This is a genomic window from Rathayibacter sp. AY1C5 (assembly GCF_002931705.1).
Lineage (GTDB): Bacteria > Actinomycetota > Actinomycetes > Actinomycetales > Microbacteriaceae > Rathayibacter.
This window is the reverse complement of sequence record NZ_PSWD01000007.1, coordinates 55,180-109,740: the sequence shown is the minus strand read 5'-3', so window position 1 is coordinate 109,740 and position 54,561 is coordinate 55,180. Positions and strand designations below refer to the sequence as shown.

Here is a 54,561-nt window from a genome sequence, read left to right as displayed (position 1 = left end):
CGGCTCCCGTGGTGCGCCTCGAGCCCCGGACGGCGGAGTTCGACCCGGCCGCCGCCTTCGACGAGCACGGGTCCGCCCTGCTCGGCTTCGCGCTCAACGCCCTGCGCGACCGCGGCCTCGCCGAGGACTGCGTGCAGGAGACGTTCCTGCGCGCCTGGCGCTCGCGGGCGAGCTACTCCGCCGAGCGTGCCAGCACCCGCACCTGGCTCTTCGCCATCGCCCGCAACGTCGTGATCGACGTGCACCGCTCGCGTCAGCGCCTGCCGCGCCTGATCGAGGCCGAGATTCTGGAGGAGGTGCCCGCGGAGGACCGCGACCCCCTCGAGCCGCTCGCGATCGCCGAGGCGCTCGCGCGGCTCTCCGCCGAGCACCGGCAGGTCGTCGTCGCCGTCCACGTGAACGGCGAGACCTACGCCGAGCTGTCGGCGGCCACGAGCGTGCCGGTCGCCACCCTGCGCAGCCGCGCCTTCTACGCTCTCCGAGCGCTCCGCGGTCACCTCGCGGGCGCCGGATCCACCGACGAGGAGAGATCGTGATCGACCGAGACCAGCCCGACGGAGACCAGCCCGGCGGCCGCCGCGAGGAGCTCCTCGCCGCGGCCCTCGCCGGCGACCTCTCCGCCGAGGAGGCGCGGGAGTTCGAGAGCCTGCGCGCCGCCGACCCCTCGATCGACCGCGAGCTCGCGTCGTTCGGCTCGGTGGTCGACCGGGTCGGCGCGCTGGGCCGCTGGGAGGAGGCGGAGCCGTCGCCGGAGCTGCGGTCGCGCATCGCGGCGCTCGCCGGGGAGCGGCCCGAGCGCGGGGAGAGTCTGCGTGCCTCGCGCCGCCGGGCCCCGCGCCGCCGTGCCTCGCGCCTCCGTGCCGTCCTGGCCGTCGCCGCGGCGGCCGCGCTCCTCGTCGTGGGCGGCGTCGCCGGAGCGGCCCTGCGGTCCGCCGAGGAGCGCCCCGTCGCGGGACCGCCCGGGACGCTCGGCGCCGTCGAGGCGATCGCCTTCGACGAGCGGACGGAGGGCGTGACGCTCGACGGCTCGCTCGTGGCGCACACCTGGGGCACCGAGACGATCCTCCGCGGGACCGGCTTCACGCTCGGCGAGAGCTACGACCTCGTGCTGGTCACCGGCTCCGGCGAGCGGCTCCCGTCCGGCTCCTTCCTCGGCAGCTCCGCGGAGCTCGACTGCGAGATGAACGCGGCCGTCCTGCGCGAGTCCGTCGCCGCCGTCGAGGTCACCGACGCCGGCGGAGCGCTCGTCGCCTCGGCCGCCCTCCCCGCCGTCACCTGAGAGCCGGCGGCGCAGGCTCGCGGCGCGGCTTCAGCTCGCTGACGAGCGTGCCCGCGACGATGAACCCCGCCCCGAGCAGGGCGAGCGCGGGGAGGCGGTCGCCGGCGAGGCGGCCGATCAGGCCGGCCCAGACGGGCTCGGCGGAGTAGATGATCGTGGCGCGCGACGGCGAGACCGAGCGCTGAGCCCAGTTCATCGTCAGCTGGATCAGGCAGCTGCTCGCCCCGAGCGCGAGCGCGGGGATCAGCCAGGCCCCCGAGAACGCCGGGACCGCCTCGCCCGCGAGGGGCATCGAGGCGAACCCGAGCGCGCCGGCGACCAGCAGCTGCACCACGGTCACCCGGCCGAGGTCCACCCGTCCGGCGACGAGGCCGATCAGGATGATCTCCGCCGCGATCGGCAGCGTGCTCACGATCGTCGCCACCTCGCCCGCTCCGAGCGCGACGCCCGGCTGCGGGCCCGCGATCAGGAGCAGTCCGACGAACGCCAGCGCGACGCCCACCAGCGTCAGCACGCCCGGACGGCGACGGAACACGACCCACTGGAGCAGCGGCACCAGCGGCACGTACAGCGCGGTGAGGAACGCGGAGGTGCTGCTCGTGATCGTCTGCAGCCCGTAGCTCTGCAGGCCGTAGCCCGCGAAGATCATCACCCCGATCGCGACGCCGGCCGCGAGGTCGATCCGCCGCATCCCCCGGAGCGACCGGTGGAACACGACCGCGCTGATCAGTCCCGCGATCGCGAACCGCATCCCGACGAAGAACAGCGGACCACTGTGCTCCATCGCGATGTGCACGGCGAGGAAGGTCCCGCCCCAGATCGCGGTGATGCCGATGAGCGCCCACTCCGGACGCGTGAAGCGGAGGCCCCGGAGAGGCGAGATGTGCATCATTCTGCACATCCTAGGAGCATCAGGGGCCTGTCGGTGCAGAATAGTGCGCATGTCGGCTCCCGTCCTCGCCCACCTGGGCGGCAACCTCCGTCTCGCGCGGCGCGGAGCCGGACTGAGCCAGTCCGCGCTGGCGGCGCGCTCGGGTATCAGCCGGCGGACGATCGTCGCGGCCGAGGCCGGCGAGGCCAACATCTCGCTGACCGGAGTCGACCGCCTCGCGACCGCCCTCGGCACCACGTTCACGGCACTCGTCTCGGCCCCGGGATCCGCGCCCGCGGCGATCGACCAGGTCGCCTGGCGGGGAGCGGGCGAGGCGAGCGTCGCCGTCCTGCTCTCCTCCGTCCCCGCGCGCCGGGAGGCCCAGCTCTGGACCTGGACGCTCGGCCCCGGGGACCGCTACGACGCGCAGCCCGACCCCGAGGGGTGGCACGAGATCCTGCTCGTCACCGCCGGCGCGCTCCTCCTGGAGCGGGAGGGCGAGGAGCCCGTGCGGCTGGAGCCCGGACGGCACCTCGCCTTCCCGACCTCGCGGCACTACTCCTACGTGAACGCGGTGGATGCCGTCACGACGCTGGTCCGGATCGTGGTCGACTGACGGGTCGGCGCCTCAGGCCCGCGAGCGCAGGGTCTCGAGCAGCGCCGCGGGGGTCTCGGGGCCGTCGAGGCTGATCGCGAACTCGCGCGAGCGGTCCGTCGTCACCACCAGCCCCGGCCCGGCGTGCAGGATGACCGCCGAGCGGCCCGGCATCACCCGGTACCCCCAGCCGCCCCACTCCGACGGCCGCAGCTGGGCCGTGCCGGCCGAGGCGATGGTGTCGAGCGGGATGCGGCGCAGCGGGATGCCGAGGGCGGTCGTGACGACGCGGAGGCCGCGGCGGTCGGCGGTCACCCTCAGGCGGGAGAAGGAGAGGAGCACCAGCGCGACGACGCCGAGGACGACGGCCGTCGCGATCGCCGGACCGGTGGCGCCCGCCGCGGCGAGCGTCGCGAGGGAGAGGGCCGCGCCCGCCGCCGTGGCGACCGCGGCGACGGCGAACACCGGGCCCGTCAGCGTCTGCGACCAGGCGCCGGTCTCCTCCGCCGCGAGCGGCAGGCGGCCGGCGGCCGGGCGGGAGGCGCGCCGGGTGCCCGGAGCGATCAGCGCGGGCACGACGGCGAAGAGCATCCCTCCGAGCAGCGCGAGCAGCCACCCGCCGAGCTCCGCCCCCTCGGCGCGCCCGGCCGCGAGCGTCGTGCCGACCGAGGTCGCCCAGGCGGAGGCGCCCATCCCGGCGACGAGGCCGAGGGTCGCCAGCAGGAGCCGCGGGGCGCGCCCGACGGCCGCCGCCACGACGCCCGCGACGGCCGGGAGCCCGGAGAGCACGAGGGCGATCGCGAGCAGGGCGCCCGTCGCCGCGGTCGCATCGGCCGCCCCGGTGCCCGACCAGTGCGAGGCGAGCTCCGCGGGCAGCGCGTCGTCCAGGACGAGGCGCGAGACGAGCACTCCGGCGGCGGGGAGCAGGAGGGACGCGGCGGCGAGGAGCTCGCGGCGGCGGTCGGCGGTGGCGGTCATGATCCGGTCCTCTCGATCAGGCGGACGAGCTCCGCCGGCGTGATGCCGCTGCGGCGGGCCTCCGCGAGCAGCTCGTCGACCAGGGCGGTCACGCGCACGAGCCCGGGCCCGGCCGACTCCGTGATCCACGCGCCGCGGCCCCGGCGCATCTGGAGGATCCCGTCGTCGCGCAGGGCGGCGTACGCGCGCAGCACGGTGTGCATGTTGATGCCGAGCGAGTCGGCGAGCTCGCGGGCGGGCGGCAGGCGGTCGCCCGCCGAGAGCTCGCCCCGGGCGACGGCCGAGCGCACCTGCGACTCCAGCTGGTCGGCGAGCGAGCCCGCCGCGGAGTGGTCGACCCGGAACAACATGTTCACAATGTTAGTAGAACAAGCAGTGCACCACCAGGCCCTCAGTGCAGCGCGAGCGACACCGCCAGCACCACCATCACGACCGCCACGGCCGCGTCGAGGATCCGCCAGGCCCCGCGGCTCCGGAACAGCGGCCGCAGCGCGCGCGCCCCGAAGCCGAGAGCGGTGAACCACAGCACGCTCCCGGCCGCCGCCCCCGCCCCGAACCACCAGCGCTCGTCGCCGTGCGTGTTCGCCACCGACCCGAGCAGCACGACCGTGTCGAGGTAGACGTGCGGGTTCAGCAGCGTGAGCGCCAGGCACGTGCCGATCGCCGTGCGGAGCGACGTCGAGGCGCCGGCCGGATCGCCGTCGAGGGTCCCCGGCCGCAGTGCGCGTCTCGCCGCCATCACCGCGTAGGCGAGGAGGAAGACGATGCCGCCCCAGCGGATCACCACCAGCAGCCACGGCGCCGACTCCAGGACCGCTCCGATCCCCGCGATCCCGAGCACGATCAGCGCGGCGTCGCAGAGTGCGCAGATCGCGACGACGGCGGGCACGTGCTCGCGGCGGAGGCCCTGGCGGAGCACGAAGGCGTTCTGCGCGCCGATGGCGATGATGAGCGAGAGGCCGAAGCCGAGGCCGGAGAGGGCGGCGAGGAGGGGGGACACGCTCCGACGCTAGGGCGGGGCGCTCCTGTAGACCAGCTCATGCTCCTTCAGTACCGTAAGCAGCACTGATGCTGACGGACGACCTCGACCTCTCCCGCCTGCGCGCGCTCGCCGCCTCCGTCCGGTACGGCTCCTTCGACGCCGCCGCCCGGGCCCTGCACATCACCCCCTCCGCCCTCAGCCAGCGGATCAAGGCGCTCGAGACCGCCGCAGGCCGCGTCCTGCTGGTGCGCTCGCGCCCGGTCGTCGCGACCGAGGCCGGTGCGGGGCTCCTCCGCCTCGCCCGCCAGATCGAGCTCCTCGCCGACGACGCCGTCCGCTCGCTCGGCGGCGAGGACGCGGAGGGGGCGGGCCCCGTCGTCCTCCCGCTCGCCGTCAACGCCGACTCCCTGGCCACCTGGGTGCTGCCCGCGCTCGCCTCCGTCCCCGACGTCGTGGTGGAGCTGCATCGCGAGGACCAGGCGCACACCACCGCGTTCCTCCGCGACGGCACCGTGCTGGCGGCCGTCACCGGAGAGTCGGAGGCGGTGCTCGGCTGCACCGTCGCGCCCCTCGGAGTGATGCGGTACCGCGCCATGGCCTCGCCTGCGTTCGCCGAGCGCTGGTTCCCTGACGGCGGCGTGGCCGGCCTCGCGAGCGCTCCGCTGGTCGTCTTCGACGAGAAGGACCGCCTGCAGGACGACTTCCTCCGGGCCGCCGGCGTCGACGGCAGACCGCCGCAGCACCGCGTCCCCGGATCGACCGACTTCGAGCGGGCCGTGCGCCTGGGCATGGGGTGGGGGATGCTGCCCGAGCTGCAGGCCCCGGTCGGCGGCGACGGCCTGGTCGAGCTGGGCGGCGACCCCGTCGACGTCCCCCTCTACTGGCAGCAGTGGGCCCTGCACACGCCCGCCCTCGACGCGGTCGCCGCGGCCGTCTCCGCCGCCGCGCGCGCCGCGCTCCGCTGACCCGCGCGCTGACCTGCGCCGCCGGGGAGGCGCTCAGACCGCGAACACGTCGCGGAGGGTCACCGTCTCGAGCGAGCGCTCGCGGAGGATGTCGACGAGCCGCGCGTAGACCTGCGTCACAGGATCGAAGTTCGCGTGCCCGATCACGATGTGCTGCGGCAGGAACCACTGGTCCGCGAAGCCGACCACCTGCTCCGGCGTGATCCGCCCGGAGTCCGAGAGCGAGCCGTACCAGAGCACCGTCGCCGTGTAGCCGATCGCCGACGCGGCGGCCCGGCTCCGCTCGTCCGTGTAGCCGAACGGCGGCCGGTAGAAGGGCGCCGCCTCCACCCCGTAGGTCGAGCGGATGAAGTCGCCGTTGCGGCCCAGCTCCTCCTGCACGCCGTCGCTCGAGAGGCTCGTCAGGTCGGCGTGCGACCAGGTGTGGTTCGCGAGCTGCACCTGCCCCGAGGCGACGAGCGGAGCCAGCAGCGGCGCGTTCACGGTCCACGAGTCGTACTTCCCGTTGAGGAAGAAGGTCAGCCGGGTGCCGGTGTCGCGGGCGAACTGCGCGTAGGCGGCGACCACGTCGGAGTCCGCGCCGTCGTCGACGGTCCAGGCGAGCGTGCTCCCCTCGCCGGGCAGCTCCGAGATCGTGCCGGAGGGCAGCGGCGCCTTCCGCCGCACCGGAGTCGCCGCGGCGGTCATGGTCGGCACGGGGCGGGGAGGGGTCGGGACGGCCGTCGGCGCGGCGGACGGCAGCACCGCCGCCGGCGCCGTGCTCGGCGGGAGCGCCGCGGGAGCGGGCCGGGCGGGCGTGCACCCCGTCAGCGCGACCGCCGAGGAGGCGATCCCCAGCAGCAGCGCGCGTCGCCTCAACCGGTCCACGGGCCCCCCTCGCGAGCCCCGTCCCCCGGAGCGTCCCCGCGACCGTAGCGGTCGGGGAGGGAGCGGGCAACGCGGCGCGACACCCCTCCCTCCCCGCAGCCTCTACCGGAAGGTGCGCCTGACCGCGTTGTTCGCCGGCGTGGGATCGGCGGCGGCGGTCGACACCCTGGCGTCGATCGTCGTGGCGGCCGGCCGGTCGACGAGCGTCACCGAGTAGGTGGTGCTCCGCCCGGCCGAGACGCTCGGCGCGGTCCAGGTGAGGACCGTCGTGCCCGCGGCCGAGCCCTTCGTCTGCACGGCGCCGGGCGCACTCGCCACCGTTCCGCTGACGACGACTCGGGTGGTCGTCGTCGCCGCGTCCCGGGTGCCGGTGTTCCGGACGGTGATCGTGCCCGAGAGCGGGGCCGTCGCCGCCAGTCCCGGCGCCGGCGCCAGCGTCAGCGTCAGGTCGGCGCGGGTGGAGGACTTCACCTGCAGCGACTGCGTCACCGAGGTCGCGGCGAGCCACGCGGAGTCGCCCGCCTGCGTGGCCCGGACGGTGCAGCTCGCCGCGCCCGTCAGCCGCACCGTCGCCGTGCCCGCGCCGGTGGCGGTCAGCGTGCAGCTGCCGCTCGCGTACAGCTTCACGGGCAGACCGGAGGAGGCGGTGGCCGCGACCGGGTAGGCGATCCCCTTCTCGGGCGAGGACGGCATCGTGGTCGAGAAGGCGACCTTCTGCGCCTTCTTCTTCTGGGGGACGACCGCGGCGACCGCGATCGACTGGGTCGCCCGGGGAGCCGCGTCGTGCGAGGCGTCACCGGCCTGATCCGCGGTGACCGTGCAGGTGCCGGATCCGCTGAAGGTCACGACGCCGCTCGCGAGCGAGCACGCGCCCGTGGCGCCGATCGTGACCGGCAGGTCGGAGGAGCCGCCCGCCGCGGTCGGCGTGTAGCGGCCGCCCGCGGTCGCCGTGCTCGGAGCCGCGGAGGTGAAGGCGACGGTCTGCAGCGCCTTGCCGATCGGGAAGGTCCGGACGACCTGCTCCGCGGGCGCGTGAGCGTCGTCGCCGGCCTGGTCCAGCGTCAGCGTGCAGGTGCCGACGGAGTCGTAGGACACCGTGCCGTCCTCTCCCAGCGAGCAGGAGTCGGAGGCGTCGAGCACCGGGTCGGCGCTCGACGGGCCGCGGACGATCGACGGGGTCCAGGAGCCGCCGATCCGGGCGTCCGTCGGAGCGGCGTCGCGGAACGACACCGCTCCCGCCGCCGTGCCGACCTCCACCGACTGCGAGATCCGCGGAGCCGCCGAGTGGCGCTCGTCCCCGGCCTGGTCCGCGGTCACCGTGCAGGTGCCGGAGCGGGTGAAGGTCACCACGCCGTCCGCGACCGTGCAGGACCCGGCCGCTCCGAGCACCACGGGGGCGCTCGACGCGCCGGCCGTCACGACGGGCGTGTAGGAGCCCCCCGCGACCGCCGCGTCGGGGACCGGCGAGGCGAACGCCAGCGTCTGGCCGAGGGCGCCGATCGCGAAGGTGCGGACGGACTGCGGAGCGGCGCCGTACCGCGAGTCGCCCGCCTGGTCGAGCGTCAGCGTGCAGGTGCCGACGGAGTCGTAGGACACCACTCCCGCGGCCGCCGAGCATGCTCCGGAGGCGGTCAGCACCGGACGCGCCGTGGACGGTCCGGCGACGATCCGCGGGGTGGTCGTCCCGCCGACCGTCGCACCGGTCGGCGCGGTGCCGCCGAAGGAGACGGTGCCCGCGAGCAGTCCGACCGCGATCACCTGCGAGGCCCGCTCCGCCGCGTCGTACCGGGCGTCGCCCGTCTGGTCGGCGGTCACCGTGCAGGTGCCCGATCCGGTGAAGGAGACGACCCCGTTCGTGAGCGTGCAGGACCCGGAGGCGCCGAGCACCACGGGCCGCCCCGAGGCCCCGCCGGTCGCGGTCGGGCGGTAGGTGCCGCCCGCGAGCGCCGAGTCCGGCGCCTGCGAGGTGAAGGCCACGGTCTGCGCGATCCGGGTGATCTCGAATCTGCGCACCGCCGTCGGCGCTGTGCTGTGGCGGATGTCGCCCGCCTGGTCCAGCGTCAGCGTGCAGGTGCCGGCGGAGTCGTAGGAGACCAGTCGGAAGGGCCCGACGGAGCAGGCGCCGGAGGCCGTCAGCACCGGGGGAGCACTGGAGGGGCCGGCGACGACCGCGGCCGTCGAGGAGCCCCCGACCCGGGCCTCGGCCGGAGCATCGCCGCCGAACGCGACGGTGCCCGCGAGCTGCGTGACCGCGACGGTCTGCGAGGCCTGCGCCGCCGCGGCGTAGCGCCCGTCGCCCGCCTGGTCCGCCGTGACGGTGCAGGTGCCGCTGCCGGCGAAGGTGACGACGCCGTCGGCGAGCGTGCAGGCGCCGGTCGCTCCGATCGTCACGGGGAGCCCGGACGCGCCGCCCGTCGCGGTCGGAGTGAGCGTGTCGCCGGCCGCGGCCGTCGACGGCGCGGTCGAGGTGAAGGCGACGGTCTGCGCGATCGCGGTGACCTCGAAGGTCTGGACCGCCCGCGCGGTGCCGTAGGTGGCGTCGCGGTAGTGGATCGCCGTCAGCGTGCAGGTGCCCGCGGAGTCGAACCGGACGGCGCCGTTCTCGCCGTCGGAGCAGGCGCCCGAGACGCTGAGCACCGAGGGGCCGGAGGACGGTCCGCGCGTGAAGGCGGGAGTGAAGGATCCGCCGACCTCCGCGTCGGTCGGGACGGCGGTCGTGAACGCCACGGAGCCGGGCGCGTAGCCGACCTCCACCTCCTGCACGGCGGGCCGGGCGCTGTCGTACTGCCGGTTGCCGTTCTGGTAGGCGAAGACGCCGCAGACGCCCTTCGTGGTGAAGGTGACCACGCCGTCCTTCGCCGAGCACGACGCGGTGGTGAGGAGGAACGGAGCGATGCCCGAGGCGCCGCCCTCGATCACGGGGCGGTACGTGTCCCCGAGGACGGCGCCGACCGGAGGCGCGCTCGTGATCCGGACCGTCTGCGGGAGGAAGTAGATCGAGTACTCCTGCTCGGCGTGCCGCGCGGGCCAGTAGCCGTCTCCGGGCTGGTCGAGGGACAGCACGCAGAGCCCGGCCCCGTCGTTCCGCACGGTCACTCCGTCCGGGAGGATCGAGCAGTCTCGGCTCGCGGAGAGCACGGGCACGCCCTTCGACGGGCCGGGCACGATCGTCGGCCGGTACGTCTCGAGCGACATCGCGTGCGGGGGCGCGGTGCTACCGAAGGAGAGGTTCCCCTCGGGAGTCCCGACCGTGATGAGCTGCCGGACCTGCGGAGCGGCGTCGTGCCGATCGTCCGCGGCCTGGTCGATCGTCACCGTGCAGGTGCCGTCGCCGAAGAACGTCACCACGTCGTCCGCGATGGTGCAGTTGCCGTTCTCGATCACCGCGATCACGAGCGGGTTGCCCGAGCCGCCGCCGGTCGCCTCGACCGTGTACCGGTCGTCGGTGAACACCCGGTCGGGCGGAGTCGAGGTGACGACGACGGTCTGGGGGATCCGCGAGATCGGGACGAAGCGCACCAGACCGTCGGCGGCCGCGTACACCTCGTCGCCCGGCTGGTCGAACTGCACGCCGCAGGTCGAGGGCTCGGTGTAGGTCAGGATCTGCGCACCCGTCGCGTCGGGGGCGACGGTGCAGCCGAAGAAGGTCCTGACGAGCACCGGCAGTCCCGAGCTCGAGGTCGCCGTGGCGACGCCGGTCGACTCCAGGACGCCGGTCTTCGGCACCGCGACCGTCAGCGTCTGCGACGCCTTCGCGACCTCGAGATCGAAGGAGGCGCGCCCCGCGGTGTAGTGGTCGTCGCCGGCCTGGTCGGCGGTCACGGTGCAGGTGCCGCTCCGGGTGAAGGTCACGACGCCGTCGGCGATCGCGCAGGATCCGGTCGCTCCGATCGAGACGGGGCTCCCGGAGCCGCCGCCGGTGGCCGTCGGAGTGAAGGTGCCCAGCGCCGTCGGCGCGGTCGGCCGCGAGGAGGTGAAGGCGACCGTCTGCGAGAACTTCCGGACCGTGATCCGGAACGAGGACGTGCCGGTGTTGCCGGCCTCGTCGTCCGCGGTGCAGTCGACCGTCGTGTCCCCGATCGGGAAGACGCTTCCCGAGGCGGGCGTGCAGGTCGAGCCCACGGCTCCGTCGACCGCGTCCTGCGCGGAGGACGCGAAGGTGACGACGGCGCCGGAGACGTCGGCCGGCTCGGCCGTGACGGCGGCGGGCACGGTCACGACGGGGGCCGAGCGGTCGGCCAGCGCGAAGGTGCCGGGGATCGACCGGAGGGTGTAGTTCGGCCCCGCGTCGCCTCCGTCGCACCGCGTGACGTAGTCGCCGACGGGCGTGCGCGCTCCGATCGTCACCTTCCCGGTGCCGTCCGCCGTGTAGTAGGCGCCGGTCGGCTCGGTGACGAACCGATCGGTTCCTGCGAAGCCGTCGGCCGTGCAGGTGACCGTCGGGGAGGTCGCGGTGCCGTGCGCCTGCTCCCCGGGGCTCGACGCGGTCACCGAGAGGGGCGCCGGCGAGATCGTGAGCGCGCCGTCGATGGTGATCAGCTGTCCCGAGGGGTTCGTCAGGCCGGAGCAGCGCGTGGGGTAGCGGCCGACGGGGGTCGTCGCGGAGAGCGCCAGCGGCGTCGTGAATCCGGTGTCGGACGCCGCGAAGGCGCCGCAGGAGACCGTCCCCGAGGGGGAGCCGGTCACGGAGGCGGTGATCGCGGGGGGAGTGGATCCGTAGGTCGACGAGGGCGAGGAGGCGGTCACCATCGGGACGGCCGCGACGATGCGCAGCGCGCCGTCCTTGTACCCCGCGATCGTGTAGTCGCTGCTGACCTTCGCGCCGCTGCACCGCGTGGTGAAGGTGGTGAAGGTGGAGGTGGGCCAGTTCGGGATCAAGCGGTAGATGACGTCGTCCGCCGTGACGATCGGCCGGTAGACGCCGGCCGTGAGCGGGGCGCCGAAGGTGTCGGTGCCGACGAAGGCGGCCGTGCAGCGCAGGTCGGGGGACGGCGCGCCTCGCGGGTAGTCGACCGTCGGGGCGGTCACCGTGAGCGCCTTCGGCTTCGCCGTGAAGCTCTGCAGGGGCTCGCCCGCCCAGCCCAGAGGAGCGAGCGCGTCGAGCCTCGCCGCGAGCGTGCAGACGCCGGCGTGGAGCACGGTCACCCTCATGCCGCTGACGGAGCAGGTCTCGCCGGTCCTGCTGCTCAGGACGATCGAGCGGCCGGGCACATCGACGGCCTGCGCGTAGGGGCTCGCGTCGAAGGAGTCGCCGTACGCCTTCTGCGGGAGCGTCGACAGGTCGAAGCGCACGCCGCCCACCGCCACGGTGGCCGGCTCGCTGCGGACGCTGCCCCCGCAGGTGGTCAGGGTCGCCCGGTAGCGGTAGGAGCCGGTGGGATCGGGGCCGGCCTCGAGGAACGCGGTCCCGTCCTCCCGGGCGCCCGCCCGGCCGAGCGCGGGCTTCCACGTGGCGCCGCCGTCCGTGGACCTCTCCCAGGACACGGCGGGGATGCCGCCGTAGACGGCCGAGACGCTCACGCCCATCGTCAGCGTGTAGATCTGGTTGGTGACGCCCGCGATGTCCGAGGGCTGCCGGGTGATGACGGGTGCCGCGGCGCACGCGCGCACTTCGTGGCGCAGAGCGGGGAGCGCCGACCAGCTCCCTCGTCCCGCCTCGGCGGGGGTGATGGTGTCGGGGTAGTGCGCGCGGATCTCGTTCCAGCCCTGCGGGATGTCCCTCGTGGTCAGAACGCCGACGCCGTCCGCGTCGAGGGTCACCCTGCTGGTACCTGCACCGGTGAGGATCTCGACGGTGCCGCCGGCGGCCACCGGCCGGCCCAGGCTCGGGATGGTCACCTTCGCGGTGACGGTGACCTCCTGCCCGAGCATCGAGAAGTCGGGGGTCCGCGTCACGGTCACGGCGGTGTCGTACACCGGAGCGACCACGGGGTCGGCCGCCGTCGGGCCGGCCGTCTGCGAGATCCTCGTCACGCTCGGGTGCACGTAGCTCGAGCCGCCGCCGCCGGCGCCGGGGTCGTTCATGACGCCGAGGGTGTCGTTCATGCTGCCGAACACGTAGGGCGATCCGCCGCCGCCGCCGTACCACCAGCCGGCCCCGCCGCCGCCGCCGCTGTGGCCGGGGAACGAGCAGTTGCCGCCGCCGCCGCGGGAGGCGCCGGCGTCGGCGCCCTTGCCGTCGTTGAGGAACACGCCCCACTGGCCGTTGTTGCCGTCGGCGCACTCGCCGAACGTGCTGTAGCCGCGGGCGCCGGGCGAGCCGCCCGAGCTCTGCCCGGCCGCGCCGCCGCCGCCGCCGTCGGCCGCGTTGTTCCTGCCGCCGTTCCCGCCGCCCCTCGCGCCGCTGCCGGCGTCGGCGTCGCCGCCGACCGAGGACCGCCCGCCGCCGCCTCCGCCGCCCGCCGCCACGGCGAGGGCGTGCTGACAGCCGTCCGAGCCGGCCGTGCTGAGGTACTGGGCGTCGCCGCCCGCGCCGCCGGAGTCGCCCGCGTAGACGCCGCCGTTCACGTAGCGCGTGGCGCCTGCCGCTCCGGCCGGGGCGCCGGTGAGGCGCCCGATCTCCAGCACCTGCCCGGGTGTGACGGGCACCTCCACGACGAGGCTGGAGCCGCGTCCGCCGGCGTTGCCCGTCCCGAGGCCGCTCGCACCCTTCCCGCCGTTCTGGCCGCTGAGGACGGCGCGGACCGTCGAGACCCCGGTCGCGGGAACGGTGTACTGCGACACCGTCGAGACCTTCGGGGAGGTGAAGCACGCGGTGCTGAAGACCGGCGCCGCCGACGCGGTCGGCGCGGCCACGACGCTGAGTCCTGCGCCCGCTACGAGCACGGCCGCGGCGACGAGGGAACGGAGGAAGGACTGGCGCATGTGCTGCTACTCCCGGCTGCTGCCGGGAGCGGGCGCCCGCGGTCGGCTCAGAGTAGGGCGGTCGTAGACCCGCGAGGAAGGCGCAAGGTACACGAACGCCCTGCTCGGGGGGTACGGGAGGCCACTTGTGCCGGAACCTCCCAGGAAGTCCCCGTGCACGTCCGGGCAGCGTCCCCACCCTGTCGGGGCAGTGTCCCCACCCTGTCCGGGCAGTGTTCCCACCCTGTCGGGGGAGTGTCCCCACCCTGTTGCGGCCGCCGCCCGGGTCGCGTAGCCTAGCGAGGTTGCGTGCATCTGCACGCGCTTGCGTGCTGCCCACCGGGCAGGAGCTCCGGCTCCGGCCGGACAGGCGGGCGGTGCGCCGACAAGTGACCTTGGGTGGGTCGGGCGGGGCTTCGTGCCGCGCGTGATCCACGGTAACCACACATGGAGGAAACCATGGCAGCAGTCTGCCAGGTGACCGGAGCCGTCCCCGGCTTCGGGCACGCCATCTCGCACTCGCACCGGCGCACCAAGCGCCGCTTCGACCCGAACGTGCAGAAGAAGACGTACTACGTGCCGTCGCTTCGCCGTAACGTCACCCTGACCCTCTCGGCCAAGGGCATCAAGGTCATCGACGCCCGTGGCATCGAGTCCGTCGTCAAGGATGTTCTCGCTCGCGGGGTGAAGATCTAATGGCCAAGCAGCAGGACGTCCGTCCGATCATCAAGCTCCGTTCGACGGCCGGCACCGGTTACACCTACGTGACCAAGAAGAACCGCCGCAACGACCCCGACCGTCTCGTGCTCAAGAAGTACGACCCCGTAGTGCGCAAGCACGTCGACTTCCGCGAGGAGCGCTAAGTATGGCCAAGAAGAGCAAGATCGCCCGCAACGAGCAGCGCAAGGTGATCGTCGACCGCTACGCCGCCAAGCGCCTCGAGCTGAAGAAGGCCCTGGTCGACCCGGCCGGGACCGACGAGACCCGTGAGGCCGCCCGCGTCGGCCTCCAGAAGCTCCCCCGCAACGCCTCGCCCGTCCGCGTCCGCTCGCGCGACGCCGTCGACGGCCGCCCCCGCGGCAACCTCACGAAGTTCGGCATCTCGCGTGTCCGCTTCCGTGACATGGCGCACCGCGGCGAGCTGCCCGGTATCACCAAGTCCAGCTGGTGACCGAGCGCCGCTAGCGGCGTGAACGACCGAAGGCCCGTGATCGAAGGATCGCGGGCCTTCGTCGTCCCGCCGGCGGACGTAAAATGTGCGGATGACCGACTCCAGCCTGCCCACCGTCGCCGAGATCGCGGCGCTCATCGACCACGCGATCCTGAAGCCCGAGCTCACCCGCGCCGAGGTCGACGCCCAGCTCGACGAGGCGCGCGCGTCCGGCGTGTTCAGCGTCTGCGTCCGCCCCTCCGACATCGCCCACTCGGTCGCTCGGCTCGAGGGCTCCGGCGTCCTGGTCGGCACGGTCATCGGCTTCCCCCACGGCACCACCTCGACCGCAGCGAAGGTCGCGGAGTCGCGTCAGGCGCTCGCCGACGGCGCGTCCGAGCTCGACATGGTCGTCAACATCGGCCGCCTCCGCAGCGGCCTGCTCCAGGACGTCGAGGACGACGTCCGCGCCGTGGTCGAGGCCGCCGAGGGCCACGTCGTCAAGGTCATCCTCGAGACGAGCCTCCTCGACGACGAGCAGGTCGTCGAGGGCAGCCGGGCCGCCGAGCGCGCCGGAGCGGACTTCGTGAAGACCGCCACCGGCTTCGCGGGCGGAGGCGCGAACGAGCACGACCTCCGCCTCATGCGCGGCGCCGTCTCGGAGGCCGTCCAGGTGAAGGCGTCCGGCGGCGTCCGCGACCTCGACACGCTCCTCGCCTACCGGGGCCTCGGCGTCACCCGCTTCGGCACCAGCGGCTCCGCGACCATCCTCGGCGACCTCGCGGCGCGGCACTCGGGCGACTCCTCCGCGGCACGTGTCGACTCCGCCTCCTACTGACGGAGCGGCCGACGAGGGCCGCACCGCACCCGCCGACCGGATGACGCCGGTGCGCCTGCGCCCGGGCCGCGCCGGCCGGTGGGCGGAGCGGACCCGCCGCCCCCTCGACGAGATCGCCCGCGCCCTCAAGGAGCGCGTCTACGCGACCTTCACGGGCCTGGCCGTGGTGATGATCTACCTCGTCGGCGACCACCCCGACGCGGTCCACGCCCTCCAGAGCCTCGTGATCTCGATCATCGGGATCTCCGCCGCGGGCTTCGTCGCCGAGGTGATCGCGCACCAGGTCGTGCACGCGGCGACGCCCTCGCGAGCGGAGTCGGGCACGATGCTGCGGATCGCGGGCGGGGCGCTCGCCTCGGCGTCGCTCCCGGTCCTCGCGCTCGGTGCCGCGGCGCTGGGCTGGATCGACGCGACGGTCGCGCTGCGGATCGGCGCGGGCGTCTACGTCGCCACGCTCGCGGGGATCGCCCTCATCGCCGTCGTTCGCGCGGGCCTCTCCTGGAAGGAGAGCCTCGTCTCGCTGCTCGGGATCGTGGGCCTCGGCGTTCTGGTCGTCGGCGTGCTCGCGCTCGCGCACTGATCCGGAGGCGCCGCCGCGCGTAGGCTCGGACGGATGACGTCACGCACCAGGGTCGAGCTCGGCCGCCGGGAGGACCTCGGCGCCGACTGCGCGAACTGCTTCGGCCTGTGCTGCGTCGCCCTCGCCTTCGCCCGCTCCGCCGACTTCCCGTTCGACAAGCGCGCCGGGGACCCGTGCGTCAACCTCGACGGCGAGGACGCGTGCACGATCCACCGCCGGCTCCGGCCGCAGGGCTTCGTCGGCTGCACCGTCTTCGACTGCTTCGGCGCCGGTCAGAAGGTCTCGCAGCAGACGTTCGGCGGCGTCTCCTGGCGGTCCGACCCGGCCGTGCGCGAGCGGATGTTCGCGGTGTTCCCGCTGATGCGCCGCCTGCACGAGCTGCTCTGGTACCTCGACTCCGCTCTGGCGCTGCCCGGCGTCGGCGCGCCGCTCCTCGATGAGCTGCGCGAGCGGTTCGACGCGGTGCACGCGCACACCCTCGGCGAGCCGGAGCAGGTGGTCGCGGTCGACGTCGACGCGGAGTACGGAGCGTCCCGGCCGCTCCTGATCGCGGCGAGCGCGGCCGCTCGCGCAGGAGCGGCGCCGGCTGCCCGCCGGTCGAGGGGCCGTCGGCTCGCTCCGGGTGCCGATCTGGCGGGTGCATCGCTCCGGAACGCGGACCTGCGGGGGGCGGATCTGCGGGGCGCGCTCCTCCTCGCCGCGGATCTGCGGGGTGCGGATCTGCAGCGGTGCGACCTGCTCGGGGTGGACCTTCGCGATGCGGACGTGTCCGGTGCGCGGCTCGCCGAGGCGGTCTACCTCACCCAGGCGCAGGTGAACAGCGCCCGAGGGGATGCGGCGACCACGCTGCCGTCGCACTTCGAGCGCCCGTCGCACTGGGTCGGCTAGGCCGCCGGGTCAGAGGCTGCGGGGGCCGCCCAGCGACTCGTCGCCGCCCTCGTCGTCGAAGCCGAGGGCCTCGACGACCTCGCGGCCGAGGAGGTGCGCGCCGCTCCAGCCCTCGATGACGCACCGGGGGAACGCCTCGCGGTCCGGGGAGCCGAGCCATGCGGCCGCGGCCTCGCGGGCCCACGCCTCGGAGGCGTACACGCCGATGATCTCGGTGCGGTCGTCCCACGGCGTCGCGGTCGAGAGGACGAAGTGGTCACCGTTCACGATCGGATCTCCTCCGGCTCTCGGGGTTCAGCGACCCCGTGGGAGTGCGGGACCGGACCGGACGCTACCCGCGGGCGGGGGAGCGCGTCTCCGGGGTCGACACGAGCGCGGATGAAGGCTACGGGAACGTCGAGCGCGGCGCGATCACCCGATGGTCCCACGCAGGCGGGCGTTCAGCCCACCCAGAGCCGTCGCGATCTCGTTCTCGTCACTTCCGGGGAGGAGGGCGCCGCCCTGCTCGAGGCCGTGGCGCAGGGCCTCGACCTCCTCAGGGGGGAGGCCGCCGCTGTCGAGGAGGGCCTGGAGGGCGGCGAGGATGCCGACGAGGGCGACGGCGTCGTCCAGGTCGAGGGGGCGGACGCAGGACTTGTCCATGTCATCGCTCCTGTTCGGGTCAGGGGTTCGGGGGCGGGTCCCCGCGTCGGGGTGCGGGGTCGGGATCCCGGTCGGGGAGGGGCGCGGGGGACGCCCCGGGGGTCGGCGCAGGGTCGCCGACACGCCGACGCCCCGGTGCCGTCCGGCCCGGGGCGTCGGTGCGGGGGAACGGGTCAGACGACGCGCGGGTCGGACTCCTGGGTGTCGTCCTCAGGGATGTGGACGTCCTGGACGGTCACGTTGATCTCGGCGACCTCCATGCCGGCGATGTGCTGGATGGCGTCGGCGACGGCGGAGCGCACGTCCTCGGCGACCTTCTGCAGCGGCGCGGGGTACTCGGCGACGATGGTGATGTCGGCGGCGACCTGGCGCTCGCCGACCTCGACCTTGACGCCCTGGCCGCGGTCGTCGTTGCCGATCGCACTGCGGATGGCGCCGATCGCTCGGGCCGCTCCTCCGCCGAGGGCGTGGACGCCCGGGACCTCGCGCGCGGCGATGCCGGCGACCTTGGCGATGACGCCGTCTTCGATCACGGTGCGTCCGGATCCGGTGCTGGTCTGACGGGTGGTGGTCGCGGTGGTCTCGGCCATGGTCTCCTCTTTCGCTCGGGGCCCGATCGCTCGATCAGGCGGGGTATGCAGGTAGGACGCGCCGTCGACGCCGAACGTCACGGTCGGATCCGGCCCGCCCAGGCAACTGCCAGAGAGGAGGGCCGGGCCGGGCCGGTCCTCTCAGGAACGCGGTCGACGCCCGTCGATTCGCCCTCGGCCCGGTGCTGTGGTGGCATGGAGCCGTGACCGACGCGACCGCCCCGCAGGCGCCCCTCCCCGATCGGACGGCCGCGCGCATGCGCCCGCGCGCCCTGCTCGTCCTGGCCCTGATCGGCGCGGTCGGCGGGACCCTGTCGGGCGCGTTCGGCGTCGGCGGCGGGATCGTGATGGTGCCGATGCTGATCGCGTGGGCCGGGATGGACCAGCGCCGCGCCTCCGCCACCTCGCTGCTCGCGATCGCTCCGACCTCGGTCGCCGGAGCGTTCGGCTACGCCCTCGCCGGTCAGGTCGCCTGGGTCCCGGCGGCGGTGATCGCGGCTGCGGCGATGCTCGGGGCGGTGGCCGGATCCTGGCTGCTCGCGCGGCTGCCCCTCGGCGTGCTGCGCTGGATGTTCGTGGCGCTGCTCGTGGCCGCGGCGGTGCGGATGGCCGTGTTCGGCTCGAACGACACCGGCGACGTCGCCGAGGGCTGGGGCGTGTGGCCCGGATTCGCGGGGCTCGGCATCGGGATGGGCGTCGCTTCCGGCCTCTTCGGCATCGGCGGCGGAGCGATCGCCGTGCCGGTCCTGGTCGGCGCCTTCGGGCTCGCGGACCTCCTGGCCAAGGGCACCTCGCTGGCCGCGATGATCCCCACGGCGGTCACCGGCTCGATCGCGAACGCCCGGCGCGGCCTGCTCGACGTGCGCGCGGGCCTCGTGGTCGGGCTCACCGCGACGGCGTTCTCCTTCGCCGGAGTGGCGCTCTCCTTCCTCCTGCCGGCGCGCGTGTCCGGGATCCTCTTCGCGGTCCTCCTCCTGCTCGCGGCGGTGCAGCTCGCCCTCCGCGGGCGGCGCCGCTGAGCCCTGCACGACGCGGACCCCCGCCGTCAACGCCCTGTCCGATCCGTCGCAGACGCTCGTAGCGTCGTCGCGATCGGGCGCGGGCCCGGAGGGGCGGGAGCACGATGGAGCAGCAGCAGCGCGAGCAGCAGGGCCGGCAGCAGCGGCGAGGGGGCGGCGCGAGCCTGCACCGGGACGTCGCGCCCGGAGTGCACCGGCTCGAGCACGCCTGGACGAACCTCTACCTGATCGAGGAGGCCGGCCGGCTGACCGTCGTCGACGCCGGACTCCCGAGGACGTGGCCGCACCTGGTCCGTGCGCTGGAGGTGCTCGGCCGCTCGCTCGGCGACATCGACGCCCTCGTGCTGACCCACGCGCACTTCGACCACCTCGGCGTCGCCCGCAGCCTCGTCCGGCGGGGCGTCCCCGTGCACCTGCACGCGGCCGACGAGCCGCTCGCCGCGCAGCCCTACTCCTACCGCCGCCAGCGCACCCCGTTGGTGTACCCGCTGCTGCACCCCTCCGCGATCCCGGTGCTCGGCGCGATGGCCCGTGCCGGGGCGCTCGCGGTGCCGCCCGTGCACGGGACGCTGCCCCTGACCGCCGGAGAGGTGCTCGACGTGCCCGGGTCGCCCCGCGTGCTCGCGACTCCGGGGCACACCGACGGGCACGTCTCGCTGCACCTTTCCGAGCGCGACGCGGTGATCGGCGGAGACGCCCTGGTCACGCTCGACCCCTACTCCGCGCGCACCGGCCCGCACCTGGTCGCGCGCGCCGCCACCGCCGACACGGCGCTGTCCCTCGACTCGCTGCGGGTCCTCGCCGGGACCGGGGCGCGGACGCTCCTCCCCGGCCACGGCGCGCCCTGGCGCCTGGGCGTCGCGGCGGCGGCCGAGCTCGCGGCGCGGACGCCGATCGCCTAGGGCGCGCCGCCGCAGGCCGCTCGGACGCCGGTGGCCTGCCTCTCCGAACGACCCCGCCCCGCAGCCGTGGCACCATCGGAGGTGATGTCGATCCCCGGTCCCGCATGAGCGCGGTCAGCTACCAGGCCGCGTCGATCCCCCTCCGCCTGGCCAGCGCCGGCATGGTCGTCGCCCTCCCCGTCCTCGCCGTCGAGCGTCTCGGCGACGTCGCGCTCGGCGGTGCCCTGACCGGAGCGGCGCTCTTCCCCGCCGTGATCGCCGCGCCGCTGGTCGGCACGGTGCTCGACCGGGTCCGCCGCCCCCGCCGGCTCCTGGTCGGCGCCGCGCTCACGACCGCCGTCGCCTTCGCGGTCGCCGCCTTCCTCGGCGAGGTGCCGACGCCGCTCATCGTGGTGCTGCTGCTCCTCGCGGGGCTCGCGACGCCCGTCTACATGGGCGGCATGTCGAGCTTCGTCACGAGCGCCATCCCGGAGCCGCGCCGCGCCTACGCGCAGGACTCGCTCTCGTACACGGTCGCCTCGATCAGCGGGCCGGCGATCGTGGGCCTCGCGGTCGGAGTCGGGGGAGCGCGGACCGCGATGCTCGCCATGGCGGTCCTCGCCCTCATCGGCGTCGTCGGATCGCTCGGCCTGGCGATGGAGGCCCGTCCGGCGCCGACGGTCGGCGTGCTGCGGACGATCGTCGCGGGCGTCACCCACCTCGTGCGGCACCGTCCGATCGCGGTGGTCACCTCGGCCGGCACGCTCAGCCAGGTCGCGGGCGGAGCGGCGGGAGTCGCGGCGATCAGCCTCTCGGTGGAGCGGCTGGGCAGCACCGACGCCGCCGCGTGGATCCTGACCGCCTTCGCCGTGGGCGGCCTGCTGGGCGCCCTCGCCGTGGCGGCCCGCCGCTGGACCCGCCGGCCGCCGGCGTGGACCATGGGCGCCGCCTACATCGCGACCGGCGCCGTCCTCCTGATCGCCGTCCCCGACCTAGGCATCGTCGCGGCGATCGCCGCCTTCGCGGTCGCGGGCGTCTTCACGGCCCCCTCGAACGCCGCGATGCTGCTGCTGCGCGACCAGGAGAGCCCCGCCGCTGTCCGCTCGCAGGTGTTCACGATCGGCGCGGGGCTGCGCTCCGCCGCAGCGGCCGTCGGCGCCGTGCTGGCGGGAGCGGCGTCCGGCCTCGGAGCCTCCTGGCTCGTCGCGGGGATCGCCGTGGTCTGGATCGGCTCCGGCCTGCTGCTGCGGCTGTTCCCCGCGCGCGAACGCGACTGACCCGGGCCGCGCGCGGAGCGCTCGGCGGGACCGGCACCGCCGCGCGCGGGGATCGCGATCAGGCCGCGACGCCCGCCAGCGTGCCCGTGCTCGGCCCGTTCGGGTCGGTGATCATGCAGTTGATCGTCCGGTCGCCCGTGCCCCAGCTCTCGGCGGTCGGGTAGTAGTAGCTGAAGTCGTACGCCGAGTCCTGGTAGCCGATCCCGGTGAACGACTCGAACGCCGTGACGCAGTCGGTCTCGGCCTGCTCCGTCGCGACGGACTCGCCCGGGTACTCGTCGGCGTCGGCCATCGTCAGGTTCTGGAACACCTCGTAGACGTGCGGGTCGGTGCAGGGCACGGTCGGCACGTCGGTGACCTCGGTCGCCTCCTCGCTGAGCTCGCCGTTCAGGCAGTCGCCCACGCGCAGCTGGAAGACGTCGGTCGTCCCGCCCTCGGTGATCTCCCCGGTCTCGTCGTCGCGGGTCTCGCCTCCCATCAGGCCGTTCAGGCCCGAGCAGCCGGTCAGGCCGAGGGTGAGGGCCGCGCCGGCGGCCAGGACGAGGGCGGTTCTGCGGCGGTTCATGGCGACTCCCGGGATCAGCGGTACGGAGGTGTTCCTGTGACGACTCCCAGGCTAGAGGTGCAGGGCATCCGTCCCGAGGGGGATGCACCCGATCCGGATCTCCACTTTCCGGAGTAGCGGACGCTCAGCCCGGTCCGGTCGAATGGGGTCATGGCTCAGAAGACGGTCGCAGACCAGCTCATCGCTCAGCTCATCGACGCCGGCGTCTCCCGCATCTACGGGATCGTCGGCGACTCGCTGAATCCGATCGTCGACGCGGTGCGCCGCAGCGGCGGATCCGAGAAGGGAGGCATCGACTGGATCCACGTGCGCAACGAGGAGGCGGCCGCCTTCGCCGCCGGCGCGGAGGCGCAGCTCACCGGGCGCCTCGCCGTCTGCGCCGGCAGCTGCGGCCCCGGCAACCTGCACCTCATCAACGGCCTCTACGACGCGCATCGCTCCTCCGCCCCGGTGCTCGCCATCGCGAGCCACATCCCGAGCAACGAGATCGGCTCGTCCTACTTCCAGGAGACGCACCCGGACAGGCTCTTCGTCGAGTGCTCGAACTACCGCGAGCTGATCTCGACCGCCGCCCAGGCTCCGCGGGTCGTGAACGCCGCGATGCGCAGCGCGGTGGCGCTCCGCGGAGTCGCCGTGGTCACCCTCCCCGGTGACATCGCCGAGCTGGAGGCGGTCGACGGCTTCCCCGCGTTCGTGCTGCCGTCGACACCCGTCCTGGTCCCCGCCGACGCCGACGTCCGCGCCCTCGCGGCCGCGATCGACCAGGCGCGGACCGTCGCGATCTTCGCGGGCGCCGGAGTGCAGAACGCGCACGACGAGGTCGTCGCCTTCGCCGAGCTGGTGGGCGCGCCCGTCGGGCACAGCCTGCGCGGCAAGGAGTGGATCCAGTACGACAACCCCTACGACGTCGGCATGACGGGCCTCCTCGGCTACGGAGCGGCGCACGCCGGCATGCACGACGCCGACCTGCTCCTCCTCCTCGGCACCGACTTCCCCTACGAGCAGTTCCTCCCCGACGCCTCGAAGGTGGTGATCGCTCAGGTCGACAGCGACGCCTCGAAGCTCGGTCGCCGCGTCAGCGTCGCGCACCCCGTCCACGGCGACGTGGCGGCGACCCTCACCGCGCTGACCCCGCTCGTGCAGCGGAAGGACCACCGCTTCCTCGACAAGACGCTGAAGAAGCACGAGAAGCTGGTCACCGGAGTCGTCGGGAAGTACACCGAGGTCGGCACGCGCAGCCCGATCCACCCCGAGCTCGTCGCGTCCACGCTCGACGGCCTCCTCTCCGAGGACGCGATCGTCACCGCCGACACCGGCATGGGCAACGTCTGGCAGGCCCGTTACATCACCCCCAACGGGAAGCGGCGCCTGCTCGGCTCGTACATGCACGGCTCGATGGCGAACGCGCTGCCGCAGGCGGTCGGCGCGCAGCTCTCGCACCCCGGTCGCCAGGTCGTCTCGCTGAGCGGCGACGGCGGGCTCTCCATGCTGATGGGCGAGCTGGTCACGGTCGCCGCCTACCGGCTGCCCGTGACGATCGTCGTGTTCAACAACTCCACGCTCGGGCTGGTGAAGGTCGAGATGCTGGTCGACGGCTTCCCGGACTTCGCCGTCGACGTGCCGATGGTCGACTACGCGAAGGTGGCGGAGGCGATCGGCATCCGCGGAATCCGCGTCGAGGACCCGCGCGACGTGGAGGAGGCCCTCCGCTCGGCGCTCGCCGACGGCGGCCCGGTCCTCGTCGACGTGGTGACGGATCCGCTCGCCCTCTCGCTCCCACCCACGATCACGGGCGCGCAGGTGAAGGGCTTCGCGCTGGCGGTCTCGAAGATCGTGATGAACGGAGGAGCGGGCGAGGCCGTCGCGCTGGCCCGCACCAACATCAAGCACGCTCTCCGATGATCGACGCCCGAGCGCTCGCGAGCGGCACCTGGTTCGTCCGGGGCTCCTCGCTGCCGCTCTGGCGCTCGCGGTCGGGGGTGGCGATCACGTACGCGCCGCTCCCGACCGGCGGGATCGGCGACGTCGTCAGCTGGCGCGGCCGCACGCGCTCGCACTACGTGGTCGGCATCGACACCCCCGACCCGCACGATCCGTCCGGCTTCCGCTGGCGCGGCGTCGAGCCGCTGACCCTCCTCGCCCGCAGCCGCTGGTCGTTCGTGGCCGCCGACGAGGAGGCGGGCTGGGCGCTCACCCGCTTCGCCCGGACGCCGTTCACGCCCGCCGGCGTCGACGTGTACGTCCGCGAGCCGCACCCGGCCCGCGGCGTCCTCGCGGCGGCGCTCGCCGCCTGCGCCGCCGACCCGCGCACGTCCGCGCTGCGCCCGCGCCTCTTCGAGGTCGCGCCCTGACTCCTGAGCGCGCGCCCTCCCGTGAGGCGTCACGAACGGTCGTCATCCCGCTCGGATGACGACCGTCGCGACCCCTCGGCGGTCGTCGATGCGGGGATCGTTCCGCGAGTGCTCGTCGCAGGCGCTCGACGGAGCGCTCGGGGTGGGGGACGAACTCGGCGCCGACGATGCGGACGACGATCGAGGCTGGGTCGTCGTAGCGGCCGAGGTCGCGCGCGAAGCGCCGGTTGCTGGTGCGGTGATCGTCGCCCTCGTACTCCCACGCGACCCGCTCCGCGGGGTACCAGCCGTCCGGACGCCCGATGAAGACCCCGTCGGAGTCGAACAGCGGCTCCTGCAGCACCGGCTCCGGGAGGCCCGCCCGCACCGAGGCGAGCCGGAACCGCGACTCCTGCCGCGACTCCGCCCCGTCGCGCACCAGAGCGAGCGCCGCGCGGAGCCGCACCGAGCCCCGACCGCGGAAGGCCGACGCGCGCTCCCGCAGGTCGGGCAGCGGCACCCAGGGCCGTCGATCGGCCGGATCGCCGACGACCGGCGTGCGCACCAGCGCGTCGCCCACCGCGACGAGGTCGTCCGGCTCGAGGAGCGCGGAGAGATGGCAGAAGAGCGAGGCCGGATCGGTGAGGGGCAGTCCGCGGCGCAGGACGCGGCGGACGTCGGGATCGGCGAGGGCGTGGCCGACGACGTTCCGGTGCCGGGGAGCGCGTCCCGGCCGGCGGACGCTGACGTGCACCGGCTCGTCCGCAGCGGCGGGCGGGAGGTCGAGCGGCCAGAGCCGCGCCGCCGTCATGTGGCTCAGGAGCGCCTCCGGACCGACCAGCGCGAGGAGCGCCTGCGCGCGCAGGCGCAGGTCGGGGTCGGGGTCGGCGGTGCGGACCCCGTGGAAGGGCCGGTGGAGGTCGGAGCTGCGGAGCCGCCCGCGGCTCAGTCCGCTCGCGCGAGCGTCAGCGACGGTGAAGGCGCGGCCGCGGAGTCCGACCGGAAGCGGCGAGGGATCGTGCATCCGGCCACTGTCCCGCCTCCCGATCTTGTGAACCGGTTCTCCACAGGTCGGATCCTGCGCCCTTCCCGCTCGACCGCGTCCAGGCGTCACGAACGGCCGTCACCCTGCCCGGATGACGACCGTTCGTGACGCCTCGGCGGGCCCCTGAAGCCCGCCGGGCGCGTCACTCGCCGAGCGTGATCGCCTGCGCCTCGACGAGCTCGGGCTCGGGCTCGTGGGCGTCGGCGCGGGCCAGGGTGCGGCGTCCGAGCAGCACGATCAGCGCGGCGACGGCGACGGCTCCGGCCGCGGCGTACATCGGGAAGGCCGGCGAGATCGCCGCGGCCAGGGCGGAGGCGGCGGGCGGGGCGATCGCGCCGCCGAGGAAGCGGACGCCGGAGTAGGCGGACGAGGCGACGGAGCGGGGCAGGTCGGTCGCCTCCATCACGCACTCGGTGAGCACCGTGTTGACGACTCCGAGCAGCAGGCCGCCGACGATGATGCAGACGATCAGGCCGACACGGGACGAGATCACGAGGCCGCCGGCGATCAGGTCCAGCGCGAGCAGCAGCAGCACCGAGCGCAGCACGACGGTGCGCGGGAGGCGCCGGGTGAGCAGCGGAGCGACGAACACGGAGGTGACCGCCACTCCCAGGCCCCAGCCGAAGAACGTGAAGCCGAGGCCCATCTCGTCCAGCCCGAGCGGGTAGGGCGTGTAGGCGAGCAGCACGAAGAAGCCGATGTTGTAGAACAGGGCGGCGCCCGCCAGCGTGCGGATGGCCGGGACCTTGAGGGCCGCGAAGGGCGCCGAGAGCGGAGTCGGAGCGGGCTTCGGGCCGTCCTCGCGCAGGAGCGTCGCGATGGCGATGAAGCCGACGGCCATCAGCACGGCGGTCCCGAAGAACGGACCGCGCCACGAGACGCTGCCGAGAAGCCCGCCGAGCAGCGGGCCGACGGCGATGCCGATGCCCAGAGCGGCCTCGTAGAGCACGATCGCCGCGGAGGAGCCTCCGCTCGCCGCGCCGACGATGGTCGACAGTGCGGTCGAGATGAACAGCGCGTTGCCGAAGCCCCAGCCCGCGCGGAAGCCGATGACGCCCTCGACACTGCCCGCCGTGCCGGCGAGCGCGGCGAACACCACGATCAGCACCAGGCCGATCATGAGGGTCTTCTTGGCGCCGATGCGGCTGGAGAGCCAGCTGGTGAAGAACATCACGACGCCGGTGATGACGAGGTAGCTCGTGAAGAGCAGCGAGGTCTCGGTCGGAGTCGCCTGCAGGCTCTCGGCGATGGCCGGGAGGATCGGGTCGACCAGGCCGATCCCCATGAAGGCGATCACCGCGGCGAAGGCGACGGCCCAGACGGCCAGCGGCTGCTTCAGGATCGAGCCCTGAGCGGGCGAGTGGGGGGAGGTGGTCACTGCGTGAAGCCTTTCTCGGGGGAGGAGGGGACGGGGGTGCCGGCGATCCGGGCGACGCGGGCCTCGACGAGGGTCGCGGCGCGCTCGAGGGCGAGGCGGTCGTCCTCGTCGAGGTCCTCGAACAGCGGGGCCAGGGCGGCCTCGAGGCGGAGCCGGTGCTCGGCGAGGGCGTCGAAGCCGGCGGGAGTGCCCTCGATCAGCCAGGCGCGGCCGTCGCCGGCGTCGTGGACGCGGCGGATCCAGCCGGCCTCGTCGAGCCGGGCGACGATGCCGGTCATCGTCGGCTGGGTGACGCGGACCCGCTCGGCGAGCTCGCCGAGGCGGGAGGGGGAGGCGGTGCGCAGCTCGGCGAGCGTCGACCAGACGGCTCCGGACTGCGCGCCGAGCCCGGTCGCGCCGCTCGCCCGGCCCGCGAACCGCGTGAGGGCGGTGGCGGCGGAGGCGAGACGCACAGGGGCACTGGGATCGGGCACGAGAAACAATATAGCACGCCTATGTAGTTCGGCGGAGGGCGCTCCGAGTCCACCCTCCATCGGGCGCACTCACTGACGTTCTCCTCCGCTTCTGTGACAGGATCATCCGTATTCGCGCGTCCACTCCCGCGATCACCGACGGAAAGAGAAGTCATGTCCCCCAGCGAGCACGACGTCGTCGTGATCGGAGCCGGTGCCACCGGACTCACCGCGGCGCTCCGGCTGCAGCAGCACGGCCTCGACGTCGTCGTCGTCGAGGCGCGCGAGCGCGTGGGCGGGCGGCTCGAGACCCGCGTGGTCGACGGGCAGCTCCTCGAGCTCGGCGGCCAGTGGGTCTCGCCGGACCAGACGGCGCTCCTCGAGACCCTCGACGAGCTCGGCCTCGGCACCTACTCCCGCTACCGCGAGGGCGAGAGCGTCTACATCGGCGCCGACGGCTCCGCCCGCCGCTTCACCGGCGACATCTTCCCGGGGAGCGAGCGCACGGAGTCCGAGATCTCCCGCCTGATCGAGGTGCTCGACCGCCTCGTCGCCGAGACCGATCCGGCGGCGCCGTGGACGCACCCGCTCGCCCGCGACTACGACCGCGTCACCTTCGCCGCCTGGCTGGAGCAGCAGAGCGACGACGAGGAGGCGCGGGCCAACATCGCCCTCTTCCTCGCCGACGCCATGCTCACCAAGCCGGCGCACGCCTTCTCCCTCCTCCAGGCGCTCCTCATGGCCGCGAGCGCGGCGAGCTTCAGCAACCTGGTCGACGCCGACTTCATCCTCGACAAGCGCGTGATCGGCGGCCTCCAGCAGGTCCCGGAGCGGCTCGCCGAGCGCCTCGGCGCCGAGCGTGTCCTGCTCGGGCACCCGGTCCGCTCCGTCCGCTACGGCGACGACGGGGTCGAGGTGCGCGCCGACGGCGTCGTCCTCCGCGCCCGCCGTGCGATCGTCGCCGTGCCGCCGAACCTCGTCGGCCGCATCTCGTTCGACCCGCCGCTCCCGCGCCTGCGGCAGCAGGCCCTGCAGCACCAGTCGCTCGGCCTCGTGATCAAGGTGCACGCCACCTACGCCACGCCCTTCTGGCGCGCCGACGGCCTCTCCGGCACCGCGTTCAGCCCGCACTCGCTCGTGCACGAGGCCTACGACAACTCGAACCACGGGGAGGAGCGCGGCACCCTGGTCGGCTTCGTCTCGGACGAGAAGGCCGACCGCGTGCTCGCGCTCGACGAGGCGGTGCGGAAGGCCGCGATCCTCGACTCGCTCGCCGCCTACTTCGGCCCGGCCGCACTCGATCCGGTCGTCTACTACGAGAGCGACTGGGCGTCCGAGGAGTGGACGCAGGGCGCGTACGCCGCGAGCTTCGACCTGGGCGGGCTGACCCGGTACGGCGCGCTGCAGCTGGAGCCGGTGGGTCCGCTCCGCTTCGGCACGAGCGACCTCGCCGCCGAGGGCTACCAGCACGTCGACGGCGCCATCCGCGTCGGCAGGCGCCTGGCACAGGAGATCATCGACGAGGACGGCGCGACCGCACCGGCCCCCCAGCGCGAAGGAGCACAGCCCGCATGAGCACCCACTACGCCGTGATCGACCCGGCCACGGGGGAGACCCTCCGCGAGTACCCGACCCTCGGCGACGCCGAGCTGACCGCGGCGATCGGCTCGGCGCAGGACGCGTACTCCTCGTGGTCGCGAACCGTGCCCGTCACGACCCGCGCGGCGCTGATCGCCCGCGTGGCAGAGCTGCACGTCGAGCGCGCCGACGAGCTCGCGGCGATCATCGTCCGCGAGATGGGCAAGCCGCTCGACCAGGCGCAGGGCGAGGTCGGCTTCGCCGCCGACATCTACCGCTACTACGCCGAGAACGGCGAGGCCTTCCTCGCCGACGAGCCGATCGAGCTCGCCGAGGGCACCGGCTCCGCGCTGATCCGCCGCGCCGGGCTGGGCGTGCTGCTGGGCATCATGCCGTGGAACTTCCCCTACTACCAGGTGGCCCGCTTCGCCGGCCCGAACGTGGTCGCGGGCAACACGATCCTGCTCAAGCACGCGCCGCAGTGCCCGGAGTCGGCCGCCGCCATCGCCGACATGTTCCGCACCGCGGCCGAGGAGCTGGGTGCGCCCGCCGGCGTCTACGTGAACCTCTACGCCACGAACGAGCAGGCCGCGACCGTCATCGCCGACCCCCGGGTCCAGGGCGTCTCCGTCACCGGCTCCGAGCGGGCCGGCGCGGCCGTCGCGGAGCTCGCGGGCCGCCACCTGAAGAAGGTCGTGCTCGAGCTCGGCGGCTCCGACCCGTTCGTGCTCCTGTCGACCGACGACCTCGACAAGGCGGTCGAGGACGCGGTCGCCGCGCGCCTGGACAACAACGGCCAGTCCTGCAACGCCGCGAAGCGCTTCATCGTGATCGACGAGCTGTACGACGCGTTCGCCGAGAAGTTCACGGAGGCGTTCACCCGCGCCCAGCCGGCCGACCCGTTCGCGGAGGGCACCCTCCTCGGCCCGCTCTCCTCCTCCGCCGCGACGGAGCGACTCGAGGCGCAGCTGGCGGCCGCGCGCGAGCAGGGGGCCACCGTCCGCGCCAGCGGCGAGGTGACCGGCAACTTCTTCCCCCCCGCCGTGCTCGAGGGCGTCACGCCCGAGATGGACGCCTACCGCGAGGAGTTCTTCGGCCCCGTCGCCGCGCTCTACCGCGTCCGCGACGAGGACGAGGCGATCGCCCTCGCGAACGACACCCCCTACGGCCTCGGCTCCTACCTCTACACGACCGACCAGGAGCAGGCGCTGCGCCTGGCGGACCGGATCGACGCGGGGATGGTCTGGATCAACCTCGTCCTCGGCGACGCGGCCGAGCTGCCCTTCGGCGGCGTGAAGCGCTCGGGCACCGGCCGCGAGATGGGCCGCCCCGCCCTCGAGGAGTTCGTGAACAAGAAGCTCATCCGCATCGCGTGAGACGGGCGCGGGCCGGGCCCCGGAGTCGATCCGGAGCCCGGCCCGCAGCCGCTCGGCCTGCGCCCGCTCACTTTTTCGTCAGCGACGACTCCTTGTGCGCGGCCTTCGCGTCGGTCTTGTCGCTCTGCACGATCCAGTAGGGCTCGTCGTCCGAGGCGTTGAACTTCTGCCCCTCGAACTGGAACTCCTTCGTCTTCTTCTCGACCAGCTCGCCGTGGGTCTCGCCCTGCGAGGTGTTCCAGCTGATCTTGTCGCCCTTCTTCACGAGGCGGCTCCTCTCTCTCGGTCGCGCCGGAGCGCGGTGGTCCCCTCGCGCGGAAGCGCGATGGTGGTGGTGACGTCGACGATCGCCGGAGCGGCGGGCGCCGACGAGAAGCCGAACCGCACGGGCGGCGAGAGCGGGCGCAGCGGGCCGAGGTCCTCCTCCGCCAGCACCGCGTGGACGCCCTCGACGCGGCGGATCGCCCGCACGCCGTAGTACTCGCGGCGTCCGTGCCCGGCCGACCCGGCCGTGCTGACCCCGCGGACGAGCAGGGAGGCGACCGGCGAGATCGCGGTCAGCCATGCCGGGTGCTCGGCGAGCGGTCGTGGAACGATCCGCAGCAGCCGGCCGAGCGGAGTGAGACCGCCGAGCTCCAGTCGCACCGCGAGCGGTCCGGCCGCGACGGACAGGCCGCCCGCGATCCTCCGCCACGACACCGGCGCGATCCGCACCTCGTCGAACGCGTACGTCGACCCGATGAAGTCCGCGACCTCGCGGGTCGGTGCGATCAGGAGGCGGTGGCCGTCGCCGTCCTCGACCATCGCGTCGGCGAACGGGCCGAAGGGGGTGTCCTCCCAGAGGCCCAGCACGATCCTCGTGCCCGAGGACGTGCCGAACCCCGCGATGCGCCCGCCGAAGCGGAGGAGCCGCGGGGTCCGGCCGGTCATCAGGAGGCCGAGCGCAGCAGCGTGAACGAGCCGTCGCGGACGATCAGCGTGGTGACCTCGCCCTCGACGACCTGCTCCGGGTCGCTCGAGGCGGCCAGCGTCCACTCGGCGCCGGGCGCCTCGGGAACGGTGAACTCGACGCCGTTCTCCGCCGCGTTCAGCAGCAGGGCGAAGCTCGCGCTGCCCTCGTGCTCGAACACGAAGGTGATCGAGCGGGCGTCGGGGTTGTCCCAGTCCTCGTCGGCGAAGCCCTGCGCGTCGGAGCGGAGGATGTCGACCGTGTCGGGGCCGCCGTCGCCGGGGGCGCGGCGGAACCACTTCGGGCGCAGCGCCGGCTCCGCGGCGCGGAGGGCGATCAGCTCGCGGGTGAAGGCGAGCAGCTCGCGGTCCGCGTTCTCCCAGTCGAACCACGAGATCTCGTCGTCCTGGCAGTAGGCGTTGTTGTTGCCGCCCTGCGTGCGGGCGATCTCGTCGCCGCCCAGGATCATCGGCACGCCGGCCGAGAGCAGCAGCGTCGCGAGGAAGTTGCGGCGCATGCGGTCGCGGCGCTCGTTGACCGCCTCGTTCTCGGTCGGGCCCTCGGCGCCGTTGTTGGAGGAGCGGTTGTCGCTCTCGCCGTCGTTGTTGTCCTCGCCGTTGGCCGCGTTGTGCTTGCGCGAGTAGGCGGTGAGGTCGGCGAGGGTGAAGCCGTCGTGCGCGGTGACGAAGTTGATGCTGGAGACCGGCGAGCGGCGGTCGGCCTCGTACACGTCGGGGGAGCCGAGGACGCGCTGCGCGGTCGTGCCGAGCACCGAGTCGGCGCCGTTCCAGAAGTCGCGCACGTCGTCGCGGAACTTCCCGTTCCACTCCGACCAGTCCGCGGGGAAGCCGCCGACCTGGTAGCCGGCGGTGTCCCACGGCTCGGCGATCATCTTGACGGGCGCGAGCACCGGGTCCTGCGCGATCAGGTCGAGGAAGGCGCTGTGCACCTCGGCCTCACCGGTCTGGCGGGTGAGGGTGGTGGCGAGGTCGAAGCGGAAGCCGTCGATGTGCATCTCGGTCACCCAGTAGCGCAGCGAGTCCATGATCAGGCCGAGCGCGGCCGGGTGCGCGACGTTGAGGCTGTTGCCGGTGCCGGTGGTGTCGAAGTAGTTCGCGCGGTCCTCCTCCACCAGTCGGTAGTAGGAGCCGTTGTCGATGCCCTTGAACGAGAGGGTGGGGCCCTTGTCGTTGCCCTCGGCGGTGTGGTTGTAGACCACGTCGAGGATGACCTCGAGGCCGGCCTCGTGGAACGCCTTGACCATGGCCTTGAACTCGTCGACCTGCGAGCCGTCGTCGCCGGCGTGCGAGTACTCGTTGTGCGGCGCGAAGAAGCCGAGGGAGTTGTAGCCCCAGTAGTTGCGCAGGCCCTTCTCCTCGAGGTGCGAGTCCTGCACGAACTGGTGCACGGGGAGCAGCTCGACCGAGGTCACGCCCAGGTCGGTGAAGTGCTTGATCGCGGCGGGGTGCGCGAGGCCGCGGTAGGTGCCGCGGATGTCCTCGGGCACGTCGGGGTGCAGCTTCGTGAAGCCCTTCACGTGCACCTCGTAGACGACGGTCTCCTCGAGCGGGATGCGCGGCGCGGTGTCGCCGCTCCAGTCGAAGGAGTCGGGGTCGGTGACGACGCAGCGGGGGACCGCGTGCGCGGAGTCGGCGTCGTTGCGGGTGTCGGCGTCCTCGTAGAACTGGCCGAAGACGTCCTCGGACCAGGTGTACGAGCCCTCGATCGCGGTGGCGTGCGGGTCGAGGAGGAGCTTGGCGGCGTTGTGGCGGAGGCCGTTGGCGGGGTCCCAGGGGCCGTCGACGCGCAGCCCGTAGCGGGTGCCGATGCCCATCTCGGGGACGAGGCCGTGGAAGACGTGGCCGGTCCGCTCGGTGAGGGCGACGCGGGTCTCTGCTCCGGACTCGTCGAAGAGGCAGACCTCGACGCTGTCCGCGGTCTCGGAGTAGACGGCGACGTCGGCGCCGGCGTCGCCGCGGAGGGAGACGCCGAGGGGATACGGGAAGGAACGGGGGGATGCGGGCATGCGTCCATCCTGACCGGGCGGCTCCGGGAGCTTCGCGCCCTTGTCGCCGCGCCCGCCTCCCGCTAATCTTCCAGGCCCTCCCTTCGACACGGCGCCCTCCGCGGGCATATAGTCAGCTGGCTTACTAAATCGTCGGAGGAGAGCGTCGTGCGCAACCGCAAGTGGATCGGGCTGGTCGTCATCAGCCTCGGAGTGGCGACGATCATCGTCGACTCGACCATCGTCAACGTCGCCATCCCGTCGATCGTCGCCGATCTCGGGATCACCTCGACCCAGGTGCAGTGGGTGCAGGAGTCGTACACGCTCGTGTTCGCCGCGCTCCTGCTGGTCTTCGGCACCCTCGCCGACCGCTGGGGCCGGCGCCGCATGCTGATCGTCGGCGTCTCGCTCTTCGCGCTCTCCTCCGTCGCGGCGGCCCTCGCTCCGACCGGCGACCTGCTGATCCTCTCCAGGGTCGTGCAGGGCGTCGGAGGAGCGATGGTGCTGCCGACGACCCTCTCGCTGATCAACGCCACCTTCCGCGGGCGCGAGCGCGCCATCGCCTTCGCCGTCTGGGGCTCGACCATCGGCGGCATGACCGCGGTCGGCCCGCTGCTCGGCGGCTGGCTCACCACCGACTTCTCCTGGCGCTGGGCGTTCGGCATCAACATCCCGCTCGGCGTGATCATCGTGGTCGGAGCGCTGCTGTTCGTCGACGAGTCGCGGCAGCCCGACGGGCGGAGGGTCGACCTCGTCGGCGCCGCGCTCTCGATCATCGCCTCCGCCTCCCTGGTGTTCGCCCTCATCGAGGGGCGCACCCTCGGCTGGTGGGGCGTCGACGAGCGCCTGAGCGTCGGCGGCTGGAGCTGGCCGCTCGGTCTCTCGCCGGTCCCGATCGCGTTCGCCGTCGCGGTGCTCGCCGGGGTCGCCTTCGTCCTCTGGGCGCGGGCCCGCGAGCGCGCCGGGCGCTCGGCGATGCTCGCGATCGGGCTCTTCCGCCTCGCCTCGTTCCGCAACGGCAACCTCGCCGCGATGATCGTCTCGCTCGGCGAGTTCGGGATCATCCTGGCGCTGCCGATCTGGCTCCAGAGCGTCCTCGGCTACACGGCCGTGCAGACCGGCCTGGTGCTCCTCGCGCTCGCGCTCGGCTCCTTCGTCGCCTCGGGCTTCGCCGGCGCCTTCGGCAACAGGGTCGCGCCGGTGCTGATCGTGCGGGTGGGTCTCGCGGCCGAGATCGTCGGCGTCGCGGGCATCGGCCTGGTCGTCTCCGACTCCACCCCGTGGTGGGCCCTCGTCCCGTTCCTCGCCGTCTACGGCTTCGGCGTCGGCCTCGCGACGGCGCAGCTGACCGGGGTCGTGCTCCGGGACGTGCCCGTCGAGCTCAGCGGGCAGGGCTCGGGCACGCAGTCGACCGCGCGGCAGATCGGCTCGGCGCTGGGCATCGCCGTGCTCGGGACGATCCTCTACACCTCGACCGCGGGGGTCCTCACGACCTCGCTCGAGCAGCAGGGCCTCCCCGCGGAGCAGGTCGCGAGCACCGTCGACGCGGTGGTCGACTCCTCCGGCGCCGCGATCGCCGGGCTGGCCGCCTCACCGGACACCGCCGACGCGGCCCGGGCGGCGGGCGAGGCGTTCTCGGACGGCACCCGCTACGCGGCCTTCGCCGCCGCCGGGTTCCTCGCCGTCGGCTTCCTGGCCACGCTCTCGCTCGGCCGCCCGGCAGAGGAGGAGGAGCCGGAGGTCAGCTCAGCGGAGCCGAGTCGTCGGCGGTGAAGACGATCTTGCCGATCGTGCGGTCGGCGCCGGTCGCTCGGCGCGACAGCACGTCGACGACGTCGCCCAGCGGATGCACGGCGCCCGGCCGGGGCCGCAGCTCGCCGGAGGTGGCGAGCGAGACCGCGCGCCCGATCCGCTCCGCCGTCGCCACCACGATCATGTTGCGCACCCGCGGGCGGTCACGGCGGACGAGGCCCGTCGCCTGCGAGACCAGCGCCGGACCGCTCGGCACCAGCGTCGCGATGCGCCCGCCCTCGGCCAGGAGGATCGCCGCGTCGTCGACCGGCAGGTGGCCGGAGACGTCGACGACCACGTCGAAGCGGCCGCCCAGCACCCCGAGGTCGAGCGCGCGGTAGTCGTGCGGCTCGGCGCCGAGCGAGCGGAGCAGGTCGGCGGAGGCGGCCGAGCCGGTGGCCGCGACCGTGCAGCCCGCCCGCACCAGCAGCTGGATCGTCGGATCGCCGATGGCTCCCGAGCCGCCGCTGACGAGGACGCGCTCGCCGGCGCGCACGTGCAGTGCGTCCACCAGGCCCACCGCGGTGCCGCCCGACATCGCGAGCGTGACGGCCTCGACGAAGCCGAGGGAGTCGGGCATCGGGACGAGCGAGCGGCTGCGCGCGATGGACGCGTCGGCGAAGGCGTCGCCGTCGCGGGTCATCCCCACCACGCGGTTGCCGATCGCGACCGAGTGCGACCCCGGGCCGAGCGCCTCGACGGTGCCGGCGATGTCGAGGCCGAACCCGTAGGGACGGGAGCGGCCGACGGCCATGATCCGCGCGGAGCCGGACAGGATCTTCTCGTCGGTCGCGTTGATGCTCGCCGCGCGTGTGCGCACCAGGACCTCGCCGCGACCCGGCATGGGCACCGGCGCTTCCCGCCACGAGAGCAGATCGGGCCCGCCGAACCTGTCGTACCCGAGTCGTCGCATGTCGCTCCCGTCGTCCGTGCCAGCCCCCCGAGCCTAAGGCGTGGCCGCTGAGCGGAGGCGTCGCGGGCGCCCGGCGGAACCCCCTCCGGTGCCCGCGGGCCCGGTGCTACCGTGGCGGCCATGAGCGCAGACGACAGCCCCGAGTTCGCAGGCTTCGAGGCCACCCCCTCCACCGATGCGGAGAAGGCCGACGACGTCCGTCCCGCCGACGCCGAGGTCGAGGAGAACACGACGGCCGACGAGAGCCGCGACCCGGACCACGGCTACGACCCGATGAGCGAGAGCGGCTCCGAGAACGCCCCCGAGGACGAGGTCGGCCCCCGCGAGGACGAGGAGGGCCTGCTTCCCCCCGGCAGCACCGCCGAGGGAGCCGGCACCGCGCTCGGCGCCGACGCCGTCGAGGGCGGCGAGCCCCTGGGAGAGAACGCGAGCGCCGGCACCCCCGGCCAGCTCGCCGACGAGCGCTGGCGCACCAACGGCATCAACCCGCTGGGTTGAGCCGTCTTCCGCGGCGGGCGGGGACCGCCGCGGTAACGAACACCGCCGGTCGCGACCCGCTCCACCTGCCCGGCCGCCTGCAGGAGCCGACCGCGCCGCGGCGGGCGGGGACCGCCGCGGGATCGAACACCGCCTGAGGCGAACCGTCGAAACGCGTTCCAGCGTTTCGGCGTAGCCGGACGCGACACGCTCCACCTGCCCGGCCTTTCCTGGGAGCAGACCGCGCCGCGGCGGGCGGGGACCGCCGCGGGAGTGAACACCGCACACAGCTGGCGTTCCGGTTGCTCGGAGGAGGAGCAGGGGTGAGCGCCGTAGCGTTCCGGGAGCGCGGCACGCCGGTCGCGCGGACGGGGAGTCCCATGTCGTTGTTCCTGAACCGCACTCGTGAGGTCCGATGGACCGAGGACGAGAGGCGGGCGCTGGCCGAGGCGGTGGCGGAGGACCGGGCCGACGCCTGGCGCGGAGTGGGTGCGCTGGATCGCACCGTCGTCGTCTCGACCGAGGATCCCGGCGTCCGCGGCGGCGCGCGCTGGCCCACCGATCACCGTGCGTTCCTGCGCGTCGACCGCGGCGCCTCCGTGGTGCTCGCTACCGACGGGCTGAGCGATCCCTTCGACCGGCTCGCGCATCCCGGCACCGGTCTCGGCCTCGAGCTGTGCCTCGAGACGTCCGCCGTCCGCGGCGTCCCCACCGCCGAGCTCTGGAACCACTGGCACTTCCGCCTGCTGTACGAGGCCGCCCGACGGGCCGCCCTCCAGGGGGTGTGCTGCCGCAGCTCCCTCGACACGGCGCGGCTCGCGAACGTCGCGGCGCCGCCCGCCTGGACCGACGAGCAGGGCACCGTCGGCGTCCTCCTGGGCCTGCGCAGCCCCGGCCTGCCCGAGCGGCTCGACCTGGCGACCGGTTACGCCGACCTGGTCACCCTCACGCCGCTGCGGCCGCAGGAGCACGCCCGGGCCTCGGTCGACGCGGGGGCCCTTGCCGAGATCGCCGACCGCCTCCGGGCCCTGCCGCACGAGGAGCTCGTGCACACGGCCCGGCCGCTCGTGGTCTGAGGAGCGTCGCGGCTCAGGAGCCCTCGGCGGGCTCCGGCACCACGGTCATCTCGCCGGTGTTGTTCGCGCTCGCGATGAACTGCTCGATCCACAGGCGGTTCAGCGACGGGCGCTTGCTGCCGTGGAACCGGAAGTGCAGCGGAGTCGTCGGGTGCACCCAGACGGAGCTGCGGCCGTAGCCGGACGACTCCGGCTCGCTCCAGGAGAGGCTGAACGATTCGTTCCGCCGCATCTTGGTGAACATCGCGACCTTGAGGTGCGCGAGGAGCCGGTCCTCGAAGTCGATCTCGAGTGATTGCGGTCCGTAGATCAGTCGTCCCATTGTCTCCGCCGTGAAGTCGTGCCGACGCGCCGGAGTCCCGGACGGCGTCGCGGGCTCCGTGAGCTCGGGAGCCGCCACGGAGAGGATACCGATCCTGCGACCCGGAGGGGTGACACGGCTTTCGCCTCCGCCGGCCGAGGGCGGGATCACCCCGTCAACGACGGACGCCCCGCCGACCGGATCCGGGGATCCTGGTCGACGGGGCGTCGGAAGTCGGAGATTACTCGCCGACGCCGCGGATGTTCGCGGCCTGCGGGCCCTTGCGGCCCTGCTCGACGTCGTACTCGACGTGCTGGTTCTCGACGAGCTCGCGGTAGCCCTGCTTCGCGATGGCGGAGAAGTGCGCGAACACGTCGGCGCCTCCGTCGTCGGGAGCGATGAAGCCGAAGCCCTTTTCGGAGTTGAACCACTTAACGGTGCCAGTAGGCATTTCTTTTCCTTATGTGTTAATGACGCCGACCGAGGCCGGCGTCGTCAGAGTCCGCACGAGTGTGCGGTACCCGCTCGACTCGGCCTCCGCGGGTGAAACACGCGTCTGCCGGAGTCGTCCGGGTCGTCTAGGGGCTGAGCTCGCGCCTCCGGGGGAGGGCGGCTCTGCGGGGGAGAACGTCCCGCGGACCGGGCGAGCCGGTGGAGCGGGGGTCGAACGAGGAACGGCGCGGCTTCCGCGGCGTCCTGTGAAGGGCGGTACCCGCGTGCGAGGCGGGCGTTCGAACCGGACGACCGAGGACGATGCTCTCGGTCGGTGCGGTCTCTATCAGGGGCTGAGTCTCTTCGTCGTCGTGCGACTTCTCAGCCGTGGAATTCGGGCGATCGCCCAGGAGATGTCTCGACTCTACGGGATCACTGCCCCCGAGCGCGACCGCCCGCGTCAGACGGCGCGCCGATCCGCGTGCGCGAGGCGGCCGGAATCGCTGTCCGGGCGGGTCGCGGTGTGCCACGATACGACTCGGATCGCGCCGTTCCCCGCCACAGCCTCCCCGCCACCGTCGCCCCGGAACGAGCCCGGAGCCCGTCCTCCCGAGGTCACCGTGCCCCTGCCTCCCCGGCCCGCCGACGCCGCGGTGCTGCTGCGCGAGCAGCGCGAGGTCGGCGTGCTCTGCGCCCGGCGGGCGGGCGGGGTGCTGACCGCCGCCTCCGCGCTGCACCTGCTCGCCCTGACGCCCGCGCAGCTGACCACGGTGCTGCCGAGCCTGGCGCTGCTGGTCGTCTCGGCGCTCGTGCAGCTCGCGCCCGGCCGATCGGTCGCGACCGGAACGAGGGCCGTGATCCTGGGATCCGCGCTGGACGTCGCGGCACTCGCCGCCTTCCTCTCGCCGGGCGTCGACGCCTCCCTCCGCGCCGTTCTGGGCGGGATCACGATGCTCGCCTCGATGGCGCTGCCGTGCGCGCTGCTCGCCGTCGGCTCCTGGCGGGGCATGCCGTGGGCCGCGGTCCTCGCGCTGCTCCCGGTCCTCGCCCTCGGCGCGGCGGCGACGGGCGCGTCCGGGCGCGCTCCCTTCGTCCTGATCTCGGTCGTCGTCTGCTGGGCGCTGCTGCTGACCGCCGCGCGGTGGCTCGCGGGCAGCGTCGCGCGTGCGCACGTCGGCACCGCCCGCCTCCGGACCGCCCACGACGCCGAGCGCCGCTCGAGCGAGAGCGAGTCCCGGCACCGCGCCGACGCGCGGCTGATGCACGACACGATCCTGGCGACGCTGACGCTGGTGGCGCACCGGGGGGAGGGCGTGCCCGCTCCCGTGCTGCGCGACCGGGCCGCCGCCGACCTGGCCCTCCTGCGCGGTCTGGAGACGGTGGAGGAGCCGGACCCGGACGGGGCGGCCGGGGTGCCGGAGGCGCTCCTCGCGCTCGGTCGGCGGTCGGCGGCGGTGGGCGTGGAGGTGCGCTGGCACGGCGGAGCGCAGCCGCGGATCCGACCGGAGGTGCTCGACGCCGTGGTGCGCGCGACCGGGGAGTGCCTCGAGAACGTGCGGCGCCACTCCGGAGCGGCCCTGGCCCACGTGAGCGTGGCGGAGGAGGCGGGCACGCTCCGCGTCGTCGTCTCGGACGAGGGGCGCGGTTTCGACCCGGCCGCGGTGGCGGCCGGACGCCTCGGCCTCGCGGAGTCGGTCGTCGGCCGGATCGAGGCGGTGGGCGGCACGGTCCGGGTCTTCTCGGCGCCCGGGTCCGGCGCGACCGTGCTGCTGAGCGTGCCGCTGTGAGCGGGTCGCGGCAGGAGGAGGGGACGCTCCTGGAGCTGGTCCGGGCGGCGGACAGGAGCCCGGGCGCGCTGTGGAGCATCCGCGAGCGCCTCACCCGGCCGAACCGCCTGAGCGGGAGCTACCTCGGGCTGGGCTTCCTCACGATGGCGGTGCTGCTCGACATCCGCGGAGTGATCTCGTACCTCTGGTCCCTCGACGCGCGGTCCGCGACCTGGCTGAGCGGACTCTCCTGGCTGCTGGTCGTCGTCGCGAGCGCGGTGGGGGTCTCGATCGCCCTCCGCCGCCACGGCGAGCTGCCGCGCCGGGCCTTCGCGGGCGTCCTCGCTGTGGACGTGGCCGCGCTGCTGCTCGAGTTCGCCGACCACGCCCTGCCGACACCGGCTCCGATGTACTACCCGTCGGTCTGCGTGGGAGTGGGCGCGGGCGTGATCGCGCTGATCACCTTCCAGCCGCTCTCGCGCTCGTTCCTCGCCCTGGTGGTCCTGGTCGGGCTCACGGCGCTCGGCCTCGTCGGCCAGGCGCTCCTCGGCGACGGAGGCGCCGCCCTCGCGGTGAGCAACGTCCTCCTCGCCGTCGCGCCCGCGGCCGTGTGCGTCGTCGTGCTCACCTCGCTCGACCAGTACGTGCGGCGCACGCTCGACCGCAGCCTGGCCGACGGCACCGTCCACGCCGCGGACGACGAGTTCTCGCAGGTGGACGCCCGCATCGAGGAGCTCCTCGAGCGGGTCCGGACGCCGGTGCCGCTGGACGAGGAGCTGGGCGAGCGGGCGCGGGTGCTCGGAGACGAGCTCCGCGAGGCGCTCGCCCGCAGCCACGACCGCACCTGGCTGAGGATCGCGGTGGAGGAGTCGGCGCTGCTGTCCTCCGCTGTCGCGCTCGACGATCCGAGCGGGGCCGCGGCGCTGCTGGCCCCGCTCGACCGCTCGCGGCTGCTCTCGGTGCTCTGGCTGCTCACCGCCCCCGCGGGGAGGATTCCGCTCGCCGTCCGCCTGGAGCCGGGCCAGGGCGGCGGGGTGGAGCTCGCCCTGGTCGCCGCGGGCATCCGCACCCGCGACCTCGACCGCTCGGTCTGGGGCATCCTCAGCGAGCTCGGCGAGTACCGCACGACGACCGACCACGGCGCGACGAGGATCCTCGTCGCCCACCGGCCCCGGAGGAGGACGACGACATGAGCGACGAGCCCGCGATCACGCTGGCCATCCTCGACGACCACCCGATCCTGCTGGCGGCGCTGGCGGAGTGGATCCGCCGCTCGGGCACGGACATCCGCGTGGCGGCGACGGCCGGCACCTGGACGGACCTGCTCGCGCACCCGGCCTTCCCGACCGACGTGGTGCTGCTCGACATCGACCTCGGCGACGAGCTCGACCTCGCCATGAAGATCCGGATCATCGCGGCCGCCGGCGCCGCCACGATCATCATCAGCACGCACTCCGAGCCGGGGACGATCAGCCGGGCGCTCGAGGCCGGAGCGCACGGCTACGTGGTCAAGAGCGAGCGGACCGAGACGATCCTCGCGGCGATCCGGGCGGCGGCGCGCGACGAGCGCTTCCTGACGGCGCAGACGCGGGAGCTGCTCGGGGCAGACCGCCCGGGCACCCTGACGCACCGCGAGCGGGAGATCGTCCGCCTCTTCGTCGACGGGATGCCGCTGAAGCAGGTCGCCACGCTCCTCGGCATCACCCAGGACGCCGCGCGGAGCTCGCTGCGCAGCGCCCGGGGCAAGTACCGGGCGGAGGGGCTGGCCGTCGGCACGAAGATCTCGCTCCGCCGGCAGGCGCTGCGCGACGGGATCGTCGAGCGCTAGGCGCGCGCTCGACGATCCCGGGGGCCTAGACCGTCTCGGCGCGCTTCTGCCGCGCGGGCTCGGCGGGGTCGGAGGGTCCGTTCCAGATCGAGACGATGCCCCAGACGACGGCCGCGATCGGCACGGCCAGCACGGCGCCGACGATGCCGGCGAGGACGGTGCCCACGGTCAGGGCGATCAGGACGATCAGCGGGTGCAGCTTCAGCGAGCGCGCCATCACGACCGGCTGGAGGAAGTTGCCCTCGAGCTGGTTGACCCCGATGACGACCAGGATCACGATCAGCGCGGCGACCGGGCCGTTGGCGACCAGGGCGACGAGAGCGGCGAGGATGCCGGCGGCCGTGGCTCCGACGATCGGGATGAACGCGGTGAGGAAGACGATGACGGCCAGCGGGATCGCCAGCGGCACCTGGATGATCGCCAGCGCGACACCGATGCCGATCGCGTCGACCGCCGCGACGGTCGCCGTTCCGCGGACGTAGCCGCCCAGCACGTCGACCGTCTTGTGCCCGACGCGCTTGGCGCGCTCGTAGCCCGAGCCGGTGAAGGGGCGCAGGAGGAACTCCCAGATCTTCGGGCCGTCCTTCATGAAGAAGAAGAGCACCACGATCATCAGCACGAGGCCGGTGATGAAGTTCGCCGCTGCGGAGACGCCCGCGAGCGCGCCGTTGCCGAACGAGCTGGAGGTGAGGAAGTCGACGACCGACTGGCGGGCGGACTCGATCTGCTCGTCGGTGATCTGGAAAGGCAGGTGCTGCACGTAGTCCTGCAGCGAGGTGATGCCGTCGGAGGCGCTGCTGACCAGCTCGTCCCACTGGTTGCGGACCGCGACCGTGATCAGCCAGCCGACCGCGCCGAGGATCGCGAGCAGCCCGATCAGCGCCAGCCAGGTCGCGAGGATCGACGGCACGCCCTTGCGCCGCATCCACGCCAGGACCGGGTGGATCGCCGCGGCGAGGATGAGCGCGATCATCACGGGGATGAGCACCAGCGTGAGCTGCGTCATCGCGAAGACGAGCACCGAGGCCAGCAGGAGGACGATGACCACCTGGAGGCAGCGGGTGGCGAACCGGCCGAGGCCGTCGCTCCAGACCCGCCGCTGCGGATCGGGTGCGCTCGGCTGCGGCGCGGCGGCGCTGGTCGAGGAGTCGTTGCGGTCGAAGAAGCCCATGGAGGGACGGTATCGGCTCGGGCCGACCTGCCGTCCCTCCTTGACACCCGGCCGCGCCGCGGCGATCCGGGGGTCAGAGACCGGCGGGCTTCTCCGGCGTGCGCAGCCAGGTGTCGAAGAAGTCCGCCAGGTCGGAGCCGGAGACGTTCTCGGCCAGGGCCTGGAAGTCGGCGGTCGTCGCGTTCGAGTAGCGGTTCTCGGAGGCCCAGCGCTTCAGCAGCACGCCGAACGCGTCCGCGCCGATCCGGTCGCGGAGGGCGACGAGGGTCAGGCCGCCGCGGGCGTAGACGGGCGCGTCGAAGAGGCCCGCGGCTCCGGGGTCGGCGACGGCGGTCGACCAGAACGGGTCGTCGGCGGGAGCGGCGGCGACCCGGGCGGCGGACTCGGTGACGCTCGCGCCGCCGGTGTGCTCCTCCCAGAGCCACTCGGCGTAGGTCGCGAAGCCCTCGTTCAGCCAGATGTCGGACCAGGTCTCCGGAGTGACGCTGTCGCCGTACCACTGGTGCGCGGTCTCGTGCGCGACGGTCGACTCGTCCGCGCCGCCGGAGTAGAACGAGCGGCCCTGGGTCTCGAGGGCGTAGCCGATCCGCTCGTCGTCGACCACGGCTCCGGCCGAGCGGAACGGGTACGGGCCGAAGACGGAGGAGAAGTAGTCGATGATCGCGCCCTGCTTCGCGAGCGCCGCCTCGGTGCGGGCGCGGGTGTCGCCGGTGATGTCCCGGTCGATCGCGTCGATGGTCGTCACGCCGCCCCGGGTGGAGCGGACCAGGTCGTAGTCGCCGATGTTCACCATGGCGAGGTAGCTCGCCATCGGGCTGGTCTCGACCCAGCGCGAGGTCGTCCACCCCTTCGACGTGGTGGGGGAGCCGACCGGCAGGCCGTTCGCGACCACCGTCCGGCCCTCCGGGACCGTGATGCTGAAGGTGTAGCGCGCCTTGTCGGCGGGCGAGTCGTTGACGGGGTACCAGGTCGAGGCGCCGTCCGGCTCGCTGGCGACCAGGGCGCCGTCGTCCGTCGACCACCAGCCGAAGGGGGCCCCGGTGCCGTCGACGGGGTTCCCGGTGGTCCCGGCGTAGTCGATGCTCACCAGCGCGGGCAGGCCCTTCCGGAGGGTCCGGGCGGGCGTGACGGTCAGCTCGTCCCCCGACTGCGAGAACCGGGCGCCCCCGGCGTTGACGGTGACCTTCGAGACGGTGAGGCCGGTCAGGTCGAAGGAGAGCGAGCGCAGGTCCTTCTGGGGCGCGAGGGTGACCACGGCCCTGCCGCCGAGGGCCCGGGTCGCCGGATCGTACTTCAGGACGAGGCTGTAGGTGAGGGCGTCGAAGCCGCTGCTGCCGAGGCCGGGGAAGTACGGATCGCCGGCGCTGGTGCCCCCGTCGACGGCGCCCGCGCGGGCGGCGGGGGAGGCGATGGCGGCGGGTGCGAGGAGGAGGGAGGAGGCCACGAGCGCGCTGAGCGCGGCTGACGCACGGAATGTCATGTCCGCACGCTAGCGGGCGGGCGTTTCGTGCGCGTGTCGGCACCGTGCCGAGGAGAAGCCTCGTCGATCGACGGACGGGCGATGACGCTCCTGCCGGGGCGAGTCAGCTGCGGAATCCGTCGCGGCCACGGAGCATCGCACGGTGGAACTACCCATTCGAGCCGCCGGAGCCCCGCGGATCGTTGCGGCGGCGACGGATTCCGCACTACAGTCGCCGTGTTCATGCAGGTGCATGGGGTGCGGTACCCGAAGCCGCACTGCACCGCCCTGCTCGGAGCAGACGCCTCCGCCGGGAGGGATGACGATCCTCTCTCCCGGCGGGAGGCGGACCGGGCGGATCCGCCCGGCCGCCGCCGGCGCTACGCCGGGACGCGCACCGTCAGCCCGCCGGGCTCGATCCAGGTGCGGAACGCCGAGGTCGAGCCGAACGGATCGCCGTCGAGCTCGATCTCCTGCGCGTGCTCGAGGCGGACCGTGAGGTCGCGGCCCTTCACGTACCGCAGGGCCGACACCTCCTTGGTCAGGCCCATCAGCTTCTTGCCGACGACGCCGCTGCGGCGGAGCACGCCGTTCTCCCACACCACCTTGAAGATGATCTGCACCCAGCCGAAGAAGCCCTCGGGGCGCAGCAGGACGATGTCGAACTCGCCGTCGTCGACGGCCGCGTCCGGCAGCAGGAGGATGTTCGCCGGCAGGGCGCCGCAGTTGCCCACGATGATCGTGTGCGCGCGCACCTTGCGGGTCTTCGAGCCGTCGAGGCGGTAGCGGAACTCGAGCTGGTTCTTGTCGAGCAGGGCCTTCCGCAGCGCGTCCACGTAGGCGAGCCAGCCGGCCCGCTTCTTGAGGTCGTCGTCGGTGTTGGCGAGCATCTTCGCGTCGATCCCGAGGCCCGCCATCACGACGTAGGCGTGGCGGTCGCGGCCCGTGGAGGTCTCGATGTCGATCATCCCGACGTCGATCGCCCGGTCCTGTCCGGAGAACGCGACGGTCAGGGAGTTGTCGATGTCGTCGAGCGTGAGGTTCAGGTTGCGGGCGAGCAGGTTGCCGGTGCCGGAGGGCAGCAGCGCGAGCGAGGCGTCGGAGCCGCGGAGGGCCTCCGCCACGACGCGGACCGTCCCGTCGCCGCCGGCCGCGATCACGACGTCGGCGCCCGCGGCGAGGGCCTCCTTCGTCTGACCGGCTCCGGGGTCCTCGACGGAGGTCTCGTACCAGAGCGTCTCCTCCCAGCCGGCGGCCTCCTCGGCGCGCTTCACAGCGGCCTTCACCGACTCCAGGTCGACCTTGACGGGGTTGTAGACGAGCGCGGCACGGCGGCGCTCAGGCATCGTCGCGGCTCTCGTCGAGCTCGTCGCCGTTCTCGTCGACACGGCCCGGACGCACGGCGGCGTCCTCGCGGATGTCGATGCGGGTGTCGCCGGCCTCGGTGGTGGAGACCTCGATGCGCGGGGCCGCGTCGGCCTCCGTCGCCTTCGGGGCGCTGGTCAGCTGGTCGTGGCGGTCGTCCGCGCTCTGGTCGGTCATGCCTGGACGGTAGCAGCGGGCGATCCGCGCCCGCGCGGGCTTGCGTCAGCGGCTGCGTGCCGCCTGAAGACCCCAGAGCACGAGCGGGATCTGGAGCGGGAGGCGCAGCAGCGTGATCACCCGGGTCCGAGGCCGACGGGCGTCCCGCGCCATCTGCACGTTGCCGGGGAGGACGGCGGCCATCAGGGCGGCGGAGGCGAGACCGCCGGCCGCGCGGGTCCGCGGGTGCAGCGTCGCGGCCGCGCAGACCAGCTCCGCCGCTCCCGAGACGAGGACCCATCCGCGCGCCGAGCCGGGCATCCCTCGCGGGACGACCGCGTCGAAGGTCCGCGGGTGCACCAGGTGCACGACTCCCGAGACCGCCATCGCCGACACGAGCACGAGCGGGCCCGCGCCCAGGCGGCTCATCGGCCCTCCGCCCCGCGCTCGAGCGGAGCGACGTGGTCGAGGATCCGGCGCCACTCGCGCACGAGCGCCAGCCGGCCGGCCCCGTCGACCGTCACGGTGCGCGCCCGCGCGAGGCGGCCGCGGTACCAGCGGCCGTCCTCGGCGCTCGCCACCGGGTCCGCGTCGCCGTGGACCAGGAGCGTCTCGGCGGTCACCCGGTCGAGGTCGTCGGCCCAGGAGCCGTCGCGGAGCGCCGCGAGGTCGGTCGCGGCGCCGCTCGAGCCCTGCCGCCAGCCCTCGGCGAGCATCCGCTCCAGCCGGTTGCGCAGTCCGCCGTGGGTGGCGAGCACCGGGTCGTCGGAGTCGATCCCGAGCGCGTCCAGGCCCGGCTGCGTCTGCGGGAGGGCGGCGGCGATCGCGTCGGCGTCCTCTCCGCGGAGGGTCTCGCGCCGCTCCCACGCGCTGGTGGGGTGCACGATCACGCCGGCCTGCGGGGGCGCGGGGGTGCCGACCAGCGCGAGGCGGTCCACGAGGTCGGGGTGCCGGGCCGCGAGCGAGAGCGCGAACGCGCCGCCGGAGCCCCAGCCGACCACGCCGACGCTGCCGAAGCGGGCGCCCTCGACCATGCGGGCGGTGCGCTCGGAGCGGCGCAGGTACTCGGCGAGGTCGTCCGCGCGGTCCTCGACGCGGCCGTGAGCGGCGTCGACCGGGTCCGAGGCGCCGTAGCCGGGGCGGTCGAGGATCAGCAGGTGCAGACCCCACGGACCGGTGACGGTCGGGTCGGGGTCGAAGCCGCCCGCTCCGGGAGTGGGGTGGCAGAACACCACCAGCCGGTCGGCGACGGGATCGCCCGCCGCCGAGACGCCCATCCCGCGGCCGGACCGCAGCTCGAAACGGTGGTTCGCCATGTCGCCTCCCGGGTGCGCCGAGGGTCGGCGCGTCGCCCCCAGTCAAGCGGAGACGGCGGCCCGCGCGCTGGGCCTTGTGCCGGAGCGGGAGCAGTCGGACGCGTCCGGAGCGGGCGTGCTCGATGCGGGTGGTGCGACCGTCGTCAACCCCGGTGACGCGCCCTCCGCCGTCCGGTGGACTGGACGGTCCCTCGAGGAAGGACCACCCGTGATCCGCACAGCACTGCCCGCGACCGTCGACGACGTGGAGCTCGACCCGGTCGGCGACGACGGCTGGCGGGTCCGCGCCCGCACCGAGGACCCGCGGGAGCCGGAGGCCGTGCTCGGCTTCATCACGCCGGTCGACGGCGGCTTCGAGGCGCACCGCCTCGGGCTGCCGCAGGAGGACGTGACCTGCCCGTCGCTCGAGGACGCGCTCTCGAGGTACGTCGCCGAGGAGCCGCTGCCCGCGTGGATCCGCTCCGCCCGGAAGGATCCGCGGACCGGCTTCCTCGGCGAGCGGGAGGTCGTGGTCGGCACCCCCGAGGCCGAGGGGGCGGGCCTCCTGGTCGTGCACGTCGACGGCGAGCTCGCCGGGCACGTCGTCGCGACCACCCCGATCGCCTTCGTCGCCGAGCGCGGCGACCTCCCGCCCCTCGTCGTCGAGTCGATGGACGGGCTCCTCGCGCTCGTCTCGGGACTGCGCCGGTAACCCCTGCCCCCCGCGGAGGTCGACCCCCGTGGCAGGCGGCCGGCCGCCGCCTAGCGTGCTGGGAGCGGGCCGGCACCGCCGCCGCCCCGCACCACGGACGACGAAGGGAATCACCATGACCGACTTCACCGACCGCACCGCGATCATCACCGGCGGCGCCGGAGGCATCGGCCTCGCGACCGCCCGCGCGCTCCTGGACGCCGGAGCCCGCGTCGTGCTGGTCGACATCGACCAGTCGGCGCTCGACGAGGCGGCCGCGGGCCTCGAGGCGGAGGGGCGCGTCCTCACCGTCCGCGCCGACGTCTCCGACCCCGACGACGTCGACCGCTACGTGAGCGCGACCGTCGACGCCTTCGGCGGGATCGACGTCTTCTTCAACAACGCCGGCATCGAGGGGAGGGTGGCGTCGATCGTCGACACGGCCCCCGAGGACTTCGACCGCGTCATCGGCATCAACCTGCGCGGTGCCTTCCTCGGGCTCCGCTCCGTGCTGCCGCGGATGATCGAGCAGGGGCGGGGCAGCGTGATCAACACCTCCTCCGTCGCCGGGCTCGACGGCGCCCCGGGCCTCAGCCCCTACGTCGCCTCGAAGCACGGGGTCGCCGGGCTCACCAAGAGCGCGGCCCTCGAGGTCGCGGGCACCGGCGTCCGGGTCAACTCGATCCACCCGTCGCCCGTGAACACGCGGATGATGCGCTCGATCGAGGCGGGCGGCGGCGACGCTGAGAAGCAGCGTGCCGCCTACGAGGCCGGGATCCCGCTCGGACGCTACGCCGAGGCCTCGGACATCGCCGCGCTGGTGCTCTTCCTCGCCTCGGACGAGAGCTCGTTCATCACGGGCGCCCAGTACCGGATCGACGGCGGGATGGGCGCCGGGCAGTAGCGGCGCGGGCCGGGCCGCGGGCGGGAGCCGTCGTCGCCGACGCACCGTCCGTTCGCCCGATGTTCACGTGACGCCGCGGAGGAGGGGAGCGAGGATGGGGGCGTGTCCCGTCGCCTCCTCCTCCCCGTCGCCGGCGTCCTCGCCGCGGCCCTCGCTGCCGGCGGGCTGACGCTCCTCGTCTGGACGATCGACGAGACGCCGTTCGCACGGCCCGACGCCGGCTTCGACCGTCTGACGAGCGAGGTCGCCGCGGTGCCCGGAGTCTCCCTCGATGGCGCCGAGCGCTGGGTCGAGGCGCCGGCGTTCGGCCCGCCGACCTCCTGGGTCGGGGTCGCGGTCGAGGAGCCGGCGCTCGCCGACGCCCTCGCGACGGCCTGCGCGACCGAGTACGCGGATCCGGTGCTGTGGTCGTTCCGGGCGACGTCCGCAGGCGGGAACACCCTCTCCTTCGCGGGCGCGGAGGAGCCGACCGCCGCGTGCCCCGCTCCCGCTGTCGACGCGTCGGCCCTGCTCGAGCGGATCGACGGGCTCGGCCGCGACCTGGAGCTGCACGCGTCGCTCCGCGAGGGGTCCTTCGCCCTCGACTCCTTGGAGGACGTCTCCGGCGGGCTGCCCGCGCTGCTCCCGATCGTCCGGGCGGCGGAGGACCTGCGGGACGCTGCGGGCGCGGAGCGGGGCGCCCCGGTCGAGATCTCCGGTCCCTGGGCCGCGATCACCGTCGGTCCCGGCGAGCAGGAGCGGACCGCCGCGCTGCTCACGACCCTCGTCGAGGAGCACGGCGTCACCGCCTACTGGGCGACCGAGGACGGCCTGCGGATCGTCGCGCCCGACGGCGGGCACGCCGCGATCGAGGCCGCTGTGCGCGACTCCGGGCTGCCGGTGGCCGACCGGTCCCTGCGCTTCGAGGCCGACGAGTCCTGACGCCGGGCGGCCGTGAACGGGTGCGGCCTGGCTCAGACCTCGGTGGCGGGTGCTCGACGGGCTCCCCGGCTCACGACGGGAGGCACCTCCAAGACGGGGACTGCACGCTTCATGAACCGGTCGAAGTCCGGAACAGTGAACGCGGCGTACCCGTGCTCGGGAGTGAACAGGAGCCCCATCCCGATCAGCTCCGCGCGGACCGATCCGAGCTGAGTGGACGCGCGCTCCAGAAGCGCCGCGACGTCGCCCGCTTTCTGGGGCTCTGGTCCGAGCTCCGCCATGGCTCGCATGTACGCGGTCTGAAGTGGACTCGCCCGATCGAGTCGCACGCGGAAGAAGGAGCTGTCCAGCTTCGCCTCGTAGGCCTCCCTCGCCAGTTCGACGTCCTCCCGGTGGATGCGATCGTTCTCAGCCACCGTCCAGACCTGGTAGCCCAGTTCCTGGATGAAAGAGGGGTATCCGGTCGTGATCTCGACTGCGAGTTCAACAGCGTCGTCGTCGTAGACCGCGCCCTCGGCCGCTGCCGGCTCTCGGAGAGCCGCTACCGCTTCGTCGTGATCGAGCGAGTCGATCCGCGGAAAGGTGAAGAGCCGCTCGGCGTACGATCTCGCATCGCCCGCTAGCTCGGCGATCTGCGGAAGACCGGCACCGACGAACGTGACGGGGAGGCTCCGCTGCACGGTCTTGTGGATGGCTTGGATGAGCGCTTCGAGCTGCGGTGAGTCGAGGAACTGGACCTCGTCGATGAGCAGGACGATCCCCTCGCCCTGCTCGGCCGCCGCTTCACCCACGGCGACGAGGACGTCCGTCAGGTCCAGTCCGAGATCCCGATGATCGGCCACTCCTTCTGCCGGCGGTACATCCCATCCGATGGACCACTCGCCGTCCGCTCCGACAGACACCGCGAAGGCGCTCAAGACCGCGGCGGCGTGCCTCCCGCGGTCGGTCCATCTCGCGCGGGGAGACAGGCGGAGGAGTGCCGCCTTGAGCTGGGATGCCAGCACCTGGCGGAACCGGCCCTCGTCGTGCTTGACCGCCTCGAACTCGATCACTGTCCCCGTTCTCCTCTTGGGCGATCGTCCGGAAGCCGTTGAGAAGGACCGTCTTTCCGACGCCCCGCAGCCCCGTGATGATCATCGACTGGTTCGTGCGGCCCCGTCGCAGGCACGTCAGCAGGGTGCGGAACGCCTGGGTCTGCTCGTCTCTGCCGATGAGGATCTCCGGTCGCGCTCCCGCGTTCGGCGTGTAGGGATTGTCGACGGCATCCATACGGGCCGGTTCAGGAGTCTTACTGTGCTTTATCCAGATCGAGTGAAGCGCAGTAAAGCCATCGAACGGCGCCCGTCACGCGCGCCAGGCCGCCAGCTCCTCCGCAGCCGCCAGGACGCGGTGGGTCGGCGAGAGGTCGAGGACGCACGCGCCTGAGCGCCTGCGAGGCCCGGATCCCGCCTCCTGGACCCGCGACCCAGGGAACGCTGGCAGGATGTACGGGACGGTCGGTGCGCGAGAGCGCGCCGCACGGACGGCGCCGCCCGCTGAGAGCGGCCCCGCCCGGCCCCGTCCCGCACACCTCCACCCGCTCCCGACAGCGCTCACAGCGCCGGAGCGACACATCACCGCGGCCCGACCGGGCGCGCGGTCGGACCCTGCGCCGCGCGCCCGCGTCCAGCCACTCCCTCCCGGAAGAACCGCATGAGAAACGCCAGAACCGCCAAGCCCGCCCGCCACCACCTCGAGCTCCCCAAGCCCAAGCCCCTCGAGAAGGGCGCCATGCGGATCACCCCGCTCGGCGGCCTCGGCGAGATCGGCCGCAACATGACCGTCTTCGAGCACAAGGGCAAGCTGCTCATCGTCGACTGCGGCGTCCTCTTCCCCGAGGAGAACCAGCCCGGCATCGACGTGATCCTCCCCGACTTCGCCGCGATCCGCTCGCGCCTGAAGGACATCGAGGCCATCGTCCTCACCCACGGCCACGAGGACCACATCGGCGGCGTGCCGTACCTCCTCAAGGAGCGCGGCGACATCCCGATCATCGCCTCGACCTTCACCCTCGCGCTGATCAGCGCGAAGCTGCAGGAGCACCGCATCACCCCGCGCACGCGCCCGGTGAAGGAGGGCGACCGGATCGACGCCGGCGTCTTCGACCTCGAGTTCCTCGCCGTGAACCACTCCATCCCGGACGGGCTCGCCGTCGCGATCCGCACCGAGGCCGGCCTCGTGCTGCACACGGGCGACTTCAAGATGGACCAGTTCCCGCTCGACGGGCGCACCACCGACCTCCCCGGCTTCGCGCGCCTCGGCGACGAGGGCGTCGACCTGTTCCTGGTCGACTCCACGAACGCCGACGTCCCCGGCTTCGCGATCTCGGAGGGCGACCTCGCCCCCGCGATCGACCAGGTGTTCCGCACCGCGCCGCGCCGCATCGTCGTGTCCAGCTTCGCGAGCCACGTGCACCGCATCCAGCAGGTCCTCGACGCCGCGCAGCGCCACGGCCGCAAGGTCGCCTTCGTCGGCCGCTCGATGGTCCGCAACATGGGCATCGCCGCCGACCTGGGCTACCTCAAGATCCCGGCCGGCCTCGTCGTCGACATGAAGGTGCTCGAGAAGCTCCCCGCGACCGAGATCGTGATGATCTGCACCGGTTCGCAGGGCGAGCCGATGGCGGCGCTCTCGCGCATGGCCAACAAGGACCACATCATCGACATCGGCCCCGGCGACACCGTGCTGCTGGCCAGCTCGCTGATCCCCGGCAACGAGAACGCGATCTACCGGATCATCAACGCCTTCACCCGCTGGGGTGCCACCGTCGTGCACAAGGGCAACGCCAAGGTGCACGTCTCGGGCCACGCCAGCGCGGGCGAGCTCGCCTACTGCTACAACATCCTGCGCCCCACCGCGGTGCTCCCCGTGCACGGCGAGTGGCGCCACCTCACCGCGAATGCGGCGATCGCGACGCGCACCGGGATCGACGAGAAGGACGTCTTCGTCATCGAGGACGGCGTCTCGATCGACCTGGTGAAGGGCCGCTCGCGCATCAGCGGGCGCATCCCGGCCGACCAGATCCTGGTCGACGGCACCACGATGGGCGTCGCCACCGAGGACGCGATGAACGACCGCATCGTCCTCGCCGAGGAGGGGGCCATCACGGTCCTCGCCATCGCCGACCTCGACCGCGGCACGCTCGGCGAGCCCGTCGAGTTCTTCACCCGCGGCTTCGTCGAGGAGCCGGGCTGGAAGGCCAATGCGAGCAAGGCGATCGACGACGCCGTCCTGCAGGCCGCGGGCAAGCCGGTCGAGCTCGAGGCCATGGAGGCGCTGATCACGCGCACCCTCGGCCGCTGGCTGACCCGCCGCCACCGCCGGAACCCGGTCATCACCACCATCGTCGTCGAGGAGTAGGCGCCTTCCACGCCGCCCTCCGCCTCCGCTACCCCCTGCCCCGCGAGGCGCGGGCGGAGCAGAGTGGGAGGGTCGGCAGGTCGCCGACGCGAAGGGAGAGCGCCATGAGCACCGACCGCACCACGGGTGAGGACACCGAGAAGACCGAGGACCTCCCCGACGGCACCGGGACGGACACCTCCTCCGGTGGCGGCGACACCGACACCGTCTCCGGCGGCGAGCCGGACGAGCCCGCCGAGTAGGGCCGTGAACGACGAAGGGCGGGACCGCGAGGTCCCGCCCTTCGTCGTTCCGCCGATCAGATCAGCGGGCCGTCGCTCTCGCTCGAGCGGCGGGTGACCTGCTCGCCGCTGGCCGGGTCGACGGCCGAGCGCGTGGTCGAGACGGCCTGGCGGCGGCGCGTCAGCAGGACCAGCCCGAGGATCAGGCCGACCGCTCCGGCCGCCATGAGGATGTAGCCGACCAGCTTCAGGTCGATCCCGGACACCTGCACGTCCACCGCGAAGGCGAGGACCGCGCCGACGACGAGGAGGAAGATCCCTGCTCCGATGCTCATTGCGTGCTCCTTCTGACTGCCGCCGGAGCGCACGCGGGAAGCGCGCAGGGGCACCGGCGATCGCCCCACGGTAGACCCCGGGTCCGGCGGCCCCCAGGCCTTCCGGCGGGAGCCTCCGGGGGTGTAGGGCGGTGCGGGTCAGCGGTCGGAGACGCGGAGCATCACGCGGGTGCGGTCGGCGCGGGTGACCAGGCCCTCGATCAGGAGGAACACGCGGTACTCGAGCCGGTACTTCGCCAGGAACACGCGGCCCAGGCGCTCGACCTCGCCGGGGTCGGCGTCGATCTCCGCGGCGGCCTCGACCGGCACCGCGTAGTCGGAGACGCGGCCGCGGCGGTCGCACGGGACGAGGGTCACCCGCGCGTCGTTGCGGAGGCGCTTCACCTTGCCGCTGCGGCGGGGAGTGGTGACGATCAGCTCGTGGCCGTCGCGGGCGATCCAGACCGGGGTCGAGACGGCGTCCCCGGACTTCCGGAACGTGGTGAGCGAGACGAAGCGCTCGTCGGCGAGGGCGGTGAGGTCCTGGGAGAGGGGCATGTCCGAAGTAGAGCGGCCGGGAGCGGTCACCGCAAGCCTCCGTGGCACCTCGATCCGCCCCCGTAGGGTGGAGTGATGACCGACGCGACGCCTCTGATCGGCCCGACCGAGGCGCCCGATCTGCACGTGATGACCTACAACATCCGCCGGCGGATGCCGCGCCTCACCTCCCGCGCCGTCGACCAGTGGGACCGGCGCCGCCCGCTCGTCCAGCGGGTGCTGGAGCAGGAGCGCCCCTCGATCCTCGCCGTGCAGGAGGCGCTGCCGGACCAGTCGGCCGCCGTGCACGAGGCGCTGGGCTCCTCCTTCGAGGCGATGGGCTTCGGCCGGGACGCGGACCGCGGCGGCGAGCGCGTGATGCTCTTCGTCGACCGCAGCCGCTACGCCGTCCGGCACTGGACCCAGATCGCCCTCTCGGACACCCCGGACGTCGCCGGCTCGCGCAGCTGGGGCAATCGCATCCCGCGCACCGCGGTGATCGCGGAGCTGACCGATCACGCGACCAGCCGCGAGCTCACCGTGATCTCGACCCACTTCGACCACATCTCGCGGCGCTCGCGCCAGCGCTCCGCCGAGCTGATCGCCCGCCGCGTCCTCGAG

General features: G+C 73.6%; 56 protein-coding genes and 1 pseudogene (2 of these 57 cut by a window edge). 28 read left to right on the top strand and 29 right to left on the bottom strand.

All coding sequences use genetic code 11. The features are described from left to right. Positions 1–536, top strand: the 3' portion of a protein-coding gene (locus tag C5C57_RS08275) for a sigma-70 family RNA polymerase sigma factor (RefSeq protein WP_104297483.1). The gene continues 25 nt to the left of window position 1, outside the view; the window shows 536 of its 561 coding nt (coding positions 26–561); its start codon lies beyond the left edge, outside the window; its stop codon occupies positions 534–536. Further along, positions 533–1,279, top strand: a complete 747-nt coding sequence (locus C5C57_RS08270; protein WP_104297482.1) for a hypothetical protein — start codon at positions 533–535, stop codon at positions 1,277–1,279. Before C5C57_RS08275 ends, C5C57_RS08270 begins: the two co-directional genes overlap by 4 nt. Here the strand turns inward: C5C57_RS08270 and C5C57_RS08265 are convergent. After that, on the bottom strand, positions 1,272–2,171 hold the full coding sequence (locus C5C57_RS08265) for a DMT family transporter (protein WP_258063957.1): 900 nt from the start codon (positions 2,169–2,171) through the stop codon (positions 1,272–1,274). The genes C5C57_RS08270 and C5C57_RS08265 overlap by 8 nt on opposite strands. A gap of 49 nt (positions 2,172–2,220) precedes the next feature. On the opposite strand from C5C57_RS08265, the gene C5C57_RS08260 reads away from it, so the two are divergent. Continuing rightward, complete coding sequence (locus C5C57_RS08260) at positions 2,221–2,766, top strand: helix-turn-helix domain-containing protein (protein ID WP_104227343.1); 546 nt, start codon at positions 2,221–2,223, stop codon at positions 2,764–2,766. A 12-nt stretch (positions 2,767–2,778) separates the two neighbouring features. Here the strand turns inward: C5C57_RS08260 and C5C57_RS08255 are convergent, their stop codons facing one another. Genes C5C57_RS08255 through C5C57_RS08245 form a run of 3 tightly spaced genes read right to left on the bottom strand, consistent with a single transcriptional unit; the run spans position 2,779 to position 4,723 of the window. Further along, the gene (locus tag C5C57_RS08255) at positions 2,779–3,723 is read right to left on the bottom strand and encodes a hypothetical protein (protein WP_104297481.1); all 945 of its coding nucleotides are present in this window, start codon (positions 3,721–3,723) and stop codon (positions 2,779–2,781) included. Beyond that, entirely contained in the window at positions 3,720–4,073 is a 354-nt protein-coding gene (locus C5C57_RS08250) for a GntR family transcriptional regulator (RefSeq protein ID WP_104225158.1), read from the bottom strand. Before C5C57_RS08250 ends, C5C57_RS08255 begins: the two co-directional genes overlap by 4 nt. A gap of 41 nt (positions 4,074–4,114) precedes the next feature. Next, a complete protein-coding gene (locus C5C57_RS08245; protein ID WP_104297480.1) occupies positions 4,115–4,723 on the bottom strand; it encodes a LysE/ArgO family amino acid transporter in 609 nt (202 codons plus the stop codon). A 68-nt stretch (positions 4,724–4,791) separates the two neighbouring features. Here C5C57_RS08245 and C5C57_RS08240 point away from each other — a divergent pair, with 68 nt between their 5' ends. Beyond that, on the top strand, positions 4,792–5,670 hold the full coding sequence (locus C5C57_RS08240) for a LysR family transcriptional regulator ArgP (RefSeq protein ID WP_104261339.1): 879 nt from the start codon (positions 4,792–4,794) through the stop codon (positions 5,668–5,670). A 33-nt stretch (positions 5,671–5,703) separates the two neighbouring features. Here the strand turns inward: C5C57_RS08240 and C5C57_RS08235 are convergent, their stop codons facing one another. Next, entirely contained in the window at positions 5,704–6,537 is an 834-nt protein-coding gene (locus C5C57_RS08235; protein WP_219812674.1) for a polysaccharide deacetylase family protein, read from the bottom strand. A gap of 102 nt (positions 6,538–6,639) precedes the next feature. Beyond that, positions 6,640–13,401 carry an HYR domain-containing protein gene (locus C5C57_RS08230; protein ID WP_146082393.1) on the bottom strand — a complete coding sequence of 2,254 codons (6,762 nt, stop codon included), beginning with the start codon at positions 13,399–13,401 and terminating at the stop codon, positions 6,640–6,642. A gap of 438 nt (positions 13,402–13,839) precedes the next feature. On the opposite strand from C5C57_RS08230, the gene rpmB reads away from it, so the two are divergent. The 6 genes from rpmB to C5C57_RS08195 all read left to right on the top strand — a co-directional run bounded on the left by rpmB (position 13,840) and on the right by C5C57_RS08195 (position 16,836). Further along, positions 13,840–14,076: a 50S ribosomal protein L28 gene (rpmB, locus tag C5C57_RS08220; protein WP_056038148.1), complete on the top strand. Its 237-nt coding sequence runs from the start codon at positions 13,840–13,842 to the stop codon at positions 14,074–14,076. Continuing rightward, positions 14,076–14,243: a 50S ribosomal protein L33 gene (rpmG, locus tag C5C57_RS08215; RefSeq protein ID WP_027692168.1), complete on the top strand. Its 168-nt coding sequence runs from the start codon at positions 14,076–14,078 to the stop codon at positions 14,241–14,243. The genes rpmB and rpmG overlap by 1 nt, the downstream gene beginning before the upstream one ends. Positions 14,244–14,245: 2 nt before the next feature. Further along, positions 14,246–14,551, top strand: a complete 306-nt coding sequence (rpsN, locus tag C5C57_RS08210) for a 30S ribosomal protein S14 (RefSeq protein ID WP_104225107.1) — start codon at positions 14,246–14,248, stop codon at positions 14,549–14,551. Positions 14,552–14,642: 91 nt separating this feature from the next. Then, entirely contained in the window at positions 14,643–15,368 is a 726-nt protein-coding gene (gene deoC / locus C5C57_RS08205) for a deoxyribose-phosphate aldolase (RefSeq protein ID WP_181027245.1), read from the top strand. Beyond that, the gene (locus C5C57_RS08200; RefSeq protein ID WP_146076980.1) at positions 15,346–15,948 is read left to right on the top strand and encodes a hypothetical protein; all 603 of its coding nucleotides are present in this window, start codon (positions 15,346–15,348) and stop codon (positions 15,946–15,948) included. Before deoC ends, C5C57_RS08200 begins: the two co-directional genes overlap by 23 nt. Positions 15,949–15,981: 33 nt before the next feature. Further along, on the top strand, positions 15,982–16,836 hold the full coding sequence (locus tag C5C57_RS08195) for a pentapeptide repeat-containing protein (protein ID WP_104297477.1): 855 nt from the start codon (positions 15,982–15,984) through the stop codon (positions 16,834–16,836). A gap of 9 nt (positions 16,837–16,845) precedes the next feature. On the opposite strand, the gene C5C57_RS08190 is transcribed toward C5C57_RS08195, so the two are convergent. The 3 genes from C5C57_RS08190 to C5C57_RS08180 all read right to left on the bottom strand — a co-directional run bounded on the left by C5C57_RS08190 (position 16,846) and on the right by C5C57_RS08180 (position 18,068). Next, positions 16,846–17,103 (bottom strand): hypothetical protein, encoded by a 258-nt coding sequence (locus tag C5C57_RS08190; RefSeq protein WP_104238985.1) that lies wholly within the window; start codon positions 17,101–17,103, stop codon positions 16,846–16,848. Positions 17,104–17,247: 144 nt separating this feature from the next. Further along, on the bottom strand, positions 17,248–17,478 hold the full coding sequence (locus C5C57_RS08185) for a hypothetical protein (RefSeq protein WP_104227350.1): 231 nt from the start codon (positions 17,476–17,478) through the stop codon (positions 17,248–17,250). A gap of 173 nt (positions 17,479–17,651) precedes the next feature. Further along, on the bottom strand, positions 17,652–18,068 hold the full coding sequence (locus tag C5C57_RS08180) for an Asp23/Gls24 family envelope stress response protein (RefSeq protein ID WP_104225148.1): 417 nt from the start codon (positions 18,066–18,068) through the stop codon (positions 17,652–17,654). A gap of 203 nt (positions 18,069–18,271) precedes the next feature. Between C5C57_RS08180 and C5C57_RS08175 the strand changes: the two genes are divergently transcribed. From C5C57_RS08175 to C5C57_RS08165, 3 genes are all read left to right on the top strand, one after another. Next, positions 18,272–19,087 carry a sulfite exporter TauE/SafE family protein gene (locus C5C57_RS08175; protein ID WP_104233037.1) on the top strand — a complete coding sequence of 272 codons (816 nt, stop codon included), beginning with the start codon at positions 18,272–18,274 and terminating at the stop codon, positions 19,085–19,087. A gap of 104 nt (positions 19,088–19,191) precedes the next feature. After that, positions 19,192–19,989, top strand: a complete 798-nt coding sequence (locus tag C5C57_RS08170; protein ID WP_104297476.1) for an MBL fold metallo-hydrolase — start codon at positions 19,192–19,194, stop codon at positions 19,987–19,989. Positions 19,990–20,093: 104 nt separating this feature from the next. Continuing rightward, positions 20,094–21,245, top strand: coding sequence for an MFS transporter (locus C5C57_RS08165; protein ID WP_104246963.1), 1,152 nt, complete (start codon positions 20,094–20,096; stop codon positions 21,243–21,245). 58 nt (positions 21,246–21,303) lie between these two features. Here the strand turns inward: C5C57_RS08165 and C5C57_RS08160 are convergent, their stop codons facing one another. Next, the gene (locus tag C5C57_RS08160; protein WP_104246962.1) at positions 21,304–21,810 is read right to left on the bottom strand and encodes a septum formation family protein; all 507 of its coding nucleotides are present in this window, start codon (positions 21,808–21,810) and stop codon (positions 21,304–21,306) included. A 150-nt stretch (positions 21,811–21,960) separates the two neighbouring features. Between C5C57_RS08160 and C5C57_RS08155 the strand changes: the two genes are divergently transcribed. After that, positions 21,961–23,712, top strand: a complete 1,752-nt coding sequence (locus C5C57_RS08155; RefSeq protein WP_104226089.1) for a pyruvate dehydrogenase — start codon at positions 21,961–21,963, stop codon at positions 23,710–23,712. A gap of 312 nt (positions 23,713–24,024) precedes the next feature. On the opposite strand, the gene C5C57_RS17740 is transcribed toward C5C57_RS08155, so the two are convergent. The 3 genes from C5C57_RS17740 to C5C57_RS08135 form a co-directional block, all read right to left on the bottom strand. Beyond that, positions 24,025–25,164: a hypothetical protein gene (locus tag C5C57_RS17740; RefSeq protein ID WP_146082392.1), complete on the bottom strand. Its 1,140-nt coding sequence runs from the start codon at positions 25,162–25,164 to the stop codon at positions 24,025–24,027. A gap of 163 nt (positions 25,165–25,327) precedes the next feature. Beyond that, positions 25,328–26,563, bottom strand: coding sequence for an MFS transporter (locus C5C57_RS08140; protein WP_104246960.1), 1,236 nt, complete (start codon positions 26,561–26,563; stop codon positions 25,328–25,330). Next, a complete protein-coding gene (locus C5C57_RS08135) occupies positions 26,560–27,036 on the bottom strand; it encodes a MarR family winged helix-turn-helix transcriptional regulator (protein ID WP_181027117.1) in 477 nt (158 codons plus the stop codon). Before C5C57_RS08135 ends, C5C57_RS08140 begins: the two co-directional genes overlap by 4 nt. Before the next feature lie 153 nt (positions 27,037–27,189). Between C5C57_RS08135 and C5C57_RS08130 the strand changes: the two genes are divergently transcribed. Both C5C57_RS08130 and C5C57_RS08125 read left to right on the top strand, forming a co-directional pair. After that, positions 27,190–28,590, top strand: a complete 1,401-nt coding sequence (locus C5C57_RS08130; protein ID WP_104246958.1) for an NAD(P)/FAD-dependent oxidoreductase — start codon at positions 27,190–27,192, stop codon at positions 28,588–28,590. After that, positions 28,587–29,969, top strand: coding sequence for an NAD-dependent succinate-semialdehyde dehydrogenase (locus C5C57_RS08125; protein ID WP_104246957.1), 1,383 nt, complete (start codon positions 28,587–28,589; stop codon positions 29,967–29,969). The genes C5C57_RS08130 and C5C57_RS08125 overlap by 4 nt, the downstream gene beginning before the upstream one ends. Before the next feature lie 67 nt (positions 29,970–30,036). Here the strand turns inward: C5C57_RS08125 and C5C57_RS08120 are convergent, their stop codons facing one another. The 3 genes from C5C57_RS08120 to glgX are packed head-to-tail and all read right to left on the bottom strand — an operon-like array spanning position 30,037 to position 32,944. After that, positions 30,037–30,234, bottom strand: a complete 198-nt coding sequence (locus tag C5C57_RS08120) for a DUF2945 domain-containing protein (RefSeq protein ID WP_056866275.1) — start codon at positions 30,232–30,234, stop codon at positions 30,037–30,039. Further along, entirely contained in the window at positions 30,231–30,899 is a 669-nt protein-coding gene (locus tag C5C57_RS08115; protein WP_104246956.1) for a hypothetical protein, read from the bottom strand. The genes C5C57_RS08120 and C5C57_RS08115 overlap by 4 nt, the downstream gene beginning before the upstream one ends. After that, entirely contained in the window at positions 30,899–32,944 is a 2,046-nt protein-coding gene (glgX, locus tag C5C57_RS08110; protein ID WP_104246955.1) for a glycogen debranching protein GlgX, read from the bottom strand. Before glgX ends, C5C57_RS08115 begins: the two co-directional genes overlap by 1 nt. Positions 32,945–33,091: 147 nt before the next feature. Between glgX and C5C57_RS08105 the strand changes: the two genes are divergently transcribed. Continuing rightward, entirely contained in the window at positions 33,092–34,696 is a 1,605-nt protein-coding gene (locus C5C57_RS08105) for a DHA2 family efflux MFS transporter permease subunit (RefSeq protein WP_104246954.1), read from the top strand. Here the strand turns inward: C5C57_RS08105 and C5C57_RS08100 are convergent. Next, a complete protein-coding gene (locus C5C57_RS08100; RefSeq protein WP_104246953.1) occupies positions 34,665–35,627 on the bottom strand; it encodes an NADP-dependent oxidoreductase in 963 nt (320 codons plus the stop codon). The genes C5C57_RS08105 and C5C57_RS08100 overlap by 32 nt on opposite strands. A 120-nt stretch (positions 35,628–35,747) precedes the next feature. On the opposite strand from C5C57_RS08100, the gene C5C57_RS08095 reads away from it, so the two are divergent. Both C5C57_RS08095 and C5C57_RS08090 read left to right on the top strand, forming a co-directional pair. Next, positions 35,748–36,125: a hypothetical protein gene (locus tag C5C57_RS08095; protein WP_104314845.1), complete on the top strand. Its 378-nt coding sequence runs from the start codon at positions 35,748–35,750 to the stop codon at positions 36,123–36,125. Positions 36,126–36,484: 359 nt separating this feature from the next. Beyond that, positions 36,485–37,180, top strand: coding sequence for a hypothetical protein (locus C5C57_RS08090; RefSeq protein WP_104246952.1), 696 nt, complete (start codon positions 36,485–36,487; stop codon positions 37,178–37,180). 13 nt (positions 37,181–37,193) lie between these two features. On the opposite strand, the gene C5C57_RS08085 is transcribed toward C5C57_RS08090, so the two are convergent. Both C5C57_RS08085 and C5C57_RS08080 read right to left on the bottom strand, forming a co-directional pair. Further along, entirely contained in the window at positions 37,194–37,502 is a 309-nt protein-coding gene (locus tag C5C57_RS08085; protein ID WP_104226101.1) for a hypothetical protein, read from the bottom strand. 220 nt (positions 37,503–37,722) lie between these two features. Then, entirely contained in the window at positions 37,723–37,932 is a 210-nt protein-coding gene (locus C5C57_RS08080; protein WP_055786246.1) for a cold-shock protein, read from the bottom strand. A gap of 601 nt (positions 37,933–38,533) precedes the next feature. Here C5C57_RS08080 and C5C57_RS08075 point away from each other — a divergent pair. Genes C5C57_RS08075 through C5C57_RS08065 form a run of 3 tightly spaced genes read left to right on the top strand, consistent with a single transcriptional unit; the run spans position 38,534 to position 41,507 of the window. Beyond that, complete coding sequence (locus C5C57_RS08075; protein WP_104246951.1) at positions 38,534–39,700, top strand: sensor histidine kinase; 1,167 nt, start codon at positions 38,534–38,536, stop codon at positions 39,698–39,700. Continuing rightward, the gene (locus C5C57_RS08070; protein WP_104246950.1) at positions 39,697–40,872 is read left to right on the top strand and encodes a hypothetical protein; all 1,176 of its coding nucleotides are present in this window, start codon (positions 39,697–39,699) and stop codon (positions 40,870–40,872) included. The genes C5C57_RS08075 and C5C57_RS08070 overlap by 4 nt, the downstream gene beginning before the upstream one ends. After that, positions 40,869–41,507, top strand: coding sequence for a response regulator (locus C5C57_RS08065; RefSeq protein ID WP_104246949.1), 639 nt, complete (start codon positions 40,869–40,871; stop codon positions 41,505–41,507). Before C5C57_RS08070 ends, C5C57_RS08065 begins: the two co-directional genes overlap by 4 nt. 25 nt (positions 41,508–41,532) lie before the next feature. Here the strand turns inward: C5C57_RS08065 and C5C57_RS08060 are convergent, their stop codons facing one another. The 6 genes from C5C57_RS08060 to C5C57_RS08035 all read right to left on the bottom strand — a co-directional run bounded on the left by C5C57_RS08060 (position 41,533) and on the right by C5C57_RS08035 (position 46,974). Further along, the gene (locus C5C57_RS08060) at positions 41,533–42,678 is read right to left on the bottom strand and encodes an AI-2E family transporter (RefSeq protein ID WP_104226105.1); all 1,146 of its coding nucleotides are present in this window, start codon (positions 42,676–42,678) and stop codon (positions 41,533–41,535) included. 73 nt (positions 42,679–42,751) lie between these two features. Further along, positions 42,752–44,158 (bottom strand): M1 family metallopeptidase, encoded by a 1,407-nt coding sequence (locus tag C5C57_RS08055; RefSeq protein ID WP_104246948.1) that lies wholly within the window; start codon positions 44,156–44,158, stop codon positions 42,752–42,754. A 359-nt stretch (positions 44,159–44,517) separates the two neighbouring features. Further along, a complete protein-coding gene (locus tag C5C57_RS08050; protein WP_104222931.1) occupies positions 44,518–45,483 on the bottom strand; it encodes a diacylglycerol kinase family protein in 966 nt (321 codons plus the stop codon). Beyond that, positions 45,476–45,679 (bottom strand): multidrug transporter, encoded by a 204-nt coding sequence (locus C5C57_RS08045; protein ID WP_104222930.1) that lies wholly within the window; start codon positions 45,677–45,679, stop codon positions 45,476–45,478. Before C5C57_RS08045 ends, C5C57_RS08050 begins: the two co-directional genes overlap by 8 nt. A gap of 45 nt (positions 45,680–45,724) precedes the next feature. After that, a complete protein-coding gene (locus C5C57_RS08040; RefSeq protein ID WP_104222929.1) occupies positions 45,725–46,087 on the bottom strand; it encodes a hypothetical protein in 363 nt (120 codons plus the stop codon). Beyond that, positions 46,084–46,974 carry an alpha/beta fold hydrolase gene (locus C5C57_RS08035; RefSeq protein WP_104246947.1) on the bottom strand — a complete coding sequence of 297 codons (891 nt, stop codon included), beginning with the start codon at positions 46,972–46,974 and terminating at the stop codon, positions 46,084–46,086. The genes C5C57_RS08040 and C5C57_RS08035 overlap by 4 nt, the downstream gene beginning before the upstream one ends. A gap of 208 nt (positions 46,975–47,182) precedes the next feature. Between C5C57_RS08035 and C5C57_RS08030 the strand changes: the two genes are divergently transcribed. From C5C57_RS08030 to C5C57_RS08020, 3 genes are all read left to right on the top strand, one after another. Beyond that, a complete protein-coding gene (locus tag C5C57_RS08030) occupies positions 47,183–47,665 on the top strand; it encodes a hypothetical protein (RefSeq protein ID WP_104246946.1) in 483 nt (160 codons plus the stop codon). Positions 47,666–47,780: 115 nt separating this feature from the next. Then, complete coding sequence (locus C5C57_RS08025) at positions 47,781–48,548, top strand: SDR family NAD(P)-dependent oxidoreductase (protein ID WP_104226110.1); 768 nt, start codon at positions 47,781–47,783, stop codon at positions 48,546–48,548. A 102-nt stretch (positions 48,549–48,650) separates the two neighbouring features. After that, positions 48,651–49,469, top strand: a complete 819-nt coding sequence (locus tag C5C57_RS08020; RefSeq protein WP_104246945.1) for a hypothetical protein — start codon at positions 48,651–48,653, stop codon at positions 49,467–49,469. Between the two features lie 32 nt (positions 49,470–49,501). Here C5C57_RS08020 and C5C57_RS08015 read toward each other — a convergent pair whose 3' ends face one another. Both C5C57_RS08015 and C5C57_RS18455 read right to left on the bottom strand, forming a co-directional pair. Further along, a complete protein-coding gene (locus C5C57_RS08015; RefSeq protein WP_258072363.1) occupies positions 49,502–50,521 on the bottom strand; it encodes an ATP-binding protein in 1,020 nt (339 codons plus the stop codon). Between the two features lie 70 nt (positions 50,522–50,591). Continuing rightward, positions 50,592–50,738: pseudogene (locus C5C57_RS18455) on the bottom strand (ATP-binding protein); the annotation flags it as partial. Between the two features lie 423 nt (positions 50,739–51,161). Between C5C57_RS18455 and C5C57_RS08010 the strand changes: the two are divergent. Both C5C57_RS08010 and C5C57_RS18085 read left to right on the top strand, forming a co-directional pair. Beyond that, complete coding sequence (locus C5C57_RS08010; RefSeq protein WP_104222925.1) at positions 51,162–52,868, top strand: ribonuclease J; 1,707 nt, start codon at positions 51,162–51,164, stop codon at positions 52,866–52,868. 104 nt (positions 52,869–52,972) lie between these two features. After that, a complete protein-coding gene (locus C5C57_RS18085; RefSeq protein WP_159940924.1) occupies positions 52,973–53,110 on the top strand; it encodes a hypothetical protein in 138 nt (45 codons plus the stop codon). Positions 53,111–53,166: 56 nt separating this feature from the next. Here C5C57_RS18085 and C5C57_RS08005 read toward each other — a convergent pair whose 3' ends face one another. Both C5C57_RS08005 and C5C57_RS08000 read right to left on the bottom strand, forming a co-directional pair. Continuing rightward, positions 53,167–53,424 carry a DUF6458 family protein gene (locus C5C57_RS08005; protein ID WP_104222924.1) on the bottom strand — a complete coding sequence of 86 codons (258 nt, stop codon included), beginning with the start codon at positions 53,422–53,424 and terminating at the stop codon, positions 53,167–53,169. A gap of 138 nt (positions 53,425–53,562) precedes the next feature. Then, positions 53,563–53,961, bottom strand: a complete 399-nt coding sequence (locus tag C5C57_RS08000) for a PPOX class F420-dependent oxidoreductase (RefSeq protein ID WP_104246944.1) — start codon at positions 53,959–53,961, stop codon at positions 53,563–53,565. Between the two features lie 75 nt (positions 53,962–54,036). On the opposite strand from C5C57_RS08000, the gene C5C57_RS07995 reads away from it, so the two are divergent. Then, positions 54,037–54,561, top strand: partial view of an endonuclease/exonuclease/phosphatase family protein gene (locus tag C5C57_RS07995; protein ID WP_104226113.1) — the 5' portion only. Its footprint extends 306 nt past the window's final position; 525 of the gene's 831 nt are visible here — the first part of the coding sequence; the start codon lies at positions 54,037–54,039; its stop codon lies beyond the right edge, outside the window.

Bases quoted from the DNA above. Each gene is read 5' to 3' on its own strand.
- C5C57_RS08265 (WP_258063957.1), bottom strand. From the start codon at position 2,171: ATGATGCACATCTCGCCTCTCCGGGGCCTCCGCTTCACGCGTCCGGAG.
- C5C57_RS08260 (WP_104227343.1), top strand. From the start codon at position 2,221: ATGTCGGCTCCCGTCCTCGCCCACCTGGGCGGCAACCTCCGTCTCGCG.
- C5C57_RS08255 (WP_104297481.1), bottom strand. From the start codon at position 3,723: ATGACCGCCACCGCCGACCGCCGCCGCGAGCTCCTCGCCGCCGCGTCC.
- C5C57_RS08250 (WP_104225158.1), bottom strand. From the start codon at position 4,073: ATGTTGTTCCGGGTCGACCACTCCGCGGCGGGCTCGCTCGCCGACCAG.
- C5C57_RS08240 (WP_104261339.1), top strand. From the start codon at position 4,792: ATGCTGACGGACGACCTCGACCTCTCCCGCCTGCGCGCGCTCGCCGCC.
- C5C57_RS08230 (WP_146082393.1), bottom strand. From the start codon at position 13,401: ATGCGCCAGTCCTTCCTCCGTTCCCTCGTCGCCGCGGCCGTGCTCGTA.
- rpmB (WP_056038148.1), top strand. From the start codon at position 13,840: ATGGCAGCAGTCTGCCAGGTGACCGGAGCCGTCCCCGGCTTCGGGCAC.
- rpmG (WP_027692168.1), top strand. From the start codon at position 14,076: ATGGCCAAGCAGCAGGACGTCCGTCCGATCATCAAGCTCCGTTCGACG.
- rpsN (WP_104225107.1), top strand. From the start codon at position 14,246: ATGGCCAAGAAGAGCAAGATCGCCCGCAACGAGCAGCGCAAGGTGATC.
- deoC (WP_181027245.1), top strand. From the start codon at position 14,643: ATGACCGACTCCAGCCTGCCCACCGTCGCCGAGATCGCGGCGCTCATC.
- C5C57_RS08195 (WP_104297477.1), top strand. From the start codon at position 15,982: ATGACGTCACGCACCAGGGTCGAGCTCGGCCGCCGGGAGGACCTCGGC.
- C5C57_RS08185 (WP_104227350.1), bottom strand. From the start codon at position 17,478: ATGGACAAGTCCTGCGTCCGCCCCCTCGACCTGGACGACGCCGTCGCC.
- C5C57_RS08180 (WP_104225148.1), bottom strand. From the start codon at position 18,068: ATGGCCGAGACCACCGCGACCACCACCCGTCAGACCAGCACCGGATCC.
- C5C57_RS08170 (WP_104297476.1), top strand. From the start codon at position 19,192: ATGGAGCAGCAGCAGCGCGAGCAGCAGGGCCGGCAGCAGCGGCGAGGG.
- C5C57_RS08165 (WP_104246963.1), top strand. From the start codon at position 20,094: ATGAGCGCGGTCAGCTACCAGGCCGCGTCGATCCCCCTCCGCCTGGCC.
- C5C57_RS08160 (WP_104246962.1), bottom strand. From the start codon at position 21,810: ATGAACCGCCGCAGAACCGCCCTCGTCCTGGCCGCCGGCGCGGCCCTC.
- C5C57_RS08155 (WP_104226089.1), top strand. From the start codon at position 21,961: ATGGCTCAGAAGACGGTCGCAGACCAGCTCATCGCTCAGCTCATCGAC.
- C5C57_RS17740 (WP_146082392.1), bottom strand. From the start codon at position 25,164: ATGCACGATCCCTCGCCGCTTCCGGTCGGACTCCGCGGCCGCGCCTTC.
- C5C57_RS08130 (WP_104246958.1), top strand. From the start codon at position 27,190: ATGTCCCCCAGCGAGCACGACGTCGTCGTGATCGGAGCCGGTGCCACC.
- C5C57_RS08125 (WP_104246957.1), top strand. From the start codon at position 28,587: ATGAGCACCCACTACGCCGTGATCGACCCGGCCACGGGGGAGACCCTC.
- C5C57_RS08115 (WP_104246956.1), bottom strand. From the start codon at position 30,899: ATGACCGGCCGGACCCCGCGGCTCCTCCGCTTCGGCGGGCGCATCGCG.
- glgX (WP_104246955.1), bottom strand. From the start codon at position 32,944: ATGCCCGCATCCCCCCGTTCCTTCCCGTATCCCCTCGGCGTCTCCCTC.
- C5C57_RS08100 (WP_104246953.1), bottom strand. From the start codon at position 35,627: ATGCGACGACTCGGGTACGACAGGTTCGGCGGGCCCGATCTGCTCTCG.
- C5C57_RS08095 (WP_104314845.1), top strand. From the start codon at position 35,748: ATGAGCGCAGACGACAGCCCCGAGTTCGCAGGCTTCGAGGCCACCCCC.
- C5C57_RS08090 (WP_104246952.1), top strand. From the start codon at position 36,485: ATGTCGTTGTTCCTGAACCGCACTCGTGAGGTCCGATGGACCGAGGAC.
- C5C57_RS08085 (WP_104226101.1), bottom strand. From the start codon at position 37,502: ATGGGACGACTGATCTACGGACCGCAATCACTCGAGATCGACTTCGAG.
- C5C57_RS08080 (WP_055786246.1), bottom strand. From the start codon at position 37,932: ATGCCTACTGGCACCGTTAAGTGGTTCAACTCCGAAAAGGGCTTCGGC.
- C5C57_RS08065 (WP_104246949.1), top strand. From the start codon at position 40,869: ATGAGCGACGAGCCCGCGATCACGCTGGCCATCCTCGACGACCACCCG.
- C5C57_RS08060 (WP_104226105.1), bottom strand. From the start codon at position 42,678: ATGGGCTTCTTCGACCGCAACGACTCCTCGACCAGCGCCGCCGCGCCG.
- C5C57_RS08055 (WP_104246948.1), bottom strand. From the start codon at position 44,158: ATGACATTCCGTGCGTCAGCCGCGCTCAGCGCGCTCGTGGCCTCCTCC.
- C5C57_RS08050 (WP_104222931.1), bottom strand. From the start codon at position 45,483: ATGCCTGAGCGCCGCCGTGCCGCGCTCGTCTACAACCCCGTCAAGGTC.
- C5C57_RS08045 (WP_104222930.1), bottom strand. From the start codon at position 45,679: ATGACCGACCAGAGCGCGGACGACCGCCACGACCAGCTGACCAGCGCC.
- C5C57_RS08040 (WP_104222929.1), bottom strand. From the start codon at position 46,087: ATGAGCCGCCTGGGCGCGGGCCCGCTCGTGCTCGTGTCGGCGATGGCG.
- C5C57_RS08035 (WP_104246947.1), bottom strand. From the start codon at position 46,974: ATGGCGAACCACCGTTTCGAGCTGCGGTCCGGCCGCGGGATGGGCGTC.
- C5C57_RS08025 (WP_104226110.1), top strand. From the start codon at position 47,781: ATGACCGACTTCACCGACCGCACCGCGATCATCACCGGCGGCGCCGGA.
- C5C57_RS08010 (WP_104222925.1), top strand. From the start codon at position 51,162: ATGAGAAACGCCAGAACCGCCAAGCCCGCCCGCCACCACCTCGAGCTC.
- C5C57_RS18085 (WP_159940924.1), top strand. From the start codon at position 52,973: ATGAGCACCGACCGCACCACGGGTGAGGACACCGAGAAGACCGAGGAC.
- C5C57_RS08005 (WP_104222924.1), bottom strand. From the start codon at position 53,424: ATGAGCATCGGAGCAGGGATCTTCCTCCTCGTCGTCGGCGCGGTCCTC.
- C5C57_RS08000 (WP_104246944.1), bottom strand. From the start codon at position 53,961: ATGCCCCTCTCCCAGGACCTCACCGCCCTCGCCGACGAGCGCTTCGTC.